The sequence below is a fragment of the Winogradskyella rapida genome, from assembly GCF_042675845.1.
In the GTDB taxonomy this organism is placed as follows: Bacteria; Bacteroidota; Bacteroidia; order Flavobacteriales; family Flavobacteriaceae; genus Winogradskyella; species Winogradskyella rapida.
Window position 1 is genome coordinate 881274 of record NZ_JBHTKM010000063.1, and the last position, 57671, is coordinate 938944.

44 protein-coding genes (1 of these 44 only partly in view) are annotated in these 57671 nt (G+C 36.5%); 13 read left to right on the plus strand and 31 right to left on the minus strand.

All coding sequences use genetic code 11. The annotated features are described in order from the left end of the window. The first annotated feature begins 466 nt into the window (after window positions 1-466). From ACFQ13_RS11235 to ACFQ13_RS11245, 3 genes are all read left to right on the plus strand, one after another. Window positions 467-2374: a S9 family peptidase gene (locus ACFQ13_RS11235; protein ID WP_386117353.1), complete on the plus strand. Its 1908-nt coding sequence runs from the start codon at window positions 467-469 to the stop codon at window positions 2372-2374. 40 nt (window positions 2375-2414) lie between these two features. Further along, window positions 2415-2822: a hypothetical protein gene (locus ACFQ13_RS11240; protein ID WP_386117354.1), complete on the plus strand. Its 408-nt coding sequence runs from the start codon at window positions 2415-2417 to the stop codon at window positions 2820-2822. A gap of 295 nt (window positions 2823-3117) precedes the next feature. Continuing rightward, window positions 3118-6678, plus strand: a complete 3561-nt coding sequence (locus ACFQ13_RS11245; protein ID WP_386117356.1) for a sialate O-acetylesterase — start codon at window positions 3118-3120, stop codon at window positions 6676-6678. Between the two features lie 44 nt (window positions 6679-6722). On the opposite strand, the gene ACFQ13_RS11250 is transcribed toward ACFQ13_RS11245, so the two are convergent. Further along, window positions 6723-7412 carry a peptidoglycan DD-metalloendopeptidase family protein gene (locus tag ACFQ13_RS11250; protein WP_386117358.1) on the minus strand — a complete coding sequence of 230 codons (690 nt, stop codon included), beginning with the start codon at window positions 7410-7412 and terminating at the stop codon, window positions 6723-6725. A gap of 208 nt (window positions 7413-7620) precedes the next feature. Here ACFQ13_RS11250 and ACFQ13_RS11255 point away from each other — a divergent pair, with 208 nt between their 5' ends. The 4 genes from ACFQ13_RS11255 (at window position 7621) to ACFQ13_RS11270 (ending at window position 11425) form a co-directional block, all read left to right on the plus strand. Further along, on the plus strand, window positions 7621-8175 hold the full coding sequence (locus ACFQ13_RS11255) for a DUF2911 domain-containing protein (protein WP_114310037.1): 555 nt from the start codon (window positions 7621-7623) through the stop codon (window positions 8173-8175). A gap of 295 nt (window positions 8176-8470) precedes the next feature. Beyond that, a complete protein-coding gene (locus ACFQ13_RS11260) occupies window positions 8471-9202 on the plus strand; it encodes a glycosyltransferase family 2 protein (protein ID WP_386117360.1) in 732 nt (243 codons plus the stop codon). Next, the gene (locus tag ACFQ13_RS11265) at window positions 9199-9822 is read left to right on the plus strand and encodes a lipid-A-disaccharide synthase N-terminal domain-containing protein (RefSeq protein ID WP_114310039.1); all 624 of its coding nucleotides are present in this window, start codon (window positions 9199-9201) and stop codon (window positions 9820-9822) included. The genes ACFQ13_RS11260 and ACFQ13_RS11265 overlap by 4 nt, the downstream gene beginning before the upstream one ends. Continuing rightward, window positions 9815-11425, plus strand: coding sequence for an ArnT family glycosyltransferase (locus ACFQ13_RS11270; protein ID WP_386117363.1), 1611 nt, complete (start codon window positions 9815-9817; stop codon window positions 11423-11425). The genes ACFQ13_RS11265 and ACFQ13_RS11270 overlap by 8 nt, the downstream gene beginning before the upstream one ends. Before the next feature lie 36 nt (window positions 11426-11461). On the opposite strand, the gene ACFQ13_RS11275 is transcribed toward ACFQ13_RS11270, so the two are convergent. From ACFQ13_RS11275 to ACFQ13_RS11315, 9 genes are all read right to left on the minus strand, one after another. After that, window positions 11462-12028 (minus strand): phosphatase PAP2 family protein, encoded by a 567-nt coding sequence (locus tag ACFQ13_RS11275; RefSeq protein WP_386117365.1) that lies wholly within the window; start codon window positions 12026-12028, stop codon window positions 11462-11464. Next, window positions 12028-12255: a hypothetical protein gene (locus tag ACFQ13_RS11280; RefSeq protein ID WP_114310042.1), complete on the minus strand. Its 228-nt coding sequence runs from the start codon at window positions 12253-12255 to the stop codon at window positions 12028-12030. Before ACFQ13_RS11280 ends, ACFQ13_RS11275 begins: the two co-directional genes overlap by 1 nt. Before the next feature lie 121 nt (window positions 12256-12376). Then, entirely contained in the window at window positions 12377-13756 is a 1380-nt protein-coding gene (locus ACFQ13_RS11285) for an MATE family efflux transporter (RefSeq protein ID WP_386117367.1), read from the minus strand. 110 nt (window positions 13757-13866) lie between these two features. After that, complete coding sequence (locus tag ACFQ13_RS11290) at window positions 13867-14376, minus strand: DUF3124 domain-containing protein (protein WP_386117370.1); 510 nt, start codon at window positions 14374-14376, stop codon at window positions 13867-13869. Between the two features lie 74 nt (window positions 14377-14450). After that, on the minus strand, window positions 14451-15917 hold the full coding sequence (locus ACFQ13_RS11295) for a potassium/proton antiporter (protein WP_386117373.1): 1467 nt from the start codon (window positions 15915-15917) through the stop codon (window positions 14451-14453). 194 nt (window positions 15918-16111) lie between these two features. Next, window positions 16112-17053 (minus strand): NAD(P)H-dependent flavin oxidoreductase, encoded by a 942-nt coding sequence (locus ACFQ13_RS11300; RefSeq protein ID WP_386119438.1) that lies wholly within the window; start codon window positions 17051-17053, stop codon window positions 16112-16114. Between the two features lie 133 nt (window positions 17054-17186). Next, the gene (locus tag ACFQ13_RS11305; RefSeq protein WP_386117375.1) at window positions 17187-18809 is read right to left on the minus strand and encodes a S8 family serine peptidase; all 1623 of its coding nucleotides are present in this window, start codon (window positions 18807-18809) and stop codon (window positions 17187-17189) included. A gap of 100 nt (window positions 18810-18909) precedes the next feature. After that, entirely contained in the window at window positions 18910-20097 is a 1188-nt protein-coding gene (gene mnmA, locus ACFQ13_RS11310; protein WP_386117378.1) for a tRNA 2-thiouridine(34) synthase MnmA, read from the minus strand. A gap of 205 nt (window positions 20098-20302) precedes the next feature. Next, entirely contained in the window at window positions 20303-21013 is a 711-nt protein-coding gene (locus ACFQ13_RS11315; RefSeq protein WP_386117380.1) for a toxin-antitoxin system YwqK family antitoxin, read from the minus strand. 65 nt (window positions 21014-21078) lie between these two features. Here ACFQ13_RS11315 and ACFQ13_RS11320 point away from each other — a divergent pair, with 65 nt between their 5' ends. Further along, on the plus strand, window positions 21079-22095 hold the full coding sequence (locus ACFQ13_RS11320) for a fasciclin domain-containing protein (RefSeq protein WP_386117382.1): 1017 nt from the start codon (window positions 21079-21081) through the stop codon (window positions 22093-22095). Window positions 22096-22460: 365 nt separating this feature from the next. Here ACFQ13_RS11320 and yidC read toward each other — a convergent pair whose 3' ends face one another. The 8 genes from yidC to bshC all read right to left on the minus strand — a co-directional run bounded on the left by yidC (window position 22461) and on the right by bshC (window position 34124). Continuing rightward, entirely contained in the window at window positions 22461-24374 is a 1914-nt protein-coding gene (gene yidC, locus ACFQ13_RS11325) for a membrane protein insertase YidC (protein WP_386117384.1), read from the minus strand. 132 nt (window positions 24375-24506) lie between these two features. After that, entirely contained in the window at window positions 24507-26123 is a 1617-nt protein-coding gene (locus ACFQ13_RS11330) for a CTP synthase (RefSeq protein WP_386117386.1), read from the minus strand. A gap of 308 nt (window positions 26124-26431) precedes the next feature. After that, window positions 26432-26659 carry a DUF3820 family protein gene (locus tag ACFQ13_RS11335; protein ID WP_386117388.1) on the minus strand — a complete coding sequence of 76 codons (228 nt, stop codon included), beginning with the start codon at window positions 26657-26659 and terminating at the stop codon, window positions 26432-26434. A gap of 61 nt (window positions 26660-26720) precedes the next feature. After that, window positions 26721-27260: a DUF922 domain-containing protein gene (locus tag ACFQ13_RS11340; protein WP_386117390.1), complete on the minus strand. Its 540-nt coding sequence runs from the start codon at window positions 27258-27260 to the stop codon at window positions 26721-26723. 89 nt (window positions 27261-27349) lie between these two features. Continuing rightward, window positions 27350-29260, minus strand: coding sequence for a LysM peptidoglycan-binding domain-containing protein (locus ACFQ13_RS11345; protein WP_386117392.1), 1911 nt, complete (start codon window positions 29258-29260; stop codon window positions 27350-27352). Window positions 29261-29356: 96 nt separating this feature from the next. Further along, on the minus strand, window positions 29357-30892 hold the full coding sequence (gene guaA / locus ACFQ13_RS11350) for a glutamine-hydrolyzing GMP synthase (protein ID WP_386117394.1): 1536 nt from the start codon (window positions 30890-30892) through the stop codon (window positions 29357-29359). Window positions 30893-31151: 259 nt separating this feature from the next. Further along, entirely contained in the window at window positions 31152-32522 is a 1371-nt protein-coding gene (locus ACFQ13_RS11355) for a pyridoxal phosphate-dependent decarboxylase family protein (RefSeq protein WP_386117396.1), read from the minus strand. Window positions 32523-32525: 3 nt separating this feature from the next. Next, window positions 32526-34124 (minus strand): bacillithiol biosynthesis cysteine-adding enzyme BshC, encoded by a 1599-nt coding sequence (gene bshC / locus ACFQ13_RS11360; protein ID WP_386117398.1) that lies wholly within the window; start codon window positions 34122-34124, stop codon window positions 32526-32528. Between the two features lie 114 nt (window positions 34125-34238). Between bshC and ACFQ13_RS11365 the strand changes: the two genes are divergently transcribed. Then, window positions 34239-36719 (plus strand): M14 metallopeptidase family protein, encoded by a 2481-nt coding sequence (locus ACFQ13_RS11365; RefSeq protein WP_386117401.1) that lies wholly within the window; start codon window positions 34239-34241, stop codon window positions 36717-36719. Window positions 36720-36843: 124 nt separating this feature from the next. Continuing rightward, window positions 36844-39678, plus strand: a complete 2835-nt coding sequence (locus tag ACFQ13_RS11370) for a M16 family metallopeptidase (protein WP_386117404.1) — start codon at window positions 36844-36846, stop codon at window positions 39676-39678. A gap of 294 nt (window positions 39679-39972) precedes the next feature. On the opposite strand, the gene rimO is transcribed toward ACFQ13_RS11370, so the two are convergent. Beyond that, on the minus strand, window positions 39973-41277 hold the full coding sequence (gene rimO, locus ACFQ13_RS11375; RefSeq protein WP_386117407.1) for a 30S ribosomal protein S12 methylthiotransferase RimO: 1305 nt from the start codon (window positions 41275-41277) through the stop codon (window positions 39973-39975). Window positions 41278-41388: 111 nt separating this feature from the next. On the opposite strand from rimO, the gene ACFQ13_RS11380 reads away from it, so the two are divergent. Continuing rightward, complete coding sequence (locus ACFQ13_RS11380) at window positions 41389-42459, plus strand: serine hydrolase domain-containing protein (RefSeq protein WP_386117410.1); 1071 nt, start codon at window positions 41389-41391, stop codon at window positions 42457-42459. A 202-nt stretch (window positions 42460-42661) separates the two neighbouring features. On the opposite strand, the gene ftsY is transcribed toward ACFQ13_RS11380, so the two are convergent. The 12 genes from ftsY to recR all read right to left on the minus strand — a co-directional run bounded on the left by ftsY (window position 42662) and on the right by recR (window position 53611). After that, the gene (ftsY, locus tag ACFQ13_RS11385) at window positions 42662-43636 is read right to left on the minus strand and encodes a signal recognition particle-docking protein FtsY (RefSeq protein WP_114310062.1); all 975 of its coding nucleotides are present in this window, start codon (window positions 43634-43636) and stop codon (window positions 42662-42664) included. A gap of 195 nt (window positions 43637-43831) precedes the next feature. Next, the gene (locus tag ACFQ13_RS11390) at window positions 43832-43984 is read right to left on the minus strand and encodes a DUF4295 domain-containing protein (RefSeq protein ID WP_008271041.1); all 153 of its coding nucleotides are present in this window, start codon (window positions 43982-43984) and stop codon (window positions 43832-43834) included. A 6-nt stretch (window positions 43985-43990) separates the two neighbouring features. Beyond that, the gene (gene rpmG / locus ACFQ13_RS11395) at window positions 43991-44173 is read right to left on the minus strand and encodes a 50S ribosomal protein L33 (RefSeq protein WP_114310063.1); all 183 of its coding nucleotides are present in this window, start codon (window positions 44171-44173) and stop codon (window positions 43991-43993) included. Window positions 44174-44205: 32 nt separating this feature from the next. Next, window positions 44206-44442, minus strand: a complete 237-nt coding sequence (rpmB, locus tag ACFQ13_RS11400; RefSeq protein WP_114310064.1) for a 50S ribosomal protein L28 — start codon at window positions 44440-44442, stop codon at window positions 44206-44208. A 114-nt stretch (window positions 44443-44556) separates the two neighbouring features. Next, entirely contained in the window at window positions 44557-45801 is a 1245-nt protein-coding gene (locus ACFQ13_RS11405; RefSeq protein WP_386117413.1) for a competence/damage-inducible protein A, read from the minus strand. A 145-nt stretch (window positions 45802-45946) separates the two neighbouring features. Then, window positions 45947-46288: an Hpt domain-containing protein gene (locus ACFQ13_RS11410; RefSeq protein ID WP_386117416.1), complete on the minus strand. Its 342-nt coding sequence runs from the start codon at window positions 46286-46288 to the stop codon at window positions 45947-45949. Beyond that, a complete protein-coding gene (locus ACFQ13_RS11415) occupies window positions 46289-46900 on the minus strand; it encodes a fumarylacetoacetate hydrolase family protein (RefSeq protein ID WP_114310067.1) in 612 nt (203 codons plus the stop codon). Between the two features lie 88 nt (window positions 46901-46988). Then, window positions 46989-47765: a 3'-5' exonuclease gene (locus ACFQ13_RS11420; RefSeq protein ID WP_114310068.1), complete on the minus strand. Its 777-nt coding sequence runs from the start codon at window positions 47763-47765 to the stop codon at window positions 46989-46991. 222 nt (window positions 47766-47987) lie between these two features. After that, window positions 47988-50069 carry a hypothetical protein gene (locus ACFQ13_RS11425; RefSeq protein ID WP_386117420.1) on the minus strand — a complete coding sequence of 694 codons (2082 nt, stop codon included), beginning with the start codon at window positions 50067-50069 and terminating at the stop codon, window positions 47988-47990. 372 nt (window positions 50070-50441) lie between these two features. Next, a complete protein-coding gene (locus tag ACFQ13_RS11430; protein WP_386117422.1) occupies window positions 50442-51794 on the minus strand; it encodes a dihydrolipoamide acetyltransferase family protein in 1353 nt (450 codons plus the stop codon). A 91-nt stretch (window positions 51795-51885) separates the two neighbouring features. Beyond that, window positions 51886-52986: a glycosyltransferase family 2 protein gene (locus ACFQ13_RS11435; protein WP_386117424.1), complete on the minus strand. Its 1101-nt coding sequence runs from the start codon at window positions 52984-52986 to the stop codon at window positions 51886-51888. A 7-nt stretch (window positions 52987-52993) separates the two neighbouring features. After that, window positions 52994-53611: a recombination mediator RecR gene (recR, locus tag ACFQ13_RS11440; protein ID WP_386117426.1), complete on the minus strand. Its 618-nt coding sequence runs from the start codon at window positions 53609-53611 to the stop codon at window positions 52994-52996. A gap of 168 nt (window positions 53612-53779) precedes the next feature. Here recR and ACFQ13_RS11445 point away from each other — a divergent pair, with 168 nt between their 5' ends. Then, complete coding sequence (locus tag ACFQ13_RS11445) at window positions 53780-55243, plus strand: sodium:solute symporter (protein WP_386117428.1); 1464 nt, start codon at window positions 53780-53782, stop codon at window positions 55241-55243. Window positions 55244-55384: 141 nt separating this feature from the next. Continuing rightward, window positions 55385-57671, plus strand: partial view of a VCBS repeat-containing protein gene (locus tag ACFQ13_RS11450; protein WP_386117430.1) — the 5' portion only. The gene runs 956 nt beyond the window's last position; only the first 2287 of its 3243 coding nucleotides appear in the window; its start codon is at window positions 55385-55387; the stop codon falls past the right edge of the window.

The window sequence follows — 57671 nt, forward strand, 5'->3', positions numbered from 1 at the left end:
CTTTTCTACCACTCAGGGTTATCGATACGTTTATCCTGCACTCGAAACACTCGAACTGACGAAAGAACACAAATTAAACCTCAACGTCACTTCGAGTGAAATCTCGTTTTTCAGAGATTTTGTATCGAGAAGCATTCTACCTCTCATGGTTCTCGATACATTTCTCACTCACTCGAAACACTCGAACTGACGAAAGAACACAAATTAAACCTCAACGTCACTTCGAGTGAAATCTCGTTTTTCAGAGATTTTGTATCGAGAAGCTTTTTTACAAACCTCGTTCTGGGTACATTTCTAGCACAACCCATCTGACCTACAAACCCGCAAACAAAAAAAGCATAAACCTCAACATTCAACTTTATCAAAAAGAAAATTCTTAAATTTACAATTCAGAAAACGACACAAAAATAAGCACCTTTAAAACCTAAAATCTGCTTCTTTTTCAAGTTATAAATACCCATTCCTAATGAAAAATATCGTCCTAATAATAGCCCTTATGTTAAGCAGCACCTTAGTTAACGCACAAAACACCATGACTCCAGAATTACTTTGGCAGGTAGAACGCCTTAGTGTTAACGGCCTAAACGAAGCCGAAACGGAACTATTCTTTACTGTTAAAACACCAAATATCAGCACCAATGGTTTTGACGCTAAATACTATAAAATGACACTTGCTACGGGTGCTCTTATAGAAATTAAAAAGGACGCCATGTCTGTTAAGGATATGAACATTTCACCAGATGGACAATATCAGCTATTTCATAAAGAGGTGGCACTAGAAGCGATAAAAGGGAATGAGGTCTATTCAGACCTTAAAGATGCTGAAGTTTATATCTTTTCCGATTTAGATATTCGTCATTGGGATACGTGGCAAGAAGGAAAATACAACCATGTATTTTATAAATCATTAGAAGACGAAAAAGCTTCGGGAATTGATATTATGCCTAATGAACCTTACCATACGCCACAACGTCCTTTTGGTGGTGATGAAGACTATATTTGGGCACCTGATAGTAAATCGATTTACTATGTAAGTAAAAAACTAAAGGGAAAAGATTATGCCACAAGCACCAACACAGATATTTACAAATACGATATAGAAACTAAAACTACTGAAAATATTACCGAAGGAAATAAAGGTTATGATACAGCTCCTGCCTTTTCTTCTAAAGGTGCCCTAGCGTGGTTACAGATGTCAACCGACGGTTACGAAAGTGACAAAAACGACCTTATTGTTTTACATCAAGGCATCAAACAAAATTTAACCGCAAACTGGGATGAGTCCGTTAGAAGTTTTCTTTGGAGTCAGGACGGAGAAAGTATTTATTTCACAGCAGCTACAGAGGGCACTATTCAACTCTTTAAGGTCAATTATCCGGGCCGAAAGCGAATGGCTCCGGTAGTTACTCAACTATCTAAAGGACCATTTGATGTCACTAGTATTGTTGCGCAAAAAGATCAGACACTTTTGGTGACACGAACTGACATGAATCATGCCGCAGACATTTATAGTTTCAATCTAAAAAAAGAAACGTTTACGCAACTCACCGCCATTAATAAAGATTTATATGCAAAGGTTGATTTACCAACCGTAGAGAAGCGTTACGTTACAACGACGGACGGAAAGCAAATGTTAGTATGGGTGGTGCTACCGCCAAACTTTGATGCCACTAAGAAATACCCAACCTTACTCTATGCTCAGGGTGGTCCCCAATCTCCCCTATCGCAGTTTTATTCTTATCGTTGGAATTTTCAACTCATGGCTTCTCAAGGCTATATTGTTGTTGCTCCAAACCGTCGTGGTATGCAAGGACATGGTGTACAATGGAATGAAGCTATTAGTAAAGACTGGGGCGGACAAGTTATGGACGATTATTTAAGTGCTATTGACGCTATAGCTAAGGAACCCTATGTAGATGCCAACCGCCTAGCCGCAATTGGAGCTAGTTTTGGTGGTTATTCTGTCTTTTATTTAGCCGGAATGCATAACAACAGATTTAAATCCTTTATTGCTCATGATGGTGTTTTTGACACGCGTAGTATGTATGGTACTACTGAAGAATTATTCTTTGTAAATCATGATTTCGGTGGTCCGTATTGGGACCAGTCCAATAAAGAAGCACAAAAAACGTACAACACGTTTAACCCAATAACCAAAGTTCAAAATTGGGATACCCCAATACTAATTATCCAAGGTGGTAAAGATTTTAGAGTCCCTATAGAACAAGGTTTAAGTGCTTATCAAGCCGCTCAATTATTAGGACTTAAAAGTAAACTTCTTTACTTTCCAAATGAAAATCACTGGGTTTTGAAACCTCAAAATGCTTTAGTTTGGCAACGTGAGTTCTTTAAATGGCTCAAAGACACTTTATAAGCTTTGCTCATTTAAACCTAGCAAAAAAAACTATAGAAGTATGTTAAGATCTATTGCTGCCACTATTATCGGGCTGATCTCCGCTTCATTAACGGTCTATGTTATTGAGAGCCTTATCGGACATCATCTTTTTCCGTTACCTCATGGTGCAGATCCTTTAAATATGGAATGGTTAAGCACCCATATGCACGAAATTCCGGTGGGCATGAAAATTTGTGTTGTTCTCGCGCATTTTATAGGCATCATTGTAGGAATGTTTGTAGCGGCTAAAATTTCGAAAAAAAGCATAATTCCCAGTTATATTGTGGGAATTATGATGCTTTTCGCCACTTTATCTAATATTATAATGTTACCTAAAGAATTTTGGTTTACACTGTCTGATGGTTCATTGGCCCTACTCGGGTTTTTCTTAGGCAAGAGTCTTGCTAAAAAACAACTTCAGTTTTAAATGTCTAAAAGCAAATTAGGATCAGGGCAGTTTTCTTTATAAAAAGCTAGAATAAAATACATCCCTAAATAGGTTGTAAAAATTATAATATACCCAACCTTAAATTAAACTTAACCCTAGATAGGCAGAGACTTTTCGTATGAATTTAAGAATCTTTTCTCTTTCACGAAAAGACTCATATTCAAACCGTTAAAATAAACTTATAAATTACCCTAAAATCTAATTGCATTTTAGGGTTAAAATGTTGACCGTTTTTTTACTTTCGCTTGCTTATATTCTAAAATTTATAAGACCAATGCCTTTTAAACTATCTCATTACCTACTTACTATAGTAGTAACTTTAGGAATTACACTTCACTCTAATTCTCAAACCTACACTTTTGAATCTGATACTCCAGGGAGTCCTCCCAACAATGTAACTTCGAACAACGGTACTTTTGAAGTTAATGCCGACACTAATCGAACACAGACGATGACGGTTTTATCTTCTACCGAAGCCAACACAGCATCTTTTACTTTAGATTTATTTCCAACATCCACCAATTATTCTGTAACTTGGAAAGAAACCTATGAGACCGCCGGCCGTTCTGGATTCATTTTAAGAGGTCATGGAGAGAATAGTCGAAATCCTGGATCTCTGAAAGGCTACCTGTTTCAAGCAAATCCAATACAAAATGATATGCGTATTTATAGATCTAATGCTACTGATTATACAATACTTTCAACTATTAGTTTAGCTGCTATTGGTGTTAATGTCTCAAGGTGGTATAGAGCTACTATAAATGGAAGCACCCTCACTTTTGAATATTCTGATGATGGCTTAACCTTTACACTACTGACTTCTATTACCGATTCAACCTATATGTCTGCTGGAGCCACACAATACACAAGAGGTTATGGTAATTATTTTACAGGCTCTTATGTAGATGACATAAGTTTTTATGAAATTGAAGATGAATTAACGATTACCAATATTAATGAATATCAAATTATCCAACGCAGTTCATCTAACACTGCTGATATTTTAATTTCAGGTAGCTACACAGGTACACCGACCGCTATTGAAGCTAGCTTTAATGGAGAGAACTATGTCACTATAGATGCCAACCCATCTAACGGTGAGTTTACTGGAACGCTAGCAAATCAAAATGTAGGACAGGGCACTCTAGATGTGCGTTTTACTAACGACACATCTAAAACGAGTTCTGTTAACAATGTTGGTATTGGAGATATTTACGTAATTGCAGGACAAAGTAATGCTTCAGGAAGAGGTAACAACCTAAATTCTTACACCCATGCTTCACTGAAAGCTACTCTTTTTGGTAACGATGATGTTTGGAAAAACCTAGAGGATGCTACAGATAGTAATTCTAATCAAATCGATGGTGTAAGTGCAGACAGCTCGGCAAAGGGGTCCCCATGGCCTATTGTAGCAACCAACATACTAGCTAACTCTTCGGTACCTGTAGCTTTTGTACCAACGGCTAAAGGAGGTACAAGTATAGACGATTGGCAGCCTGCAACCAATCATTCCGATACTTCAACTCTATATGGTTCTATGCATAGACGTATTAACGCCGTTGGTGGTAAAGTTGCCGGAGTGTTATTTTTCCAAGGGGAAAGCGATGCAAGCACTAGCATTACCCAATCTGACTACGAAACAGGACTTACCACTATTGTAAATACTATTGCAACGGATTTCCCAGATACAAAAACCATGATTGGTCAGATAGGACACAATAACTACTCAGGAAACGACGCCATTAGAGCAGGACAAATTGCAGTAATTAATACTAATGACAATGCTTTAATGGGACCAGCGACCTACGATATTGATTTATCTGATGGCGATACCTTACATTTTAAATCGGATGGAGACATGGCTATTTTTGCTTCACGTTGGTATACGGCAATAAATAAAGGCTTCTATAATGCAACAGATGGTTATGGTCCTATTTTAGATAAAGAAAACTTACATTATGAGGCTTCAACCAATAAGATTACGGTACCTTTTACAGATGCTTCTTTACCTACAATAGATTCAAATTCTACAGTGACAACGTCATCATTTAATCTAACAAATAATGGATCCCCTATAAGCATCAGCGAAATCACTATAACCGATTCTACTATAGAAATTACACCTTCTGTTGTGTTAGATTCTGCTTCCTCTATTACCTTATCCTATGCAAGTTTAAACACCGCAGTATCTGCGGCTATTTATGACACCAACAGTTTACCTGCTCAACCCTTCTACAATGAAGTGGTCAATGTCGTTACTGAATATGTATATGATGATGCCTGGTCGCCTTCTGACCCTAACGGTGTTGCCAATACTTTTGACAAAATAATTGTTGAATATGGTAACGCAACTATAACGACGACGACTAATTGTGCAAATATCATTGTAAACCCTACAGCTAATTTAACGATCGAAAATGGAGTTACTTTAAATATTGAAGATTCTCTATTATTAGAGTCTAACAGTACAAACTATTCTAGCTTAATCCTTGATGGAGACCTCACAGGAACAATCTATTATTCTAGACACATTAATAGCGCCGCTAGTAGCGGTGCCACAACAGGGGATAATGATTTGGTTAGTCCGCCTTTAGGTGGCCAAAACTTTGGAGACTTTAGTACGGCGAATTCTAATATCTTAACAGGAAATATTAATGGTGTATTCTCGTATTTATTTGGTGGTTTTGATACCGCAAATAATGCTTATATTCATTACAATGCATCAAATTATGAAGATCCTTTAGTTGCCGGTATGGGTTACCGTACAGGTTCTACAGACAATGGAAATTATATCTTTACAGGTACTCCTGCAACAGGTAGTGTTACCATACCAGTGTCTAGTGCAGGTTTATCACACTGGAACCTTATAGGAAATCCTTATCCGAGCTATATTAAAGTTCTAGACTTTTTAGATGTAAATTCAGCATTATTGGATGAGAATTCTACTGCAATTTATGGCTATGATGGATACGAGGCAGATGGTTGGACGATACATAATTTCGCAACAACATCATCTTCAACTGCAATAACACCTGGGCAAGGGTTTTATATAAACGTGGTCACTTCCGGAGATATACAATTTACGCAAGACATGCGCACCATAGGGACTACTGATGATTTTATTCAAGGTAGAAACTCTGAAGATACTTTAACCTATTTAAAATTAGGTTTATCTAGTGGGTCTCAAAACTACCAAACCGCTTTATATATTAACCCAAATGCTAGTCTTGGCTTAGACCCGGGTTATGATGCCAATGTATGGAAAAATACAGCCCCTAATTTTTCTATATATTCTAATTTAGTTGAAGATAATTTGGGTAACCCTATGGCAATACAAGCCATTGACGATACAAATTTATCTAACCTCTCTATTCCTATTGGTGTCAATGCTAATGCCGCACAAACCATAACTTTTAGTCTAACAGAATCTGTACTACCTGACACGTATGCTGTTTATTTAGACGATACCTTAGAAAATACGTCTACATTACTTACCGCTGGCGATTATACTATAGTTACAAATACGGCTCTTAATGGTATAGGACGTTTTTATTTAAGATTTTCAACGAATACGCTGAGCATTGTGAGTACAACCTTAAATGCTGTTAATATCGTTACTCATAATTATGAAAAACAAATTGAAATTAGCGGGCAGTTACCAGAACATTCAATCTTAAACATTTACGATTTACACGGTCGATTAATCCGTACCCAATCTTTACAATCTGATAAGACCTCTCAATATATTGATGTAAGTCAATTAGTAAGTGGTATCTATGCTGTTCAAATCAGTAATAGTTCACTGACTAAAGTTCAGAAAGTAATATTAAGATAAAGCGCTTCAACTAAGCCAAAATAAGCTGCCCTGCTTTTAATTTGTTACATGGTTAAACCTAAAAGCAAATTAGGATCAGGGCAGTTTTCTTTATAAAAAGCAATGTCTTTTAAATTACTGACCCCAGGATAATCGCCCTTAAAATCTTGAATAGCCCTTATAATTTGAAAGTGTAAATGTGGAGGGTAATCCCCATTAACCTCTGCCGCTCCCAAACTTCCTATTTGCTGACCTTGGTTTACGACCTCACCCACACGCCACGATGACATAGATGCTAGACTTAAATGACCGTATAAGGTATAAAACTCAAATCCTTCAATCTTGTGTTTTAGGATTAACGTTGGTCCGTAATCTCCATGATTGGTGTTATTGTTAAAACTATGAATACTCCCTTTTAAAGGCGCCAAAACCGGGGTATCTACTGCCGCCCATACATCCAATCCTAAATGGATATTTCTTTCCGTAGCATCATTTAAAGGTTTAAAATAAGTACTTCGCCTGTAAAGCCCTCGATGCTCTAAATAGCCCCCAACAGCTACTTTAGCTTGCTGACGTGCCATTTCATTCCATATATAAACCTCTAGAGCTTTAGACGAGGATAAATCTACAGTTTGTAAAGCTGTATTGGTTAAGGATAAATTAAGAGGCATAATAGAACTTTTATCCGCTAAGGCTTCAAGCACCACATGAGATGGTAATGCGCTTAGAAATTGTTCGAAAGGAGACAGCGTCATGGTTTTAAATTTTCAAACTCAAAATTACACATTATGGTTTACAATAAAATTAGGCCTTATGATATTCTCATAATATTTTCTGAATGATAAGAAAAACTTAAAATTCAGTAGGTAGCTATCATAAAGTTAGGGATTTGAATTATCTTTAATTATTGAATACTTATGTTTGTGTCATCATTTCAAATTAAAACTCATTAAGACTTACATTATGCTAAAACGCCTCCTTATCTTATTATCTATTTTAGCTTTAGGATTGTTACTTTATTCGGTGTACGTTGAAAATATTTTCTCTCCACGTTTAAGTCCAAAAGATACCGCGAAGATTACGCTAAACGATTTAGATTTAACGGTGGAATATAACCGTCCTTCCAAACGCGATCGTGTTGTTTTTGGTGCGCTTGTTCCTTTTGATGAAGTTTGGAGAACAGGAGCCAATGAAGCTACGACTTTTGAAACCAATAAGCCCCTTTTAATTAACGGTATAGAACTAAAGAGAGGAAAATACACCATTTGGACGGTACCCATGAAAGACCAATGGAAGGTTATGTTTAACTCTAAACAATATGAATGGGGAGTTAACGAGAAAATGGAACCGATGTGGGATCCTAATTACGATGCCTTAGAGATTATTGTACCGGCACAAAGTCTAGATGTTACTGTAGAACGTTTTACCATTGCTTTTGATAATAAAACAGGCCATCTTAAATTAACCATGGCGTGGGACAATACGCTTATAGAAGTCCCAATTGATGTGATTGAATAATATTCAAGTCATCAGGGTGTTGTGTTACGCAGGTTAAGCCTCGTCGCTTGGCCATAACGACTTTTGTATCCTATACCACACGATACGCATTTCACTTTTCACCTAAAAAAGTAAACCACTCATTTTTTTACGGGCCTTATACTTTTAAAATACAAGCAACATAAGCTGCATCACTTTTAAACCGTATAAAACCATTTATTTTTATAAGTCTTAGACATAAAGCGACATTAAACTGTAAGACTTATGTTCTAAGCTAAAAAAACAATATTTTTGTGCCCACAAAGCTTAACATTGCATGACCTATCAATTTACCATCATCGTTCCCGTATATAATGAGGAAGAAAATCTTGAACGTGTAGAAACAGAACTTTCTAACTACCTTAAAATCGCTTCTGTCCCTACCTCTATCTTATTTGTTAATGATGGTTCTAGTGACAATAGTCAAGCACTTATTGAAACCATTTGTGCCCGTCAGCCTGATTTTGAATACATTTTATTTAAAGAAAATAGAGGTTTAAGTGCAGCTATTAAAGCTGGTTTCGATACTGTAACCTCGGAATGGGTAGGCTATATCGATTCTGATTTACAAACGGCACCTGAAGATTTTAATATTCTTCTAGAGCATATTGGCGAGCATGAATTAGTTACCGGTGTCCGATCTAACCGAAAAGACTCTTTTGTAAAGAACATGTCTTCAAAAATTGCTAACGGAATTAGACGTGCCTTTACACATGATGGTATGGATGATACAGGTTGCCCATTGAAGGTCATAAAAACAGAATATGCTAAACGTATTCCTATGTTTAGAGGTTTACATCGTTTTTTACCGGCGATGATTATGTTACAAAACGGACGCGTTATTCAGGTCACCGTGCAACATTTCCCAAGAATGGCAGGTACCGCAAAATTCGGACTATGGAACCGACTGTTAGGTCCTTTAATGGATTGTTTTGCGTATTTATGGATGAAGAAAAAATATATCAACTACAACATTTCCAAATCAAGTAAAGCCACGACGTCATTTTGAAAGATTGGATTATATATAGCATCGGCTTTATCGCTCAGATCTTATTTTCTTCACGGCTTATAATCCAATGGATTACTTCTGAGAAGCAACGTAAAGTTATTACTCCTAACACCTTTTGGACCCTTAGTCTCATCGCCTCTTTTTTACTCTTTATTTACGGGTATTTGCGTTTAGACTTTGCCATCATGTTAGGACAGAGTTTAACCTATTACATTTATATCAGAAATTTACAACTGCAGAAACAATGGCAAAAGTTTCCTAAAATTGTACAGATTCTGCTCTTTACAATCCCCATTTTAATCGTCATATTCTATTATAACAATAATAAAATTGATCTCGATTTACTTTTTCAAAATGAAAATATCCCAACTTGGTTATTGGTTTTAGGGATTGTAGCCCAAGTCATATTTACCTTAAGATTTGTATACCAATGGATTCATTCTGAACGTCAGCAAACCTCTACCCTACCCATGGGCTTTTGGGTTTTAAGCTTGGTCGGCGCCGGATTAATCCTTACTTACGCCATAATTAGAAAAGATCCTGTATTATTTATAGGGCATTTGTTTGGCTTAGTCATCTATGCCCGTAACGCCTATTTAATAAGACAATCTGATGATTAAACAGATAGAAAAATATCCCGTTCTCAGTTTATTACTATTCGTAATTATTATGCTTGGGTTTACCATAGATGCCATTCCGGTAAGTATTATGGAAGCTCGAAATTTTATTTCGGCACGAGAAATGCTTACGGATAACAATTGGATCTTAACCACCATGAATGGCAATGCTCGCTATGAAAAGCCTCCCTTACCAACCTGGATTACCGCTGGTTTTGGTTACCTATTTGGTATGGGTTCTGTTTTAGCCCTGCGCTGGCCAGCCCTTCTGTTTTTAGCAAGCATTGGTATTTCTATCTATTATTTATCAAAAGCCTTAGAATTACCAAAAGCACACAGCTTAATTAACGGATTTATAGCATTAACGTCTTTCTATATTATTGGAATTACAATTGAAGCCACATGGGACATTTATACCCATGGCTTTATGCTCATGGCTTTAGTTCAACTGTTCTTTTTATTTCAAAAAGGTAAAACACCGCTTATAAGAAGCCTTCTTTTTGTGATATTTATTGCGGCATCTGTATTATCTAAAGGTCCTGTTTCCTTATATGTCTTATTCCTTCCTTTTGTTATTGCTTATGGAATTGCCTTTAAATTTAAAGGAAACCTGCTTCATTTTTTAAAATTAATAAGCCTTTTAGTCTTCGGAATTACCTTAGGAAGTTGGTGGTACCTCTACGTCAGAACTGCCGATCCTGCTACATTTATGGCCATAGCAGAACGGGAAACCTCAAATTGGCATAGCTATAACGTACGACCGTTTTATTATTATTGGAGCTTTTTTGTGCAAAGCGGTATCTGGACGGTCCCTGCACTTATCAGTTTATTTTATCCGTATTTAAAAACCAGAGTCAACAATTTAAAAGCTTACCGTTTTAGTTTATTGTGGACGCTTATCGCTGTGATTTTACTCTCTTTAATTCCAGAAAAAAAATCGCGTTATTTAATGCCAGTACTCATCCCTTTGGCCATCAACATTGGGTTTTATGTGAACTATCTCATCCGGGAATTCAAAAACCTTTCCACTAAGAAAGAAACGTTTCCTGTTTATTTTCAGTTCGGACTTATTGGCCTTATCGCTTTACTCTTTTGGTGTATTGGTTTTAGTCTAGGCCCTTTTCTAACCGGTGTAGTGCTTCTGCGTTTTATACTGATTAGTGCCGTATTATTGGTGATAGGATTCTTTATCTTTAAAACTTTAAAGCAGAAAAATATAAAAGCGACCTTCTACCTTACGCTAAGTTTTATGCTGAGTATAGGTTTTTTAGCGTTGCCTTTTGCACAATTGCAAGGCCAACCTAGTTATTTACCACTGTCGCAATTGTCCAACGACACTATTCCGCTTTATAGCTTAGGTGGTGTATCGCCGGAAGCCATTTATAATTATGGCGAAAAAATTCCATCGTTAAAAACAGAAGAAGGGCTTATGGTTCCTTCTGAAAAAACCTTCAGAGTCCTAACCTCGAGCTTAGATCCTGAAGCGTTTAAAGAACTGAATACGCTATTTACTATTGAATTTAAAGATAGCTATGACCTCAACTTTTCGAGTAATAATCATAGAGCCCGTTTGGTGAACCACATGTATCTCCTTACTAGAAAATAAAAGCGCTTTTATAAGTCTCGAGACGTTACATTGGCTTTAAGCCACGTATTTATTCAGTAAAAACTTATAAAGTTTGTAGAATAAGAAGCCTGCAAAACCTCCAAAAGTTAAACCACAAATAAGGTCTAAAGGATAATGCACGCCTACATAAATACGACTGTATGCAATGGTTAAGCTCCAAAGTAACAATCCTATAATTAAGTATTTAAAGTAAGGTCTTAATAATAAGCCTGTAAATATGGCTACAGCCATAGAATTAGAAGCATGCCCTGAGAAAAAGCCATATTTTCCACATCGCGGCGCTACAAAACGCATAAGATCCTGTATGCCTTCTGCTCTACATGGTCTTGGACGTTGAAAACCATCTTTAAAAAGATTGGTAATTTGGTCTGTAAAGGTGATCATACCCGCTACTACAAACACTAAGAGTAATAAAGCTTTCCACCCATACTTTTTATATATTAAGAATAGTAATACGGCATATAAGGGGATAGAATATAACTTGTTGGTTATGGCTAACCAAAGCCCATCCCAAGATGCTGTCCCTAAATTATTAAGATATAAGAATAGGGTTTTATCTAATTCTAATAGCTGCTCTATCATTAATCGTCGTATCGGGCAATTTCTCTATCGTAAAAATCCGTAGCCTGCTGAATGTAGTTTTCAGTTTCAGTCTCTAATTCTTTTTCGTCATGCTGATCAAACTCTTCAAACCATTCTACCTCATCATTTTCAAGATTAATGATAAAGCGTGGAAATTCAGTATGAATGATAAATATTGCTTCTGGATAATCGGTGTTATCGCCTAGTATAAATTTTGGTAATTCCATAGGGTACATTTAAAGTCTTAAGCCAAACGCTTAATTTATAACTTAGGCTACAAATATATTGATTTTGATTGAGCCTATCGATTAATATTACAAGATCGCCTTAACGTAACGCTTTCGCGGATTAGTGGCTTGTTTTTAAGATGAGTTTTTTGGTTAATAAATGAAATCTTATAAACAGTAAAATAGCGGCAACACTGAGCCCTACTATAAGTCCAATCCAAATCCCAAGACTGCCATAAGCTTCAGCTTTTCCTAGATAATAACATATAGGAAAACCAATAACCCAATAAGACACAAAGGTGATCAAGGTTGGTATTTTAACATCCTGAAGTCCTCTTAAAGCACCTAAGGCTATCACTTGTAGACTATCTGTAATTTGAAATACCGCAGCGGCTAATAACAAGGTTGCCGCAATTGAAACCACTTCCATAGTATCAACAGCATTAGCCGGATCGTCTAAATCCACATACATCGTAGGCAACATTTTATGAAAAATGACAAATAATAGCGCAAAAAGGACTGCAAAAATAAAACCTACGATAAAAATAGATTCCGCAATACGGCGTAAAGCGACAAAGTCCTTCAATCCTTTTTGATTTCCAACGCGGATCATAGCGGCCACACTTAGGCCTGTAGCCACCATAAAGGTCATAGAAGATAAGTTTAAGGCAATTTGATTTGCTGCTTGGGCATTGGCCCCTAAGGTACCACTTAGCCAAATTGCTCCAGTGAAAATTCCGACTTCAAAAAACATCTGCATGGCACTAGGCAAACCGAGATTGGTCAATTTTTTCATGGGTTGTTTACTTAAACTGAAAAACTTGATATGAGTGACATAAGCCTTAGACTTATCTCGTTTTGCCAATAACCACCACAAATAGGCCACCATAACAAAACGGGACACTAAGGTTCCGACAGCCGCCCCTACAATCCCCATTTCAGGACAACCAAATTTTCCAAAAATAAGCACGTAGTTTATAGCCACATTAAGCACATTGGCTACAATAGTGGCGTACATAGGATATTTGGTTAAAGAAAGCCCATCACTAAACTGCTTAAAAGCCTGAAAGACAATCAAGGGCACTAATGAAAAGGCCACCAAGTCTAAATAAGGAATAGCCAAATCGACCACCTCTTCCGGTTGATCCATTACATACATTAGAGGTTTAGCAAACAGCAAACAGACAAACAAGATCAGCCCTAAAACGGTACATAAAAAAAGTCCGTGTTTAAATACCGATTTTCCTTTGTCAAAATTATTTTCGGAATCAGCTTCGGCAACCAACGGCGTTATGGCCGTAGAGAACCCAATGCCTAGAGACATGGCTATAAAAATAAAGCTATTCCCTAAAGAGACTGCCGCTAACTCTGCAGCTCCCAATTGGCCTACCATAATATTATCAATAAAACTAACAAAGGTATGACCTAGCATACCCAGCATAACCGGTGAGGCCAGTTTTAGATTATATCGAAATTCTTTAGTGTATTGACTTAAAACCATGGCGCAAAAATAAGACTTCCATTTAGTTCTTAGAATGAATTATTTCTTAAATAATAGGAAAGTTTAGCGGGCTAATTTTCATCTTAAAATCCCGATTATATCGGATGTAATTAATCGATTCTTGTGGATTGCGTTAAAAAAGATAAACCTTGTTGTCCTGAGGTAGACGTCATCACCCCTTCAAAAATAGGTTCATGACTTCCTTGTGGTATTTGCCAATCGAAAATAAAATTCCCTCCAGTTCCCCCAGCAATATCCTTTTCATTAATCACAATATCTAGGGTTTCCATAGGTACCAAATAGGCCGGTTGGTCAATATAGGATTTTAATAAAACCCCATGAGTATCGTAATACGCCACCTTAGATAAGTACAAGCTATCTTTAGCACTGGTATTCCTAATACTAATCATTGCCGTAAGGTTATACGTCTTATGCTGTGTGTAACTGTAAATTTGTGAGTATACCGATAAATAAGAAGTTCCTTGTTCTAAGCCTTCTGAAGATGGCAGAGCTGCAACGCGGGCTTTCCAATCAATTTTTTCGTAGTCATCCGTGCCTGTAGCCTCGTCACAAGCACAAAAACAATACAGACTGAGGACTAAAATGATGAACTTTTTCATAAGGTACGCTTTAATTAATGACTACAAAATTAGTGTAAAAGCCGCAGATTATAGTCTGCTTAAAAATACAATACCTAAGAAGATAATAAAAGAATCTCTCGTACTTCTTTTAAACTGTCTTCTTTATCTAAAAGAAAAACAAGGGTATCGTTCGCTTCAATAATGGTTGAGCCGCCTGGTCTTACAAATTTATCGTTTCGTTTTATCATTACAATAAATGCTGAAAGTGGTAAATGCAGATCTATAATACGTTTATCTACCGCGAAACTATTTGGAGGAATGGCCACTTCTTCCATTGCAGATTTCGGAAGATTTAAAATATACCGATCATTTTCTGCAATAGGTTTAACCTTCTCCGGAAGTGCCACTTTTAACCATTTTGCAAAAATAGATAAGGTGGTTCCTTGAATTAAGATAGAGGTCACCGAGATAAAAAAGACAATATTAAAAATCATATTGGCCTTATCTATTCCGGCTAATAACGGATAGGTTGCAAATACAATAGGAACTGCTCCACGTAAGCCTACCCACGAAATATAAAAGCGCCTTTTGAGTTTCATTTTGAAAAACATCAGACTGATAAAAACACTAACCGGTCTTGCCACCAAAATAAGGAATACTGAAATCAGTAAGCCAATGCCCATATAAGGAATTATTTGCGACGGAAATACGAGCAGTCCTAAGGTTAAGAACAGTACAATTTGCATCAGCCAAGCAATACCATCAAACATTTTTAAGATGGTGGACTTATGAATTAAATCTTGATTCCCTAAGTAGACCGCACAAATATAAAGGGCCAGAAAACCATTTCCGCCTACAAAATCGGTCGCAGAAAAGGTTATAAACATCATTGCTATGGCTAGCACCGGATAAAGACCTTCGAATCCTAGTTTAATTCTATTGATAATTATCTTGCTTAATTTTCCAAAGGCAAATCCTAGTATCCCACCTAAAATCATTTGTTGGAAAAACAACAACACCATAGAAAAAATACTCTCATCTTGGTTAATCACTAAGGTTAAACACGCCAAAGTGAGCACATAAGCCATAGGATCATTACTCCCACTCTCTAGTTCTAATGTAGGTCTTAAATTGGTTTTTAAGGCTAAATTTTTAGATCGTAAAATAGAAAATACAGCGGCCGCATCTGTAGAAGACACAATAGAACCGAGCAGCATACTTTCGTAAATAGTAAAATCTGTAACAAACCACACAAACAAACCTAGGGTTGCGGCGGTTAGAAAAACCCCCAATGTAGAGAGTATCAATCCCTCTTTCAGAATGGGTTTAATGGCTTTAAAATTGGTGTCTAAACCACCCGAAAAGAGGATAAAGTTAAGGGAAACAATCCCTATAAACTGTGCTAATTTAGGATCATCAAATCGAATCCCTCCAATACCATCAGAACCCGCTAACATTCCTATAGCCAAGAAAAGGATTAAGGTAGGCACCCCAAACTTATAAGAGGTCTTCCCGACCACAATACTTATAAAAAGTAAAATAGAGCCTACTAATAATATATTTTCAATGGTTAAATTCATGCTTTTCTTGCCAAAGGTCAGTGCAAGCAAATTTAGTTTTTTTATCTTCTAATAACGAGCTATCCGTTGCTTTTAAAATTGAAAAATTAAGGTCTTGTATTCTGCAAATAAATTTAATTGCAGTGTTTTACAACATTCAAACAACATGCGTGCTTTAATCGTCTAGCCTTAACCGGAAACGTATTCGCATTAATCTATAAGGTTGCTATTTGGTCTTTCGCTGTTTCAAACTCAGCAACCATAGTCTCGACAATTTTAACCACGGGTTGCACATCGTGAATTAAGCCTGCAATTTGCCCTATTTCCAACTCGCCTTCTTCTAAATCACCTTCAAACATTCCTCGTTTAGAACGAGCTCTGCCTAATAATTCTTTAAGTTGCTCTGGAGTAGGGCTGGTTTTATAAAGCTCTTGGACGTCGTTGTAAAATTTGTTTTTCACTAATCTAACTGGAGCTAATTCTTTTAAGGTTAATTGGGTATCACCTTCTTTAGCATCGACCACCACTTGCTTAAACGCTTGGTGCGCAGAAGATTCTTCACTAGCCACAAATCGGCTTCCTACTTGTACACCATCAGCACCTAAAACCATACACGCCAGCATGGCTTTTCCTGTGGCAATACCACCAGCTGCAATTAATGGAATATCCAATTGTTCTTTCACCATTGGAATTAAGGTCAAAGTAGTGGTTTCATCTCTTCCGTTATGGCCACCAGCTTCAAAACCTTCAGCCACAATAGCATCTACTCCGGCCGCTTGCGCTTTTAAAGCAAACTTAACACTGCTTACCACATGAACCACAGTAATCCCTTGGTCTTGTAACCATTTAGTCCATGTCTTCGGATTTCCTGCAGAGGTGAATACAATCTTAACCTCTTCCTCTACAATAATATCCATGATTTCTTTAATGTTGGGATATAACATCGGGACGTTAACCCCGAAAGGTTGATCGGTAGCGGCTTTACATTTTTGAATATGTTCTCGCAACACATCAGGATACATAGATCCTGCTCCAATTAATCCTAAAATTCCAGCATTACTTGCAGCAGAGGCCAAACGCCAACCGCTATTCCATATCATTCCGGCTTGGATGATAGGATATTTGATATTGAATAGTGAAGTGATTCTATTAGTCATCATAAGTGTTCTATATTTTATGGTGTATAAAATTCGACAATTCAGATGAAAATTACGATGGAAATGCCATGAAATTATGAAGATACTTCTATTCCATTATGACGTCTTAAGGTCTAATTAGCTCAGCCTTAATTTAAGGCATCGTTTTAATAAACTGAAGTGTTTTAACCCCTACTTCGGTGCTAAGTTGAATAAGATAAACCCCTGCGGATAATGCGGAAACGTCAAGACTCTCGGTAGTTTCCGTAAGTGTTTCTTGTAAGACTTCTTGACCTAATTGGTTATAAACAACAACCTTGATCTGACTTTGAGCTTCTGGAAAACTGAGATATAGGTCTGAATTTACCGGATTAGGATACAGACGAAGGCCTTCTAAATTGAAATCGTCCACTGATAACGCTAAATTCTTAGCCGTGTATAAATTAGGAATTCCGTATCCTAAAAATTGATCTGGAGCATTATACTGTGATGCCGATTGCCTCACCAAATCTTTAAGAACGCTTGGTGTTACATTAGGCAAGGCTTGTTTTAAGGCCGCAAGTCCCCCACAAAGAATTGGTGCGCTAAAAGAGGTCCCATTATTTTGAACAATACTATTATACTCATCAATAACAAAAGCATTTCCACCTCTTGCCACAACATCGGGTTTCTGATAACCAATTTGCGCGGCACTACCTTGGGAACTAAAAGACACATAATCCCCATCTGCATTTACAGCACCAATACTAAGCACGTTAGGCGAATCTCCTGGAGCGCCGACCGTTTGCCACGAAGAGCTTCCAGAATTTCCTGCGCTAACCACAACTAATAGTCCTTTTTCAGCAGCAATATTAGCGCCTTTAGTAATAAAGGCCGTTTCGCCATTCATGTCTGCAGGAGTATAACTGTAATTCGCATTATCATAAGTGGTATAGCCCAGAGATGTATTTATAATATCTACACCTAAACTATCAGCACGTTCTGCTGCTTCTACCCAATAACTCTCTTCCACTGGATTTTCACTTGAGGCATCTTCGGTTCTAAATAAATAATAAGACGCATTTGGTGCAGTGCCCACAAAACTATCTTGAATAAAGCCGCCCATAGTACTTAATACTTTAGTTCCATGGTTACTTGAGGTACTGTTATAAATATCGGTTGTTCGGTCTACAAAATCATACCCGCCTAATAATAACCCTTGGTCTCTTAAATTTTGAAACGCGCCCATGGTATCTGCATTCGGAAATCCGGCATCCATAATGGCAATGCTGACTCCTTCTCCGGTATAATCGTCGAGATGTAAGTTATCCACCCCAATCATTTCTACCTGATTTTGGGTATTTCCGTAGGTAAACGCAATCGTGATATCTTCAATATCTAAATCCGTATGCTGCTGCTCGGGTCTCCCACTGCTGTTAAGATTAGGATTTGCAAAAACAACAGTATCTACAAAATCTAAATTGGTAAGCCCGTTTATAGCACTTTCCGTTCCTCTCACATGCAGCGCATTAAACCATTTCGATTTTGCCAAGACCAAAATATCTGTTTGCGTTTTAACCGTGGTAACATACCCTTCATTTACAGGAACATCGCGTGCATCTATAGCAATATTAAAATTTTGCTTTCGGTCTATAGCTTTCTGCGTCAGTATACTAATAGGATTTGCAAGCGAAGCCGCTACATTAGGTTTATCCGTAAAATAAATCCAAGCGTCTTCTTGTGCAAAAGTAGGTGCGCTTAGGCAAACTAAAAGAATAACGAGTACTGTTCTCAACATGGGCTTCGGTTTTCATATGACAAATTGGTCTCTAAAATACAGAAGACCTTTCAGATGAACATCTAAAAGGTCTTCAAACAAATTAACCTTTACGACTAATTTAAGAAATTACGCCAGAACCTACGAGTTCTTCTCCTAAATACCAGGCTACAAATTGGCCTTCCGTAATCGCCGATTGCATGGTTTCAAATTCAACATACAATCCTGAAGCTACTTTATGTAAGGTGGCTTTATCTAAATTTTGTCGGTAACGTATTCTTGCCAAGACGTCCATAGTTTCTCCGTCGTTTAATGCCAAATCCGTACGTACCCAATGTAATTCTTCATTAGACACAAAAAGGACGTTTCTGTAAAGTCCTGGATGTTTTTTACCTTGACCTGTATAGATGACATTCTCATTAACATCGGTATCAATAACAAATAAGGGCTCTACCGTGCCGCCAACGCCTAAACCTTTACGTTGTCCTTTGGTAAAATAATGGGCCCCTTGGTGTTTCCCTACCACTTTTCCGTCGGCAACCTTGTATTCTGGTTTTTTAGACCCATAGGCTAATTCTTCTTCTTTAGTACTGAAGGTCGGCGGGACATGATTGTAACGTTCAAAATTAGCATCAATCTCTACAATCTGCCCTTCTTTAGGCTTTAATTGTTGTTGTAAGAAATCGGGTAGCCTTACCTTACCAATAAAACAAAGCCCTTGCGAATCTTTCTTTTCAGCGGTAATTAAATCTTGTGCTTTAGCAATTTCTCTAACTTCAGGTTTAAGCAATTCCCCAATAGGAAATAAGGCTTTTGCCAATTGCTGTTGCGACAACTGACACAGAAAATACGACTGATCTTTATTACCATCTACACCGGCCAAAAGCTGATGCACCTCTTCGCCATCTTTTTCAATAGTACTTTTTCTACAGTAGTGACCTGTGGCCACGTAATCGGCTCCAAGTTCTAAGGCAATGTCCATAAAAACATCAAACTTAATTTCTCGGTTACAAAGCACATCGGGATTAGGCGTTCGACCTTTTTCATATTCGTCAAACATATAATCTACAATACGCTCTTTATACTGTTCACTTAAATCTACAGTTTGAAATGGAATCCCTAATTTATCTGCCACCAACATGGCGTCATTACTATCTTCTAGCCAAGGACATTCGTCAGAGATGGTTACCGAATCATCATGCCAATTCTTCATAAAAAGCCCAATAACTTCGTAACCTTGTTCTTTTAGTAAATATGCGGCTACACTTGAATCTACACCTCCCGAAAGCCCTACTATTACTCTTTTCATCCGTTAATATCCTTATTATATTTATTTTAAGTCCTTATTGTTAGCACTTTTTTCAACTTAAAAAAGGCTAAGCAAAACGTCTTCTAAACATCGTTATCAATTTACATTATGCTTTGTTCGAAAACATTTGGCAAAATTACGAAATAAAAAAGGCAATCTTATATAGATTGCCATTCTCAAATCCTATTTAAACCATAGTTAATCCCTATGGTTTTTTAGATATGACTTTCTGATTGGTGTGATCTACAGTTTTAGTTAATTTACCATCCTTATAATACTTCCAGATCCCTTTTTTCTGATTTTCTTCATAAACCCCTTCTGAGGTCAACTGATTATTCGCATTGTAATAATACGCTTGCCCATGGAGTTTGTCGTTCTTATAAATGGTATGGCGTAAGAGGGTATTTTTCTCAGAATACCACTTGGCTTCACCGTCTAACTTCCCATCTTTATAATGCGCACTTTCTGCTAAAACACCATTAGGGTAATACACAAAACGTTCTCCCGAAAGTAGACCCGCATCATTATAATACTCTTCAATCATTTTTTTTGAAGAATTTTTATGGTAAAAAATCCACTTGCCCATAAAGCGCTTCCCATTCATTTGCCCTTCACTAATCACTTTTTTATTAGAAGCGTAAAAGGTAACCTTAGCAATGCTATCGGTTTCGTTAAAAACTTTGACGGCACTTAATACACTTTTCCCAGCCGATAGCGTGTAATATTTAAAGGTGTCGACTTCCTTACCGTGTTTAAAAACCCCTTCATAACGTTTTTGATCCGTCTGGTAGTAGTTCTTGGTCCACAAGCCGTGCCGTTTCTTGTTTTTATCAAACTGATTTACTGCATCTTGTGCCTGTACAGATGTTAAAAATAATGTTAAAGTAAATAAGCTATAAACTAATTGTTTAATCATTTCGTAATTTAGTTAAACAAACTTTTATAAAGTTTGAATGTTGAACAATTTAAAAACTCAAAACAATGAAAATTATTTCAAAAAACTTCAAATTACTTACAGTATTTCTATTGGTTTTAGGTCTTACTGCATGTAGTGATGATGACGACAACAATTTACCCCCTACAGAACCTATGACAATCGTAGATGTAGCGATTGAAAACAATTTAACCTCTCTAGCCGCCGCTTTAGAAGCTACCAATTTGGTTAGCACATTACAAAGTGACGGACCTTTTACCGTATTTGCTCCAACGAATGATGCATTTAGTGATTTTCTAACGGAAGCCAATATTGATTTATCGAATATGACGGCTACAGAAATTGTAACCGTAAGAAATGTATTATCTAATCATGTGATTGCCGGAGCTACTATTACCTCTACCGATTTAATTGGTGCAGGTTCTGGTTATGTGAGTACTGAAGCTGCTGGTGTTGCAGGGAACAACATGAGTTTATTTTATAATTTTACTGAAGGTAGCGTTATATTAAACGGAATGTCTACTGTAACCACGGCCGATGTCACCGCCTCTAATGGTATTGTTCATGTGGTGGATGAAGTGATTACTTTACCTTCAATAGTAACCTTCGCTACTGCAGACCCTAATTTTAGCAGTTTAGTTGAGGCTTTAACCGCCGATGATCAACCTGATTTTGTAACAACACTATCACTTCCTATTGGTGTAACGCCAACGCCATTTACGGTTTTTGCTCCAGTAAACTCTGCTTTCCAAGCCTTATTAGATAGTAACGATAATTGGAACTCTATTGAAAATATCGATTCGGACTTATTAACAAGTGTTTTAGAACACCACGTTATTACTGAAGCCAACGTAAGATCGGAAGACCTTAGCGATGGTATGATGCCAACGACCTTACAAGGGGATATGATAACGATTAACTTACCAGGAAATGACGGAAATCCGGCTAAAATTACCGATGGTGCTGGGAATACAGACATCGATATTATTGCTGTAGATGTACAAGCGATTAATGGTGTAATTCATGCTGTTGAAACTGTATTACTTCCAGATACGACTAATTAAAATAAAAGCAAAGAAATTGCATACCCCTATATTGATTGATTAATTTCAAAACATCCAAACGACATACCGTTTGGGTGTTTTTTATGCTGTTTATTTCATCATAACGCTATTCATCCCTCACTCCAACCCTAGCGTCTTCCCTGCACCCTTCTATCTAAAGCATGGACTGTTATGATATTTTCTTAGCTTTGAGTTATATATTCATTGAGAGTTATATATTCTTTGAGCTTTATATTTAATCTGAAGATTCAACCCTCTCAATTAAAGCCCAATACAAGGCAAAAATAAAGCCTTAACACTAAATGTTAAGGCTCTATTAGACTTTGTGAGTCTCTATATAAAGACGACGTTAAACGTCTGTAGACTTATTTTTTACGTCCACGTTGTTGCGCTTGCTTTTGTTGCTCGGCTTGCTCCATCATTTCAGCCATTTTCTTCTGAAATTTACTTTGCTTTTTAGGCTTGGTTTTATTCACTTCAATCTTAGCTAAAACTTTGTCCTCGTCAATAATGTAATTTTTAATCACGAGCATAATTCCAATACTAATAGAGTTAGAAATAAAATAATATAAACTTAAACCAGAGGCATAGTTATTAAAGAAGACTAACATCATTAATGGAGAGAAGTATATCATGTACTTCATCATCTTAGCCATATCAGGCATCCCTTCTTGTGTTGGTTGATTTGCCATTTGCTGACCTGTTGTCATTCTCATATAAAAGAAAATCGCAATCGCTGCCAAAATTGGAAATAAACTAACGTGATCTCCATATAGTGGAATACGGAATGGTAAATCTAAAACCGAATCAAATGAACTTAAATCATCTGCCCAAAGGAAACTTTTTTGTCTTAATGCAAAGGCTGTTGGGAAAAACATAAATAAGGCATAGAATACAGGAATTTGCATTAATCCAGGTAAACAACCACTTAAAGGACTTGCTCCTGCACGGCTTTGAATAGCCATGGTTTCTTGCTGTGCTTTTAATTTATTGTCTTTGTATTTTTCTCTTACTGCATCTAATTCTGGCTTTAAGATTTTCATCTTCGCCTGCGATAAGAATTGCTTGTACTGTACAAAAGATAATAAAATCTTAACTAGAACCGTCATTACAATAATAGCAATACCGTAAGGTAAAAAGCCACTTAAGAAGTTAAATAATGGAATGAATAACATTTTATTTATCCAACCAAAAATTCCCCATCCAAAAGGAATACTTTTCTCTAATCCTTTATCGTATTGTTTTAAGGTTTTACTGTCTGTAGGTCCGTAATACAATCCGAAATTCTTATTTAATTCACCACCATTATACGCTAAAGGCATTTTAGCGGTATATAATTTAGTGTATAAAGTATCTATTTCTTCATCTTCAACTAAATTTAACGAGGTCATAGCCACATTATCTAAAGTTGCATTTTCAGCCGCTAAAATTGTACTAAAGAAATGCTGTCTGTAAGAAATCCAATCAACATCACTTACCGTTTCATCGTCATCACCACCTTGCGATAATTTATCAACTTTACCATCATCATGCATATAGGTTAAACGTGTGTAACGGTTTTCGTAACTGATACTTTTTGAATGACGAATGGTCTTTTGTTTCCAATCTATAGCAATAGGCTGCGATGTATTAAAGACACCGTTTAAACCTTGCGATCGAATTGAAAAGTCAATCATATAATCGTTTGGTTTCAACTCATAACGGTATTCTAAAAAGTCCGAAGCAGAGACCTTAAGTTTCATAGAGACTACGGTATTTTCACCGTTTTTAGTCACTGTAGGTTCAAAAGGAAAATCTTGAGTATTTAAAGTTCTGTTATCAGAAGTTCCAAAGGTAAGGTTAAAGGCACTGTTTTGGTCTTTTACCATATATACCGGAACCGAGTCATAGTCTACAAAGTTTCTTAATTTCACTTCTGCTAAATGTCCCCCTTTACGGTTGAATTTTAATTCAAACACGTCCGTAGTCACCGTTGTGTATTGTTCTGACGACTTTGGTAAGGTTAAAGCATAAGCAAATGCGCCTACTTTATTCTGAAGGGCTGCTTTTTGTGTCGAGTCTAAAACTTGAGTATTTTCAGTATAATCACTAGCCGTGGTTACTAAATCGGCATTCTGTTTACTTTGATTATTTTCTGCTTCTGCCTGAGCTTGCTCCGCTTGTTTTTGTGCTTCAAGCTCCTCTGGTGTAGGTTGATTTTGGTACATTACGTATAATAATATCCCAAAAATGAGTACGAAACCTATAATAGATTTAACGTCGAATTTCTTTTCTTCCATGTCATATTAATTTTCGACCTCTTTAAGTGATAAGTCGCCCTTTATTAGGCATCTCACTTAAGAGGTCTTAAATGGTTCTATTCCGATTCCTCAAATAGCTAACCAATTTTTAGTTTGCGACAAAGTGACGCATTATTTTTTCTTGTTGTATTTTAAGGCTGCTTCAATAAACGCGATAAATAAAGGATGTGGATTTTTCACCGTACTCTTATATTCCGGGTGGTATTGTACCCCAATAAACCAATCATTTGTAGGGATTTCCACAATTTCTACCAATCCTGTTTCAGGATTAAAGCCTGTAGCTTTCATTCCTGCAGCTTCAAATTGGGATTTATAATCATTATTAAATTCAAAACGGTGTCTGTGTCTTTCCGTTATTAATTCAGAATTATAAACACTATGCGCTATACTCTCTTGTTCTAATTTACAATCCCAAGTTCCTAAACGCATGGTTCCTCCTTTATTAGTCACACCTTTTTGTGAGGCCATTAAACTAATCACAGGATCTGCAGTTTTATCGTCCATTTCTACAGAGTTAGCCTCTGGTAGTTTTAAGACATTTCTAGCATATTCAATAACCGCCATTTGCATCCCTAAACAAATTCCTAAAAATGGAATATTATTTTCACGTACAAACTGAACGGCTGCAATTTTACCTTCTATACCACGTTCTCCAAAACCTGGTGCCACTAAAACACCATCTAAATGGCCGAGTTTAAATTCAATATTGCTTTCCGTTAAATATTCAGAATGAATTGGTTCTACATTAACCTTTACTTCATTTTCTGCACCGGCATGAATAAACGCCTCTAAAATAGATTTATAAGAATCTTGAAGTTCTACATATTTACCAATAAGGCCAATAGTAACTTCGCTTTTAGGGTTTTTATGACGCTTTAAAAATTCATTCCATTGCTCTAAATCTGGCACGTCGCTTTTAAGCTGAAGTTGGTTTAAAACCACTTTATCTAAACCTTCTTTTAGCATTAAATTAGGCACGTCGTAAATGGTTGAAGCATCAATAGATTCGATAACCGCTTCTTTTTTCACATTACAAAAACGCGCTAATTTCGTTTTTAAACTGTCACTTAATTTGTGCTCTGTTCTACAAACTAAAATATCGGCTTGTACCCCACTCTCCATCAATGTTTTTACACTGTGTTGGGTTGGTTTTGTTTTTAACTCACCGGCAGCAGATAAATAAGGCACTAAGGTTAAGTGAATAACACAGGTATTGTGCTCTCCTAAATCCCATTCTAACTGTCTTACAGCTTCGATATAAGGTAAGGATTCAATATCTCCAACGGTTCCTCCAATTTCAGTAATGACAATATCGTAGTCTCCAGAATTTCCTAAAATCTGAATTCTACGTTTAATTTCGTCAGTAATATGAGGAATTACTTGAACTGTTTTCCCTAAAAACTCGCCACGACGTTCTTGATCAATAACACTTTGGTAAATTCTACCAGTAGTAACGTTATTGGCCTGTGAAGTGGGCACGTTTAAAAAGCGTTCGTAGTGTCCTAAATCTAAATCGGTTTCAGCACCGTCATCCGTTACGTAACATTCGCCATGCTCGTAAGGATTTAAAGTACCGGGATCGATGTTAATATATGGATCTAATTTTTGGATGGTGGCTCTGTAACCTTGTGCTTGAAGGAGTTTAGCTAGTGATGCTGCTATAATACCTTTTCCGAGAGAAGAAGATACGCCTCCGGTTACAAAAATATACTTCGGGTTTGTAGTCATGATACGTTATTAAACGCAGGCAAAATTACAAAATTTAATGAGTTATTCTCTATTTGTTTATGGTTTGTTGATATGTTCTTTTTAATATTCAAAGTAAAGACCAAAAACAAGGCTTAATCCTTATAGTCCAAGCGCTTTAAAATTCACACTTCATTTAAAAGTCTATACAAATCCACTAAGCTTTTATGATAATTGAGAAATAAAAAAAGAAGCGTCCCTATTTTAACAAAAGATAAGCTCTGAACGTTCTAAAAAAATCAGACATCTATAGCCCAAAGTTTAGCACTGAAGAAAATAAATGGATGGGTTTACTTCTTAAAATCTCTTCGGATGTTGTAGATCAACTCCTCTAAACCATTAATCTTAATCTCGCACATTTGCGCCATCATACGTCCTAGCTTTCCTGGTGGAAAGCCTTTTTGTTGGTACCATATGTAGTAAGGCTCAGGAACATCTATAAGATAATAGTTTTTATATTTTCCGAATGGCATTTTATAATGTGCCAACTCAATTAAAACGGTGCCGTCTAATTCCATGCTAACTTGTATCGGTAGGGGTTTTGTTGAATTCTTAAACCTTACTAAAACCGGTTTAATCTTATAAGGATTGAAACGATTCTAGCTGCTTAAGCTCTTGTGCAATGTTGGTTTTCCACTCTTGTTGCGCCGTTTCGTTCATAGAATGATTAGTTTCTAAATCGTAACGTTGTTGGCGCTCATTTAAGGCCGTATTGATCTGCGAATGCAAGGCCTTCATTTGTGCCTTTATCTTTCTATTTACCTTTAATAAGGCCAGTTCTTTTCTAAACTGACGGGCATAAAGTTCTGTAATATCAAAATGTAATTGTTCGTGGGCCAAAACATGAGGGTTGGCTTTGTCTTTAATATACCATGATTTATGTGGATAAAATTGAGCGGACACTGTGGTAGAAAAATCTACAATTTGGTTTCCTGATGTTTTTACAGCAAAACCAAAAGTTATCCCTGACGCTGTTAAGGCTGCTGCATCAGAATTGGAATCTGGCTGCGCTTTAAAATCGGCCCAAATCAGTTTTTTATCTTCATTCCAAGTTATGGCATCGTCGTTAGAAACGGGCGTCACCACTAGTAAGCTTAGAAAAAGAATTATAATTTTCACGTGTTGTTCTCCTATTCATATAGCACCCTATTCTTAACTCCCAAGAAGGACTCTAAACTTAAGTCTGCTACACCTTTACAGCCATCTATTTAATTTGCGTCGATGATCTTAAGATTATCATATTTCACAATATAAATCGCTTCATTAATATACCCTCCAAATAAGGTTTTCTTGTATCTAAATTTATTTTCAACATACTCCGTTTCAATAGCTTCTAAGTTGCTATCGTATAGATTTTCAGCAGAAGCTAAACGCATCAGTAAATCTAAAGTAATATCGAATCCACGAGCCACATACTTACTTGGCGATACTCCATATTCTGCTCTGTAAGCTTTAACAAAACCGTTAGAGCTTGCTTCGTCGTAATCTTTACGTACTGATGGATAATGAAAATGTAAATTAGATAAGTTATTATTATCGATATCCTTACCTTCAAAAGCTTTCCCTTTATCTAGAGTTGCTAAGATAATATCTGTTTTAGGTCCTACCAATCCATTAAGCATACTAATAACGCTTGTAGAGTAATTGTAGTTATCTGTTTCTAAAAACACTAAGGTTTTGCCTGCTGAAATTACATTTTGCAAATCGGTATGATAGATAAAGAACGCATCTTTACTTTTATTCTTTTTATCTGGACGAGAATAAATAATCTTAGCATTTGGAAACTCTTGCTTAAGCGCTTCGCTACTTGTACGGTGTGCATGGTCTGAAATAATAACCACTTTTGTTTGGCTACTATCGGCTTTAACAAAATTAATCATAGCTTGACGCATTAATTTTTCTTCCGGTAGGGTTTGAAACACATTGCTAAGCAACTCACTTGGTTTTGTCATAGCCGCTATAACAGGAATATTGTCTCTTTTTAGACTCATGGCTACACGACTAAAACTCTTCTCTTCAATTGGTCCTATAACCGCATCGTAGTCTGAAAAATCATTTTCAACCAAGATATCATTGGTTTTCGCCACGTTATAACGGGTATCAAAGACTTTTAAATCTGTTGAAATCCCTAATTGCTTGGCAGAATCTAAAGCCATCATCACACCAATATGAAATTCTAAAACTGTAGACAATAAGTTATTATTCTTCATCATCTCCTTAGTCTCTTCCACCGCATCCACATCAATTCGGTCAAGACGGTAAGGCATCATTAAGGCTATTTTTTTAGTCTTAAAATTGGTAAGATTTGTTTTTAAATTGGTGGTTGAAACCGTTTCTAATTCAGAGGTCCCTTTAACAGTACCAGGAATCTTTAACACCATTCCCGCTTTTAATCCGGTTTCTTTTAATTCCGGATTTAAATGTTCAAGTTGTTCTTGAGTAAGGTTTAATTTTACCTTTAATCTGTAGAATCCTTCTTTTGGTAATACTTCATAATAGCCAAATTCAGATTCGATCTCTTTTTCTTCTTGATCTTGAATATTAGGCACGTTTAACTCATCTCCAGGCTGAATCGTATCCTTCATAAATGGATTTAACGCCTCGAGATCGGCTACAGAAATCCCAAATTTATAGGCAATTCTCCATTTGCCTTCTTTAGGTTGCACCGTGTACTTTTTAACCGTATTGGTTAAGGTTTGTTTAGAACTCACAGTTTTATAACGTGGAATTCTAATTTTATCCCCTTTTTTTAAATTGTTGGCATAAAGAAAACGGTTGGCTTTTTTAATCTCTTCTTCAGAGACCCCATACTTTTGGGTTAAACCGTATAAGGTTTCTTTACGTTTTACTTTGTGTGTTGTATATCCGGTAAGTTCTTTGCTTTCTTCTTCAATAGGCGCATTCTTAATCTTAGAATTCGGAATAATTAATACCGAATTAGGTTGAAATTTACGCTGTGCATCAGGATTTAAAGCATAGATATCGAAAGGCGTTACTAAATAGGCTTTGGCAATACTTTTAATAGTTTCTCCAGGTTGAACCGTATGCTCAATATATTTCTGTTGCGCACTTACAAACGTTGTAACCGCAATTAAAATGATAGCCAAAATTTTCTTCATAAACGCTTTCTTTATACCTACAAGGTTAAAATTAACCTTGTAGGATTTTATAGGTTTTGTTTGGTCTTTACTTAAGACTAAACAGGTCATTTAAATTTACTCCCACTCAATGGTCGCAGGTGGTTTAGAGCTGATATCATAAACAACTCGGTTTACCCCTTTTACTTTATTAATAATTTCATTTGAGGTTTTCTGTAAAAACTCATATGGTAAGTTTACCCAGTCTGCCGTCATACCATCGGTACTTTCTACCGCTCTTAAAGCGACACATTTTTCATAGGTACGCTCATCGCCCATAACTCCAACACTATTAACAGGTAATAACATTGCTCCGGCTTGCCATACCTTATCGTAAAGGTTCCAAGCGCGTAGGTTATTAATAAAAATAGCATCGACCTCTTGTAATATACGTACTTTCTCTTCCGTTAGATCTCCAAGAATACGAATTGCTAGTCCAGGCCCTGGAAAAGGGTGTCTTCCTAACAAGTGTTTATCCATATTCATCGAAGCCCCTACACGTCTTACCTCATCTTTAAATAAGGCTTTTAGAGGTTCTACGACTTTTAATTTCATAAAATCTGGTAAGCCCCCAACATTATGATGACTTTTTATCGTTGCACTTGGCCCGCCTGTCGCTGAGACACTCTCAATAACATCAGGATAAATTGTTCCTTGTGCTAACCATTTTACATCTTGTATTAAGTGGGCTTCATCATCAAAAACTTCAATGAATACACGACCTATAGCTTTTCGTTTTAGCTCTGGATCACTCAATCCTTTTAAAGCATCCAAAAAGCGTGCCGAAGCATCAACACCTTTTACATTAAGGCCCATACCTTCGTATTGCGTAAGGACGTCTTCAAATTCATTTTTACGAAGCAAACCGTTATTTACAAAAATACAGTAGAGGTTTTTACCAATAGCTTTATGTAATAACATAGCGGCTACTGAAGAATCTACCCCTCCAGATAATCCTAAAACGACTTTATCATCGCCTAATTGTTCTTGTAAACCTTCAACGGTTTCTTCTACAAAAGATTGTGGTGTCCAATCTTGTTCTACCTCAGCAATTTTTACTAAGAAATTATTTAATAGTTGGTAACCATCTGTAGAATGGTAAACTTCTGGGTGAAACTGAATCGCATAGGTTTCTTCACCTTCAATTTTATAAGCTGCATTTTCTACGTCATTAGTACTTGCTAATAAAACACCACCTGTAGGCAATTGTTTTATAGTATCACTATGACTCATCCAAACCTGACTTCCTTCGTGAATATTTTCAAAGAAAGGTTCATCAGTTTTGATGTAGCTTAAATTGGCTCTACCGTATTCTCTGGTATTAGACTCTGCCACTTCGCCACCTGAGAAATGCGCCAAATATTGTGCTCCGTAACAAACGGCTAACATTGGCTTTTTTCCTCTGATGCCTTCCAACTCGGGATGAAGCACGGCTTCTCCTCGAACGGAATTTGGGCTACCAGATAAAATAACAGCTTTAAAGCTATCAGAATCTGAAGGAATTTTGTTGAATGGATGAATTTCGCAGTAGATGTTTAATTCTCTAACGCGACGCGCAATAAGCTGTGTGTATTGCGAACCGAAATCTAAAATAAGGACTTTGTTGTGTTGCATGCGCAAAAATAACGATTGATTTTGAAATTTTCGATTTACGAATTACATAAAATTTCAAAAAATATTAAATAATTAAAAAACAATATATTATAGGTTTTATTTTAAAACCCGCTTTTAAGCCTATTCGGCTTGTATTAACTTAGTTATAATCGGTAATGACTTTAAGAATTAAAGCCCTATACTTCATATAATTTTGAAATACCAAAGCCGTTAGCCATGCCAAACACAACTAACGGCTTTAAGACTAAAACTACAGCGGTTATTCCATAGTTTCTAAAATCATTTCTATATCCCGTTCCGTAGTATCCGGATTGATAAAGCAGAAACGAGAACAGGTTTCAAAAGTATCGCCATTTTTCCATTTTGTAGGTGTTACTAATGCGAATCCTTTTTTATGATTCTCGTAAGTCCAATGCGTATAATCTTCCGGCTCCCATCCTATTCTTCGGTATAACACACAAGACAGACTTGGCTCTCTCACCAATTCTAATTTAGGATGTGCTTCTATTAAACGGCCTGCTATCTGTGCCAATTCTAATCCACGTTCTACCGCTTCTTTATAACGATCTGTACCGTGTGTTGCTAAAGAGAACCATAACGGTAACCCTCTAACACGTCTTGTTAATTGAATTTGATAATCGGTAGGGTTAAATCCGTGAGCTCCTTCATCTTTAAAAATCTCTAAATAAGAGCCTTGTTGCGAATGTGCATTTTTGGCCAATTCCATATCTCTATAAAGTACGGCTCCACAATCGTAAGGTGAAAACATCCATTTATGAGGATCAATGGTAATACTATCGGCACGCTCAATCCCTTTAAAAAGATGACGTACAGAGTCTGCCACTAAGGCACCACCACCATAAGCGGCATCAATATGAAACCATAAATTTTGAGCTTCACAAACGTCTGCTACACTTGACAGATCATCAATAATCCCCGCATTCGTTGTTCCACCTGTAGCCACTACCGCAAATAAACATTTACGTTGGTGCTCGGTTAAAGTTGCAATAGTTTCCTCTAGCATGGCTCCTGTAAGATGCTCTTCAGAATCCACCAAAATAATATCAACATCGGCAACTTTTGCCATGGCTTTAATAGAAGAATGCGCTCCTATAGAGGTAATAATTAATCCTTTCTCCCCTTTAAATTCTGCATTTTCTCTCCAATGTTCTCTTGCCGTAACTATAGCCGATAAGTTTGCTGCTGTTCCGCCACTTGTAAAGACTCCGAAAGCCCCTTCTGGCATCCCTGTTAAAGAGACAATCCAACTCATAGCTTCGTTTTCACAGAATATTCCACCAGCGCCTTCCATCCAATACGCCCCGTGTATACTTGACGCTGACGTTATAAGATCGAACATGATGGCTGCTTTTGTTGGCGATGCCGGTACAAAGGCCAAATTTCGAGGGTGATCTACAGGAACGTTGGTCTTCGCCAAGTGTTCTTTCCATAAATTAAAAGCGTATTCGCCGCCGACGCCTTTTGGAGTTACGGTATCACCGACTAAGGCTTTTAAATCTTCCGATTTTCTAGGTTTTCCAATTTGATGTTCTGTTGCTGAAACTCTTCCGATGACATATTTCATGACATCTAGAGTCATCTCAATCAAATCAATATCAATGTGATGCATTAATTATTTTAAATTTAATATTAAAAATTCGCCTTGAAGTGGTTTTAAGGCTTTGGTTAGTTCGGGTATCAGTTGGTCGCCGTATTCTAAATACAATTCTGAAAAATTGGTATTTCGTTCTTGTAAACTTTGACCTGGAAACAAGGCTTCTTGCAGAGCGGTACAGCGTTCTATTTGGTCTGCAAGCTTTCGTTTTTGTGCTTTTAATAAGCGCTTTTCAAGATGTTGTAATCCTTTTATTTGTTTGACTTCTTGCGATTTTACGGCCCCCACAAAAGATTGATCTGTTTGCTCCGCTAAATCATAAAGGGCTTTAAACTGCGTCTCTAAATGCTTTACCTGTTCAGAAAAATCGATATCTATATTAGAAATTTTACGCACTTTCTTGTTAATGAAAGAATGGCGATCTAAGAACAAATCGCGATTAGAAATCTGTAGTCGTTCTAATTTTTCTGCTTGCTTTTCGGACTTTATTAAGGCTGAGTTTCGTAATAACAATATAGGAAAAGTGACATTTTGAGCTTCAAAATTGGCCTTTAATTGCAACCAATAAATCATTTCTCCGCCACCACCAATATAACAAAGGTTGGGTAAAATAACTTCCTGATATAAAGGTCTCATGATCACGTTTGGAGAAAAACGCTCTGGATAAGTTTCTAAATGCTGAAGCAATTCGGGTTCCGTCCATTTAAAATCAGATTCTAAAACAGAATATTCCCCATCCTGTTCTACAATGCGTTCTCTTAAGCCATCTTTGATATAAAATAAGTTGATTTCTCTAGGATTAACTTGAATGGTTAAGTTTAGATCTTCAAGCTTTTTATTGGTTTCAGCAACCTCTTTAAACGCCGTTTGATCTAATAACTCCTTTTTCATTTGCGGTATAAATAAGCGTTTTAAAGCTTTGTCATCCGCATCTATAATTACTAAACCTTGATCTGCAAATAAGGCATTGGCTAAATACCGTGTGGCATCAGCGAGATTATCATGGTTAAGATAGGCCTCTTTAAACCATGTTTTTAATTGTTCTGCATGTTTTCCGGGTCCAAATTCGGACGCAATAACATTGTAAACGGCCTCTAAGCCTTCGGTATTAAAATGTCCAACCGCTCCGGTTTGCTCAGAATTCCACTGTATTTTTTTTCCTTTAAAGTTGAAATAATTGATTTCTTCAAAATCATGATCTTCAGAAGCCATCCAATACACCGGCACAAAATCATACTTAGGATAAGCCGCTTTTAGCTCTTTACTTAAGTTGATGGTAGAAATAATTTTATACAGGAAATAAAGCGGACCTGTAAATAAATTCAATTGATGTCCCGTGGTAATCGTGAAGGTCGTTTCTGAATTAAGCAGCGAAATATTTTCCGTCGTGGCCTCAGAAGCTTGAACATCTTCATATTGCTGTTTTAAACTTTCTACCAAAACGCTTCGAGACTGTGGTGTTATAGTTCCCTGTTTCTCTTCTAACTGTGCTTTAAAGTTCTCTAATTTTGGAAATCGATGATAGAAGCCTTTTAACTCGGGGTTCTCATCGAGATAATCACAAATAAAGTCTGAAAAATAATGGGTTTCCCTAAACGGAATACAGTCGGTTGGCATACAAATTATTTATTTGGGCATAAATATACTGCACTTCTATTTTTTAACTACTAATTTTTAGTTAATTCAGCCGAGCAATGTATATTTACTAGCTTGTAATTAATCCGCTATTCCATGCAAAAACTTATGCTAGCACTCGTTGTGCTTTTTACCTTTCAACTGTCCTTAGTGTCTCAAAACCTGCAATCGCCAAGCGAATTCCTAGGTTACCCTATTGGAAGTCAATTTAGTAGAAACCATCAAATTGTCGATTATTTTAAGGCTGTCGCAGCAGCACGCCCTAAACAAGTAAAATTTGAATCTTACGGAACCACCAATGAACGTAGAGCTTTAAACTTAGCGTACATCTCTAGTGAAGAAAATATAAAGAATTTAGAAACCATTAGAACCAATAATTTAAAAAACATTGGCCTTTTAGATGGAAAGGCTACGTCCTCTGAGGTTGCTATTGTCTGGTTGAGCTATAATGTGCACGGTAATGAAGCTTCTAGCTCTGAAGCTGCAATGTTAACCTTGTATAATTTACTTACCAAACATAACGACCTGCTTAAAAATACGGTCGTTATTATCGATCCTTCTGTAAATCCTGATGGTCGCGATCGTTATGTGAATTGGTACAACCAAACTGCCGACAATATCTATAATACAGATGCCCAAGCTAGTGAACATCAAGAGCCATGGCCTGGCGGAAGACCCAACCATTACCTTTTTGATCTTAACAGAGATTGGGTTTGGGCGACACAAGTAGAAACACAGCAACGCCTTAAAGTTTATAACCAATGGATGCCGCATGTGCATGTTGATTTTCATGAACAAGGTATAAATGAGCCTTATTATTTTGCACCTGCCGCAGAACCTTTTCATGAAATCATAACCGATTGGCAACGCGATTTTCAAACTGAAATTGGAAAAAATCATGCGAAATACTTCGATGCTGAAGGTTGGTTATTTTTCACTCGAGAACGTTTCGATTTGTTTTACCCAAGTTATGGAGATACTTACCCAACCTATATGGGCGCTATGGGTATGACTTACGAACAAGGAGGGCATGGTAGAGCCGGTTTAGGGATTCTTAACGATGAAGGCCATATTTTAACTTTAGTAGAACGCCTTACTCACCATACAACAACGGGACTTTCTACTATAGAAATGGCTTCAAAAAATGCAAAACAACTCAATACCGAATTTAAAAAGTTCTTTAACAATGCCTCGCTTAACTATAAAAGTTACGTGGTTCAAGGAGAAAGCAATCACATTAATAGCCTAAAGGAGCTATTAACTACTCATCAGATTCAATTTGAAAAACCTGAGGCCGATAAAGTTTCAGGCTACCAATACAGCACTGGAAAGAAAGGTCAGATGACGATTAACAATTCGGCTTTAGTGATCCATAGCGATCAACCAAAAGGTAAGATGGTTAAAGTCCTTTTTGAACCTAATGCCAAACTTTCAGATTCATTAACTTACGATATCACGGCTTGGTCCCTACCCTATGCTTATGGTTTAGAAGCTATAGCCAGCACTATAAAAGTGAAGAGCAACACCAACTTTACGACTAAAAATCAACCTGCCTTAAACGATGCTTATGGTTACGTCAGTGCTTGGAATAGCATGAATGACGCTCAGTTTTTAGCGGAATTATTACAACAAAACTTTAAGGTGCGCTTTACTGAAAAACCGTTCCGCTCAAAAGACAGCAAGTTTGAACGCGGTTCACTCATTATTACAAAAGGCGATAATAAGCATATTGAAAATGCCGTATCACAATTACAACGTATTGCTAAAACCTTTAATCAAGAGTTAACTGAAATTCATTCAGGATTTTCTCAAACCACACCAGATATAGGCTCTCCAGATATTAAATTAATCAACAAACAAAAGGTTGCTGTACTTTCTGGAGAAGGTACCTCTTCTTTAAGTTATGGCGAAGTGTGGTATTTCTTTGAACAAGATTTACACTACCCTTTAACCTCAATAAACACGGCTCATTTAGCCCGCACCAATTTAGATGCTTACCATGTGCTTATCCTTCCTAATGGGAATTATAGAAACGTTCTGAGTGAAAAAACCATGACGAAACTAAAAGACTGGGTACGTTCTGGAGGAAAATTGATTGCCATAGACGGCGCTTTAAGAAATTTTGATAGGGATGAAGATTTAAATTTAAGCTCTAAACGATCAGAAAACAATACGGAAACACCACTATTGACTTCTTATGCTGACCGCGAGCGTGCCTACAGTAATCATTTAATTACGGGAGCGATTTTTAAAGCTAAAGTAGATAACACCCATCCTATGGCCTTTGGATATGAGCAAGACTATTTCACCTTAAAACAAGGAAGTCACAATTATAATTTACTTAGCAAAGGTTATAATGTGGCGTATTTAAATAACACCCAAGTTTTTTCTGGTTTTGCCGGACAAGAGGCTTTAAAGCAATTAGACCAAACTTTAATTTTTGGCGAAGAGCCTTTTGGAAATGGAAGTTTTATTTACATGGTAGACAACACGCTTTTCAGGAATTTCTGGGAAAATGGAAAACTCTTTTTAGCGAATTCTATTTTTATGGTGAATAATAACGCTTTTGAATTGTAGTCGCGTTTTCAACTCAAACAATACCGTCTTATAAAAGGACGAACACGTTTATTTTTTAAGATATAAAACCAACCTAAATACGGAACGGACTTAAAAATCAGCAGTTCCTTAAACTCTAATATTTATGAAACACCTTAAATCAAGTTTTTTATGTCTATGGGTCCTTTTCGGACTATGGTCTTGCCAAGAGGCAACGGAGAAACCCGTACAAGACACAGAAGAAAACTTTAAAGTCGATTTTGAAAAATTTACGCTAGACAACGGTTTACAAGTCATCCTTCACGTAGATCAATCAGACCCTGTGGTGGCTGTTGCCTTAACGGCTCACGTAGGATCAGCACGCGAAAAAGAAGGCCGCACAGGCTTTGCCCATTTATTTGAACACTTACTTTTCTTAGAATCTGAGAATTTAGGTAAAGGAGGTTTAGACCAAATGAGTGCTCGTATAGGAGGCTCGGGTGCAAACGGCTCTACAAGTCGCGATCGTACCAATTATTTTCAAACCGTCCCTAAAGATGCTTTAGAAAAAATGATTTGGGCTGAAGCTGATAAACTAGGCTACTTTATCAATACTGTAACTGAACCTGTTTTAGCCAAGGAAAAACAAGTGGTTAAAAACGAAAAACGCCAACGTGCAGATAACCAACCTTACGGGTTTAATTCTAGCGTTATCAATAGTAACTTATATCCTGAAGGACATCCTTACAGCTGGGAAGTTATTGGATCTTTAGAAGATTTACAGAATGCCACCTTAGATGATGTTAAAGAGTTTTACAAACGCTGGTATGTACCTAATAATGTGACTTTAACTATTGCTGGAGATATTGATGTGGCACAAACCAAAGCCTGGGTAAAAAAATACTTTGATGAAATTCCTAAAGGTGAAGCGATTCCTAAAATAGAAAAACAACCCGTGACTTTAGACGCCACAAAGAAATTATACTATATCGATAATTTTGCGCAATTACCACAACTCACAATGGCATGGCCAGGAGTACCGGAGTATGATAAAGACGCTTATGCCTTAAGTGTTTTAACGAATTATTTAGCACGAGGTAAAAAAGCGCCACTTAACAAAGTGCTTATTGACCAAGAGCAGCTGACCAACCGTGTTAGTTTCTATCAAAACAATGCTGAAATTGCCGGACAACTTATGTTAAATGTTACCGCTTTTAGTGGCAGTAACCTAAATGATGTTGCTGTAGCCATAGACAAGGCTTTTAAGGATTTTGAAACCCATGGTATTTCTGAAAGTGATCTTAACAGAATTAAAGCAGGACAAGAAACAGATTTCTACAGCGGACTTTCTAGTGTTTTAGGAAAAGGATTTCAGTTAGCACAATATGAAATTTTTGCCGGTGACCCTGACTATATTAACCAAGATGTAAAACACATCTTAGCGGTAACTCCGGAAGATGTAATGCGTGTGTACCAAACTTATATTAAAGGTAAACCATATATCGCGACTAGTTTTGTTCCTCAAGGACAGCAAGACCTTATACTAGAAAACTCAGAATTAGCGCAGGTGGTTGAAGAGCAAATTATAGAAGGTGCTGAAGATAGCTTTGATGCCAGTGTTGCAGCGGACTACGAAAAAACTCCGAGTTTATTTGATCGCTCTCAGGAACCGCCTTATGGAGCGAGTCCGGATTTAGTGATCCCAAAAGTGTGGAAACAAGACTTAAGTTCAGGGCTAAACGTATATGGTATTGAAAATACTGAAGTTCCTTTAGTTGAATTTGAATTGGAAATTAAAGGCGGATTACTTCTAGAATCTATTGAGAAGGTTGGAGTTTCCAATCTTATGGCCAAATTAATGAGTAAAGGCACGCAAAGCAAAACTCCTGAAGCATTAGAAAATGCCATTGAAAGTTTAGGAGCTCAAATTTATAGCTATGCCAACAGCAACAGCGTTACCATTGCCGGAACCACCTTAGCAAAACACTTTGATGCCACAATGGCTTTAGTAACGGAAATGCTACTAGAACCACGTTGGGATGAAGCCGAATTTAGGTTATTAAAACAAAGTACGATTAGTAATATTCAACGCCAAAAAGGAAATCCTAATAGTATTGCTTCGCAAGCCTTTGCAGAACAAGTTTATGGTGAAGATCATATTTTAGCCTACAATCCACAAGGAACTGAAGCTTCTGTAAATGCTATTACCATTCAAGATTTAAAAGACTATTATACGGAAAAACTAAGCCCTCAGTTGACTAATTTTCATGTGGTTGGTGCAATTTCTAAAACACAAGTTGTAGAGGCTTTAGAACAACTGAATACCAAATGGGACTCTAAAACGGTAAACCTCCCTGACTTACCAACACCAGAATATCCGGAAACCTCTAAAGTTTATTTTTATGATGTTCCTGGAGCAAAACAATCGGTTATAAAATTTGGTTACCCTTCATTAAAGGCAACTGATAGCGATTATTATGCTGCTACAGTAATGAATTACCGTTTAGGTGGCGGAAGTTTTGCTTCGCAATTAACACAAGAATTACGTGAAGGGAAAGGGTATACCTATGGTATTCGTTCTAGGTTTGATGCTGATGCTTACAGTGGTCAATTCACCATTAATAGTAGTGTAAGAACAAATGTGACTTACGAATCGGCCGCCCTCGTAAAAACTATTTTAGAAAATTACGGGCCTAACTATAACGCTAAGGATTTAGAAATTACAAAAGGATTTACCTTAAAAAGTAGTGCTCGCGCTTTTGAAACTTTAGGATCTAAATTACAAATGCTTAGTAAGATTAGTAACTTGGGTTACGCTGACGATTATGCAAAACAACGCCAAAGCATTGTAAGAAACCTTACGGTAGACGATGTAAAGGCCTTGATTGAAACTTACATAAAACCCAATAAAATGATATATGTAATTGTTGGAGATGCTAAAACGCAACTCAGCAAATTAGAAGCCTTAGATTTTGGAGCTCCTATTCTATTAAATCCATAAGAAGATAAACTTAGTATAGCTTCTAAAATAAATAAGCCCATTCTAATACAATATAGAATGGGCTTATTTTTTGTTTTCATTTATGCTTTTCAATAAAACTTGTTGCGTTTAAATCGACTATCAATTCAGCATTATAAATAAATTAGCTATGTAATGCCAATTGATATAGCAAAGCTGCTATAACGAGATATGCAAACAGCATGATCAGTCGCATTTGGTTTCTTCTTATAGGAGTCATAAAAAAGTATTTTGATAATACTTAGACTCAAAAACCAAACTAAAGTCACACTTTATTTAACTGACAACCTCACCATATAGGTCAAAATCTTCAGCTTCAATAACTTTAATCTTAGCAAATTCTCCTGTTTTTAAATACGTTGTAGAAGCGTCAATTAAAACTTCGTTATCCACGTCTGGAGAATCAAATTCTGTTCTTCCAACAAAATAATTTCCTTCTTTTCTATCGATAACCACTTTAAATTCTTTTCCTATTTTCTCTTGATTTAACTCCCAAGAAATTTGAGATTGAATTTCCATGATTTCATTAACACGTTCCATTTTCACATCTTCAGGAACATCATCTTCAAGATTATAAGCGTGTGTATTTTCTTCATGCGAATAGGTAAAACAACCTAAACGCTCAAAACGCATCACTTTAACCCAGTCTCTAAGCAACTCAAAATCTTCTTGAGTTTCACCAGGATACCCAACAATTAACGTTGTACGTATGGTCATTTCTGGCACTTTAGCTCTAAAATCTCGAAGTAACTTTGTGGTTTTAGCTTCTGTAGTTCCACGACGCATACTCTTTAAGATAGCATCAGAAATATGTTGTAACGGAATATCTAAATAGTTACAAACTTTAGGCTCACGTTTCATGACATCTAAAACATCCATCGGGAAACCTGTTGGAAATGCATAATGCAAACGGATCCATTCTATACCTTCAACCTTCACTAAATTTTCTAGTAATTCCGCAAGGTTTCTCTTCTTATAGATATCTAAACCGTAGTAGGTTAAATCTTGAGCAATAAGAATTAATTCTTTAACGCCATTAGCGGCTAATTTTTCAGCTTCAATAACTAACTCTTCAATAGGTGTACTCTTATGTTTTCCACGCATTAAAGGAATGGCACAAAAACTACAAGGTCTATCACAGCCTTCAGCAATTTTTAAGTACGCATAATTTTTAGGTGTTGTAGTTAAACGTTCCCCAATAAGTTCATGCTTATAATCGGCACCAAGTGCTTTTAATAAACCTGGTAATTCTGTAGTTCCAAAATACTGATCTACATTAGGAATTTCTTTTTCTAAATCTGGCTTATAACGCTCGCTTAAACATCCTGTTACAAAAACCTTATCAACCTCTCCTTCTTCTTTTTTCTGCATGTACTCCAAAATGGTGTTCACACTTTCTTCTTTGGCATTATTGATAAATCCGCAGGTATTAATCACCACGACGTTACCTTCTTGCTCGTGGACTACTTCTTTTCCACTTGCTTTCAACTGCCCCATTAACACTTCGCTATCGTAAACATTCTTACTACAGCCTAAGGTTATCACGTTGATTTTATTCTTTTTAATGGTCTTTGTTCTCATGCTTATTTATAAATCAGTTTGCAAAGATACGGAATGATTTACGAAAATTGGTTGCTCCTTAGCTCAATTAAACGTTTTGTATCTTGAAGAGTCTAATAAAAAACCCAATTTATGAAACCAATCTATACGCTTATATTAGGGGTCTGCCTTCTAGGTGTTCTATCGTGCTCTACAGATGACTCCTCTGTTACAGCACCTTCAACTGATCTTTATTTTCCGCCTAATAATTCTGATACTTGGGAGACCACTGCCGCAGAAGACTTAAATTGGGACACGAGCCAATTGCCTGATTTATTAGCATTTTTAGAAGAAAAGAACTCAAAAGCTTTTATCATATTACACCAAGGAAAAATCGTCGAAGAGCATTATTTTAATTCCCACAACAGTACCACGCCTTGGTATTGGGCAAGTGCCGGAAAAACATTAACGGCCGCGGTTACGGGTATTGCTGAAGCAGAAGGTCTAATTGACCTTCAATCTAAAGTTTCTGATTATTTAGGAACAGGATGGACCAATGCGCCTAGTGACAAAGAAGCCCTTATTACAAATGAACATCTCTTACAAATGACCTCTGGTTTAGATGACGGTCTAGGTGATGGTACTTCGCCAAGTGATTTACAATATCTTGAAGATGCAGGACAACGTTGGGCGTATCATAATGTGTACGTCAAACTACAAGATGTTATTGCAACGGCAAGTCAAGAGACTTGGTCTAATTACTTTAATGGTGCGTTAAAAACTAAAATAGGAATGTCGGGGGCTTGGTTAAGTGCAGATGACTTTAATGTGTATTGGAGTACAGCACGAAGTATGGCACGTTTTGGACTCTTATCTTTAGCCAATGGCAATTGGAATGGCGATCAAATTGTTCCCGAATTGTTTATGTATGATGCCACTCACGCCACACAAACCATCAATGAAGCTTATGGCTACTTATGGTGGCTAAACGGAAGTGGTACTTATCGCTTACCCCAAACGCAATACGAATTTCAAGGCGCGTTAATTCCCAATGCACCTAGTGATATGTTTGCGGCTCTAGGAAAAAATGATCAAAAGATTTATGTAATTCCAAGTCAAGAATTAGTCATTATAAGAATGGGTGAGGCTGCTGATGAAGAAAATTTCGCCCTGTCAAATTTTGATAACGAGCTTTGGGAGAAACTTAATGCCTTTATAAATTAGGGCCTTTTGAGATGAATTCTCGACTACCGTTACCCGATTAGTTAACAAGTATGTCCTAGCGTTTCAAGGTTTGAAGTCAGTAGCTATACCGTGTATGCCAATAATTGTCCTTACACCAGAAAGTGATAAAACGTAAACCGGTCCTTTCAGTTTAAAGCGTTAACATTTTAAACTGAAACAACCGGACGATATAAAGTATTTTTTATTTGAAGAAAGAATCGACGAATTCATATTTATTAAAGACTTGTAAGTCTTCAATGCCTTCACCTACTCCAATATATTTTACAGGAATTTGGAATTGATCACTAATACCAATAACAACACCACCTTTTGCGGTCCCATCTAATTTGGTTACGGCTAAAGAGGTCACTTCGGTTGCGGCTGTAAATTGTTTAGCTTGTTCAAAGGCGTTTTGACCTGTAGATCCGTCTAAAACTAACAAGACATCATGCGGCGCGTCTCCGACTACTTTTTGCATCACACGTTTTACCTTAGTCAACTCATTCATTAAGTTAATCTTGTTATGTAAACGTCCTGCGGTATCAATAATAATAACATCTGCATCTTGACTCACTCCAGATTTAAGCGCATCAAAAGCTACAGAAGCGGGATCAGATCCCATTTCTTGTCTAATCATAGGCACCTCTACTCGATCTGCCCATACTTGTAATTGGTCTATAGCGGCCGCTCTAAATGTATCTGCAGCACCAAGAACCACTTTTAAACCTTGTTTTTTAAATTGGTAGGCTAATTTTCCAATCGTTGTTGTTTTTCCTACACCGTTAACACCAACCACCATAAGCACGTAAGGGGTTTTAGAACCATCGGCTTGTTTAGGAAGTTGAGGAATAACATAATCGGTTTCTTCTCCAGATTTTGTTTCCGATAAAAGCGCAGCAATTTCTTCTCTTAAAATCTTATTAAGTTCTGAAGTTCCTAAGTATTTATCTTGCGCAACACGCGCTTCAATACGGGTAATAACTTTTAATGTGGTATTGACACCAACATCACTAGTCACTAAAATTTCTTCAAGATTATCTAAAACGTCATCATCAACTTTAGACTTTCCTGCAACCGCTTTATTAAGTTTAGTAAAGAAAGAGGTTTTAGATTTTTCTAAGCCTTTATCTAAGGTCTCTTTTTTTTCAGAGGAGAATATTTTTTTAAAAAAACTCATTTGTATAATTCTATTTATACAACACTTAGACAGAAGTATGAATTCTGTTTTAATCGTATTGTTATTCAATTTTGTAACAAACAATAATCTTGCCGATAACAATTTACTGTTAACTTGTCAGACGTTTTCAAATATAAACATAAAAAAACTGCTTTCAAATGAAAGCAGTTTTATAAATCTCTATAGAAATAAAGATTATTTTTTGTTTAAAAAGTCATTGACAAATTCTGGTGCCATTACTGATTCTACAAACATGTAAGCTCCAGTTTTAGGTGACTTCACCATTTTTATCGCTTTTGTCAAACGCTTTGATCCTGTCTGTAAAGACGCTACTGATTTCTTTGCCATGATTTATTATTTTATCTCTTTATGAACTGTCATACGCTTAAGGATAGGATTAAATTTCTTAATCTCCATACGATCTGGCGTATTCTTCTTATTTTTTGTTGTAACATATCTTGATGTTCCTGGTTGACCAGAAGCTTTGTGCTCTGTGCACTCTAAGATAACTTGTATTCTATTTCCTTTTTTTGCCATTGTAAATCGACTTAAGCGTTAACTAAACGCTATTATTTATAAAATCCTTTTGCTCTAGCTTCTTTTAACATCGCATCGATACCAATCTTGTTGATTGTTTTTAACGCTGATGTTGAAACTTTTAATGTTACCCACTTATCTTCTTCAGGAATATAAAAACGTTTCTTAATCAAGTTTGCATCAAACTTGCGTTTAGTTTTATTCATTGCGTGAGAAACATTGTTTCCAACCATCGCTTTCTTCCCAGTAAGTTCACAAACTCTTGACATTGTATTCTTTCTTTAGGTGTATTATTGTTTTCTGTTTACTCCAAATCCAATAATGGATATTTTAAACAAGGGTGCAAATTTAATAAAAGTTTGCGTTTCAACAAATATAAATCACTACTTTTTTAAAATTTCTTTTTGAAGCATGCTAAAAGCCTTATTTGTGGCCCTACCAATCACGTTTTCACGATGCTTTCCGAAGTTAAATTCTTCAGATATAACATAGTCTTTTGTGGCAATGGCAATATGTACGGTTCCCACTTCGGCATCCGAGTCGCCTTTTGCAGGTCCGGCATTACCCGTGGTGCTTATGGCATAGTCGGACTCAAACATGTTTCTTATATTTTGCGCCATAGCTTCTGCCACGGCCTTACTTACTACTGAATGCTCTTCTATGAGTGCTTCAGGAATTCCTAAAAGTTTCACTTTAGAAGCCGTTTCGTACGGGACTAAACCTCCTTTAAAGAATGCTGAAGATCCTGCATTAGCAGTAAAGGACTGACTAATAAATCCTCCTGTACAACTTTCTGCCACGGCCAAAGTTTTCCCAATAGCAATTAAACGCTGTCCTATAAGGGCTTCTATAGATCGGTCTTCTTCATACCCCACAAAAACATCTTCAATTTGAGGCAATAGTAAATTGACTTGGCGTTGTACTTCTTCTTCTACAAGCACTTTATCTTCTGCCTTTGCAGACAAACGTAAGCGTACACGCCCTAAACTCGGTAAGTACGCCAGTTTTATATAATGCGGTAAATTATCTTCCCAAGCTTCTATACGTTCTGCCAAAGCACTTTCTCCAAGACCATAGGTCAATATGGTTTTATGCATGATGTAAGGAAACTTAAACTGCGCTCTTAAATTAGGAATAACCTGCTCGGTTATTAAGGCTTTCATTTCAAAAGGTACGCCGGGTAAAGAGACAAATACTTTTCCATTCTTTTCTAACCACATTCCTGGGGCCGTACCATTATGGTTCATTAAGACCTTAGACTTAGAAGGTACTAAGGCTTGGTGTTTATTAACGGTTAATAAAGGCGACTTATATTTTGAAAAAATACGTTCTACATTTTCTAAAACGTCTTGGTCTTCGACTAAAACATCATCAAAATATTCACAAATGGTGTGCTTAGTGATATCGTCTTTAGTAGGTCCGAGACCTCCGGTAACAATAATGATATCGGCATTTTCTTCGGCTTCTTTAAGCGCTTTTAAGATATGAGATTTTTCATCTTGAACGGAAGTAATTTGATAAATTGAAATTCCTATTTTATTAAATTCCTTTCCTAGAAATGCTGAGTTTGTATCAACAATCTGTCCGATTAGGATTTCATCACCAATCGTAATTATTTCTGCTTGCATGGGGTAAGTTCTGTTATTTTCTTTTCAAAAGAAGGTCTGCTTACAAAGCTTAAAATACATTTAGCGATGGTAATTTATTAAAGGGATCACCGCTATAATAGCCTAAAGTAAGCCTAAAACTATTTTGAAAATTGTAGCCTAGGGCTTAAAGTCCGAAATCGGCTTTAATTTCATTGGTTGCATTTTCTACTGCGGTAAGTACCGTTTGTAGTTCTGCGGTAATGTCTTTTTCAGTTTGCTCAAATTTCCCCCAGTCTTGAACTTCAATTAAGGTTTCTAAAACTCCTAATTCAAATAAATCTACCGTAGGTTTCATTTTATGCGCAGCCTGATACACATCTTTATAATCTTTTTTTGGTACTCCAACTTTTAAACGCTCGGCGTCTACAGGAACTTCTTCCAAAAATGCTGCTGCAATGGCAGATACGAAATCTTCATCATTATCAGCTAACTCTCGTACACGATCTAATTTATAATATTGTGACATTTATTTAATTTTTATTGAAAACATTTCCTCGTCCTCAAGGTATCCTTTTAATTGATCTTCTGCAAACACTTTACCGACACCTGCTGGCGTTCCTGTAAATATAATATCTCCAATTTTTAACGTAAAATATTGAGAGACATACGCGATGAGTTCATCAATTTTCCAAAGCATAAGCTCTGTATTTCCTTCTTGGACGACTTCTTCGTTCTTTGTTAATTTAAAGGAAAGGTTATCTACCGACGTCAATTGCGTTTTTGGTAACCATTTCCCTACTACTGCTGCCCCATCAAAAGCTTTTGCTTTTTCCCAAGGTAAGCCTTTTGCTTTTAACTGCGCTTGTAAATCTCGCGCTGTAAAATCAATTCCTAAACCAATTTCATCATAGTATTTGTGTGCAAACTTTTTAGCGATGTGTTTACCCACTTTATTAATTTTCACTAAGACTTCAACTTCATGGTGTACTTCATCAGAAAAATCTGGAATAAAAAATGGTTGTTTCTTCAACAAAATAGCGGTGTCTGGTTTTAAAAACACGACCGGATCTGTTGGTTTTTCATTTTCTAGTTCGTTAATGTGATCGGTATAATTACGACCTATACAGATTAGTTTCATATAGCTATGCGTCCTATTCGGATAGAAATTTTATTAATTTTTAAGCCTTATTTATTCTTCAACTAAACGTCTTTAAAAACGCTCGTGATTAGCTTAACTTATTATTAAACTGACTTAATTTAATTGCGGTTAATACTTTTTTGGTGTACAACGGAAAATCGGCATTGAGCAACCATCCAAAATACCCAGGTTCTTTATCTAAGACCTCTAACACGCGTTTTCCTTTATGTTTTCCGAATGAAAAACACTCCTCACCTTCTTTGTTATAAATGATGAAGCCAGCGAAATCCGCGAATTTTTTACGCGAACTAAATTCAGCTAAAAACTTTGTATCATTTTCTAGCTCTTCATACTTGTCTAACTGCGCTTTTAAAACCTCGTAAGTAGCCTTTGTATCGGCTTCTGCACTGTGTGCATCTTCAAGACTTTTATTACAGTAAAATTTATAGGCCGCCACTAAAGTACGTTGTTCCATTTTATGAAAAATGGTTTGCACGTCTACAGATTGGGTGTTTTTCATATCAAAATCGACCTCTGCACGTAACATTTCTTCCGCTAACAACGGAATATCGAAACGGTTAGAATTAAAGCCTCCTAAATCGGAATCTTTAATAAGGTTATAGATTTCTTTTGATAATTCTTTAAACGTTGGTTTATCTGCCACATCAGCATCTGAAATTCCATGAATTGCTGTAACCTCTGCAGGGATTGGCATTTCAGGATTTACAACCCAAGTTTTTGCGAGTTCTTTTCCATCAGGAAAGACTTTAAGAATAGAAATCTCTACGATTCGATCTTTTGAAATATTCACTCCTGTGGTTTCTAAATCGAAAAAACAGATAGGCTTAGATAAATTCAGTTGCATTGGCTATTTAATTTGTGCAAAGGTAATTAGATTCTTTTAAAAAGACTTCTTCGGTCCTTAAAACATATAAAAAATCGCACAGCTACAAACCTACGGTAAGGCTTTCTCCGCTGGCAATTTCAAGATTAAAAATAAAAGAGTACAGTTTTTACACCTGTACTCTTCTTATAATAGTGCCCAATTCTGCTGAGCGTTTCATGTATAACTTAAAGCCGTCTTGGTTTAGAGCGCCTCTTTTAATAAGTCGGGTTCACTTAGAATTAATTCAATTTTTCTTATGATCACAGTAATCTGGTTCATTTGAGCTTCAATATTTCTGAAGAATAAACTGATATCTCTATTCACCCAACTTTCAGAAATAACTCTAGCACCTAAACTAATTCTTAACACCGCACTTTGAAGATCGTTACGGTACTTTACATTTACCGCCTGACCGATATGACATTTCTGCCCTGCCAATCTCACAATCTCTAAAGGCGAGCCTTCAAATAAATCTGAAATATCGGAGTTTAAAAGCGTGTAGAGCTTTTTAACCTGATTTACGGATAGCGCATCTCTATTTTGTAAAATAAAGAACGGGAATATGGTTCTGAAGTTACCAATACCGAATTCTTTATTATTGTAACTATTAGGTTTTGTTTCCTCACCATATAAGGGCTCTAAAAATGTGGCATCTGCAATAGAATCTTCCACGAAATTACAGAACATTTCAATTCCCATATTTCTATAGAGAATTGGCGTTTTATAATACCTATCCATTTCCACAATAGCGGCATTCCAACGCATATAAGAGCCGTAATTAAAGCCTTCTGATAAAGCTTTTGAACAGAACCATGACTTTGGCCAATCGGAATGGTTATAATATTGAGTTAATCCTTTTGGTAATGGCAGTTTGGCCGCTTGTATTTGCTGGCTCACACTTTCTGGCAAAATTAAAACCCCAGCATAAGGAGGTCCCGTAAAATATTTACTTCCGGTGGTCGAAACAATATAACCTTTTTCTAAGTAGGCCTGAATATCTGCAGGATCTAAACGCAATTGCGCAGCATCTACAATAACTTGCATAGAGACGTCTTTAAGCGCATCTAAATCTTGCATCATTTTTTCACTTGGCGACTGGTATCCTAATTTAGAGTGATCCATAACATGTAAAACCACATGTCTGCCTAATTTATTAGTTTCAGTAATTGCTGTAAAAACCTCTTTATCTAATTGATCATCCGATTTTAACTTCCCATTTTCATCTCTAAAGGTGATTTTGATGAGCTCTACATCTCTAAACCCTTCAATTTTATCTCCTTTTTTAATAGGAACATTAAGCGCTGTAGTATTTTCGAAATGACAACCTTTTAATGCGGCTGGAACTCCACTTCCTGTTTCATCGGAAGCTACAAGCACATGAGTAATTTCTTTATCGGTAACAATTTGTGTGATTGCTGCAATTTGAAGCGAAGCATCGGTGCCTGAAGGTGAAAAGATAATTTCGCAGGCATCATTTAATTTAAAAATGTTTTTCAGGTTATTTTTTAATAATTCTGAAAACTCAGTTGTGGTTTTCTTAAAACCATTTTTTAAACTGTTTTTTATAAGAATACTTCTAACTTTATCTGTTTTATCGAAAGCGAAGTTAGAGACACTTGTTGCCGTAGAAGACGCAAAAGTAAAAGCCTCTGGTCTAGGAAACGGACGACAACCGTACTTATTTAATAAAGCAACCTCATCAATATTCAATCTTAAATCCCCACCAGACATTAATAAATATTCGGTTGGTTTGGCCAAATTCTCTACGATTGGTCCCCAAGATTCTTCAAATGTGTTTTCAGAATGATCTAAACTATGAAATCCTTGTAAACCTTCGTGTTGTAATAAGGTTTCAGGACTTAAATCTTCATCGTTCTTAAATAATTCAATTAAGAAATAATCTAAAGATTTTAATTTCTCTTTATCTTCTTTAGGTAAAAGCTGGTAAAAAATACGAGTCACTTCAAAAGCTGCAATATCACATAAAGCCGCATCGTCAGCCTTATTACTTAAAGCCTTATACCACAATTGCCATTCTATACCGTACCTTAAGTACACTAAGGCTAATACTGGATTTTTTAAATACGCTTCCCCAATAATAATTGACTTATTCGGGACTATTTTAAAAACATCTGGTACAGAGCTTGAAGTAATAATATTAATATTGTTCAGTTTTGGAACGGTATTAAAACGTTTTAAAACATGAACTAGATAATTTACATTATCTCTTTCAAATAGACTTGTTCTTTTATATTGATTTTCAATAATTACATTATTTGTCATAGATGCTTTAATTTTTTCGTCTTTACAAACGAGATGCTCATACACAAGTGCGGAGTCTTTAATTTGATTCGCTTTATAAAGCCGTTTTTAGGTTGCCTTATAAAATTTCGATAAAAATAGGTTTATTTTAAAAATTTGAAACCATTAAGCTTTTAATTTATTCCATCTTGAAGTGCGCAGCAAGCCGTTTAAAACTTAATTCAAACTTTAACCTGTTACCTCTAAGAGACCTAAACACTATGTTTTCATGCCTTTAGGACACCCTCCCAAAGCTCATAAAAAAAGCATAGTCTTAAAACTATGCTTTTTTTTAATCTTTAAATAAAATTAATAGATTTTATTTTATCAGTCATGCTAAAAGCAAGCGCTAATTTATATTTCTCGGTTAGGATCCCAAGCTTCTAAATAATCTTTAACCGCTTTTACAAATTGTCCTCCTAATGCCCCATTAACAACTCTGTGGTCGTATGAGTGAGACAAAAACATTCTGTAACGGATCCCCACGTAATCACCTTCTGGTGTTTCTACTACAGCAGGTACTTTTCTAATAGCTCCTAAAGCTAGGATACCCACCTGTGGTTGATTAATAATAGGAGTTCCCATAATACTACCAAATGTACCTACATTGGTTACCGTATACGTTCCACCTTGAATATCATCAGGGTTTAATTGGCCCATACGCGCTCTGTTTGCTAAATCATTAACACGTTTTACCATGCCAAGTAAGTTTAACTGATCGGCGTTTTTAATTACAGGTACAATCAAGTTACCATCTGGTAAGGCTGCAGCCATTCCTACGTTGATTGCTTTCTTCTTTATAATCTTATCACCTTCAACTGAAATATTCATTAAAGGGAAATCTTTAAGCGCTTTAGCAATCGCCTCCATAAAGATTGGTGTAAAGGTTAGGTTTTCGCCTTCACGCTTTACAAACTCATTTTTAACTTTCTTTCTCCAATTCCAGATTTTCGTAACATCGGCTTCAATAAAAGACTGCACATGCGCAGAAGTTTGTACCGATTCTACCATATATTTAGAAATGAGTTTACCCATTCTAGACATTTCAATAATCTCATCACCACCATCAGTAAGTACAGCATTCGTTGCTGGCGCCTCTGCTTTAGGACTTTCCTTAACGTTTACTGCCGTAGCTTTATTCTGCGCGGTCCCCGTTTCAGAATTTAACGCCTTGCTTGGTGCTGATGTACGTGATTTTAAATAGGCTTTAATATCATTTTTAGTGACACGAGCATCTTTACCTGTGCCTTGAATGGTATCTAATTCCGCTTGAGAAATACCTTCTTTTTTTGCTATATTTTTAACTAAAGGCGAATAAAAACGACCTTCAGTAGACACTACAGGTTCTACGGTTTCTTTAGCCGCTTCTACAGTGTTTGCTATTTCTGCAACTTCTTTAGGTGCTGTTTCTTCAACCTTAGGTTCTGCCGCACTGTCTTCAGCTTTTACTTCTACAGTATCACCACCTTCAGTTTGAATTACGGCTATAACTTGTCCCACTTGCACCACATCATCCACGTTAAATAGTTTTTCAACTAAAACGCCATCCACTTCACTTGGTACTTCGCTATCTACTTTATCTGTAGCAATTTCTAAAACCGCTTCATCGGCTTCAATAGTATCTCCAACATCTTTAAGCCACGAGGTTATTGTTGCTTCTGCAACACTTTCTCCCATCTTAGGTAACTTAAGTTCAAAATTTGCCATATCATTAATTTGTAGGTCCTTATTTGCTAATCGCGTGCAAAATTACTAAAAAAATACGTGTTTTTCTGAATTTAATTCAACAAAAAACATTTCAGAAGCGTAAAACCTCTCCTCTACTACTTGCACTATCGCTTCCGAGGATAAATTTACAGTTTTTTGAAAGAAATCTAAACACAATTGTGTCTTGTTTAGCATTTCGTTTCATATCCGTCATTACTGCACTAGGCTTCAATAATTTAAAATCGTACACCACCATACTTTCATTTTTAACCTGAGAGGTTATCTGCTCTAAAACATGAGGTGATTGTGGTAATTGTTCAATTAAAGCAGGGACTAAATGCTGCGTGTAAGCATAAACATGACGAACAGGAATACTAGCCGCTTTGCTTTGAGGACGCATCAATTGCGCCATTTTAATCCCTAACCAAACCATCACACTCATAAAAACATGCTTTTTAAAATGCTTTTTATAAAAAATCTGCATGGCGCCATAAAAACGTTTTGCATACTGAGCATCCTTTAGGGTACTCTCGCCCTTAAAATGAATTACCGAGGTGGCTCCATAATAGAAATTATGATACCCGGCGTTCTTCACCTTGTAAGACAAGTCAATATCCTCACCGTACATAAAATAGGCTTCATCAAAACCACCTACCTCCTGGTACACTGCTCTTTTCATCCACATAAATGCGCCTACCAAAATAGCTACCGGCCCAATAGCATCGGTTTGCAAATGGTTGGCATAATAGGCATCCGTGCGGCCTATCACTTTTTGAAAAGCGACTTTAGGGGTTGGAATATGACGTTTACTTTCTGGAAGAAACTGCCCTCGCCCATCTATGAGTTGACAGCCCACAATACCGAGATCCTCTTGCTCTGCAGAAAAGTCTAAAAGCTTTACAAAGCTGTCTTCAGACACAATAGTATCTGGATTTAAAATACAAAGGTACTCACCCTTAGCTTGGGCGACAGCCTTATTATTGCCTTTTGAAAATCCGGAGTTTTCTTTATTTTCAATTAAATGTACAGACGGAAAAAGCTGTTTCACCATAGCGCAGCTATCATCAGAAGAATGATTATCAATCACTATAATTTCAGCATCAATATCTGCTATTGCGGCTTCAACACTTCGAAGACAAACTTCTAAAAAGTAGCGCACATTATAATTTAAAATAACAACGGAAAGTTTCAAATTTAGATTAAGATTTTAGGGATGCTTCAAAAGGAACACGATCAATAATACTACGTCCTAGTGTAACTTCATCAGTATATTCTAATTCATTTCCTGCTGCCACACCTCTTGCAATTGTAGAGGTCGATACATCATAATCTTGAATTTGTCTAAAAATATAAAAGTTAGTGGTATCGCCTTCCATCGTTGGACTCATGGCAAAAATTAATTCTTTCACCTTACCTGCTTTTACTTTTTCTACCAAAGAGGAAATATTTAAATCTTGTGGACCAATACCATCCATAGGTGAAATTTTCCCTCCAAGCACATGATAGAGGCCCTTAAAAGAACTCGTATTCTCTACCGCCATGACATCTCTAATATCTTCAACCACACAAATTAATTCGCTATTACGACTAGGGTTCGCGCAAATTTCACATAATATGGTATCACTAATATTATGACAGGATTTACAGAAGTTAATTTCTGAACGCACTTTAGTTAAAGCCTTTGCCAATTGAAAAGTTTGATTCTCGGGTTGTCGTAACATATGCAAGACCAAACGCAATGCGGTACGCTTACCAATCCCTGGTAATTGCGCCATTTCATTAACCGCATTCTCTAAGAGTTTAGATGAAAATTCCATAGCCGCGAAGGTACTGATTTTTACAGATAAAAAAGTAACCCATTTAAAAGTCTCTTAGACCCATTAAAATTTGAAAGACGACACTTTTTTAATAATTAAGTCTGTTTTTTAAGATTCCTTTTTTACAAATACATTACTTTCATACTTTATTTTAAAAATTAGATCCGCATGTCTCCAACCGCCATACTCTTCTTAATTGTATGCTATTTTGCTATCCTTATCGTCGTCTCTTATTTCACCGGAAAAGAAGACTCTAATGCCGCTTTTTTTAAGGCCAATAAATCAGCACCATGGTATTTGGTAGCTTTTGGAATGATTGGCGCCTCCCTATCTGGAGTTACCTTCATCTCTGTCCCAGGAGCCATAGCCACAAAACAATTTGGGTATTTACAAGTGGTCTTTGGCTACTTTTTTGGGTATTTAATAATCGCTTATGTTCTGCTTCCGCTTTACTATAGACTAAATCTTACTTCTATATATACCTATTTAAAAGATCGCTTTGGTATTATCAGTTATAAAACAGGCTCTGTAGCATTTCTTATTTCTAGAACTGTAGGTGCCGCATTTAGACTCTTTTTAGTCGCTAAAGTCTTACAACTTCTTGTTTTTGATCTCTTTCATATTCCCTTTGCAATTACGGTAATGATTACAATTGCCTTAATTTGGCTCTATACCTTTAAAGGCGGCATTAAGACCATCATTTTTACGGATACGCTACAAACACTTTTTATGCTGGTTTCTGTAGTGGTTACTATTGTGTTTTTAGCTTCAGCCTTAGACTTTAATAGTATTGGCGAGCTTGTAACGTTTACCCAAGATAGCTCTTTGAGTAAAGTTTTCTTTTTTGAAGATAGCAATGATGCACAGTATTTCTGGAAAAGCTTCTTATCTGGTATATTTATCACCATCACGATGACGGGTTTAGACCAAGATATGATGCAAAAAAACTTAACCTGTAGAACCCTTAAAGACGCACAGAAGAATATGGTCACATTTAGTGTGGTTCTTATTTTTGTTAACATCTTGTTCTTAGTCCTAGGATTAATGCTCACGGAATATGCCGCAGCCAATGGCATCACGGCTTCAAAAGACGACCTTTTCCCTACCATTGCAATGCTACCAGAAATAGGCATCGTAACGTCTGCTTTTTTCTTGCTTGGTTTAATTGCAGCTGCCTACTCTAGTGCCGATTCCGCATTAACCTCATTAACCACAGCGTTTTGTTTTGACATATTAGACATTGAAAATAAAAAAGAAACCCAGCGCAAAAGCTTAAGAAAACAAGTCCATATTGGGTTTAGTATTGTCCTCATTTTAGTCATCCTATTATTCGACTTTATTTTTACTGATGTTTCAGTGATTTGGGAATTATTTAAAGCGGCAGGTTATACCTATGGTCCTTTATTAGGTTTATTCGCTTTTGGGTTATTAACAAAATTTCAAATCAAAGATCGTTGGGTCTGGGTTATTGCCATTGCAGCACCTTTAATTTCGTACCTCTTAAACCTGTATTCTAAAGAATTATTCAACGGTCATGAAATAGGATTCGAAATCCTAATTTATAATGGATTTCTGATGTTTTTAGGACTATTACTGATAAAAACTAATAAAAAAGAAAATTATACTGATTAAAAATCACAATCGACTTGACTATTTTCAGAAAAATCAATAATTTTAACAACACTTTTTTAATAATTCAGCAAATGTTAAAGCTATGTTAAATAAACGTTAATAAAAGTGTTATTTTTATCGCATTGACCAACTCAAACCACAATGCGTAAATTAATATTTGCTTTATCCACACTAGCACTTTTATCCGCTTGTACAGAACAGCAACCCACAAAAGTTTCACCATATATACTTCAAAATTTAAGCCCTTTAGATACTGGGGTTGATTTTGCTAATATGGTATCTGAAGATGCCGAACATAGCATCATCAACTACATCTATTATTATAATGGTGGCGGCGTTGCTTCAGGTGATGTTAATAATGATGGACTTCCTGATTTATATTTTGTTTCTAATACAGGCGAAAACAAACTCTACCTCAACCTTGGCGATTTAAAATTTAAAGACGTCTCAAAGACAGCTCAGATTAGCGGGAATTCTAGTTGGAATACAGGCGTTACAATGGTTGATATTAATAATGATGGGTTATTAGACATCTATGTTTGTGCCGTTTCTGGACTTCTAGATTTTGAAGGGCATAATGAACTCTTTATTAACAATGGCGATGGCACCTTCACAGAAAATGCCAAAGCTTACGGCCTCGATTTTAAAGGTTACTCTACCCAAGCCTACTTCTTTGATTATGATAAAGACGATGACTTGGATGTCTATATTGTTAACCACGCGGTGCACACCACGCTATCTCATGGTAAAGCAGAATTAAGACACGAGAGAAAACCTTTAGTAGGTGATGTTTTACTCAATAATAACAATGGCTTTTTTGAGGATGTCAGCGAGACCGCAAAAATCTTTGGTGGTGAAAATGGGTACGGCCTAAGCGCCTCCATCGCAGATTTCAATAATGATGGCTGGGACGACATCTATGTCTGTAACGACTTCCATGAAGATGATTATTATTACCTCAACAACCAAGACGGCACATTTTCTGAAGAACTAGGTAAAGCCTTTAGCACCATAAGTCGCTTTTCAATGGGCAGCGATGTGGCCGATATTAATGGGGATGGTTACCAAGACCTCATTACCTTAGATATGCTCCCTAATGACGAGCGTACCTTAAAAGAAACAGAAGGCGATGATGTTATGTTTAATATGCAGGCGCACTTAAAAAAGCTAGGCTATAAAGATCAATATGCCCGTAATATGCTTCAGCTTAATCATCAAGGGCAATATTTCCAAGAAACAGCATTATTTAACAAAGTTGCTGCAACAGATTGGAGTTGGTCACCGCTTTTTGCCGATTTTAATAATGACGGGCATCAAGATTTATTTATAACCAACGGAATCTTTAGACGCCCTAATAGTTTAGATTTTAAAAAATATGTTTCCCATGCCTTTAGAGGACGTTCTGAACAGGAAGCTCTAGCATGGCTATATAATTCTATTGGGGAAATGCCAAGTGGTAAAGTAACAAACGAAATTTACCAGGGCAACTCAAAACAATTTGAACGCCAAACCGGTCAGTGGATTGAAGACACACCAAGCCTTTCTAATGGCTCTATTTATGTAGACTTGGATGGAGACGGTGATTTAGAACTGATCACTAACAACTTTGGTGCTCCCACAAGTATTTACAAAAATAACACCGACACCTCTAAAAACTATATCGCATTAGACTTTAAGTATAAAGGTGCTAACCAAGAAGGCATTGGCCTTAAAGCCACTGTTTATAGCAACAACAAAGCACAATTAAAACAATTATTTAGATCTCGCGGCTTCTCCTCTTCGGTCAATAATCAACTTCACTTTGGACTAAACGAAGCCACGACTATCGATTCTCTTGTTGTCGTATGGCCCAACCAAAAGGTTCAGACAATTAAAAACCCTAAAATTAATCAAACTTTAACGGTGAATTATTCCGAACAGAGTCGAACGTATCACCCAGAATCCCCTTCAGAGTTAGCAAGCACATTTAAGAAAGCATCTTTTATAGACTACACCCATCAAGAAGATCATTACAATGATTTCTCTGAGGAAAAACTAATCCCTTATAGGATTTCGACCTTAGGACCGGCTCTAGCTAAAGCTGATATTGACAATAACGGTTATGAAGATATTTTTATAGGGAATAGCTCCGGAAAGAAAGCTCAATTATTTCTGAACAACGGGCGTCATTTTACCCCTTTACATATGAAAGCTATAGAAAATGATTCGCTTTTTGAAGATAACGATGCTGAATTTTTCGATGCTGATAATGATGGTGATTTAGATCTTTACATCGCCTCTGGAATCCAAGAAGGACAGCTTGAAGAATTTCAGGTAGACCGACTGTACATCAATGACAACGGGCAGTTTAAACGCTCTCAATCTCAAATTCCTTTAAATCCTCTAGTAAGCACAGTTGTGAGCGCATATGATTTTGATTCCGATAACG

Excerpts from the sequence above, each read along its gene's own strand:
- ACFQ13_RS11235 (WP_386117353.1), top strand. The coding sequence starts at position 467 with ATGAAAAATATCGTCCTAATAATAGCCCTTATGTTAAGCAGCACCTTA.
- ACFQ13_RS11240 (WP_386117354.1), top strand. The coding sequence starts at position 2,415 with ATGTTAAGATCTATTGCTGCCACTATTATCGGGCTGATCTCCGCTTCA.
- ACFQ13_RS11245 (WP_386117356.1), top strand. The coding sequence starts at position 3,118 with ATGCCTTTTAAACTATCTCATTACCTACTTACTATAGTAGTAACTTTA.
- ACFQ13_RS11250 (WP_386117358.1), bottom strand. The coding sequence starts at position 7,412 with ATGACGCTGTCTCCTTTCGAACAATTTCTAAGCGCATTACCATCTCAT.
- ACFQ13_RS11255 (WP_114310037.1), top strand. The coding sequence starts at position 7,621 with ATGCTAAAACGCCTCCTTATCTTATTATCTATTTTAGCTTTAGGATTG.
- ACFQ13_RS11260 (WP_386117360.1), top strand. The coding sequence starts at position 8,471 with ATGACCTATCAATTTACCATCATCGTTCCCGTATATAATGAGGAAGAA.
- ACFQ13_RS11270 (WP_386117363.1), top strand. The coding sequence starts at position 9,815 with ATGATTAAACAGATAGAAAAATATCCCGTTCTCAGTTTATTACTATTC.
- ACFQ13_RS11275 (WP_386117365.1), bottom strand. The coding sequence starts at position 12,028 with ATGATAGAGCAGCTATTAGAATTAGATAAAACCCTATTCTTATATCTT.
- ACFQ13_RS11280 (WP_114310042.1), bottom strand. The coding sequence starts at position 12,255 with ATGGAATTACCAAAATTTATACTAGGCGATAACACCGATTATCCAGAA.
- ACFQ13_RS11285 (WP_386117367.1), bottom strand. The coding sequence starts at position 13,756 with ATGGTTTTAAGTCAATACACTAAAGAATTTCGATATAATCTAAAACTG.
- ACFQ13_RS11290 (WP_386117370.1), bottom strand. The coding sequence starts at position 14,376 with ATGAAAAAGTTCATCATTTTAGTCCTCAGTCTGTATTGTTTTTGTGCT.
- ACFQ13_RS11295 (WP_386117373.1), bottom strand. The coding sequence starts at position 15,917 with ATGAATTTAACCATTGAAAATATATTATTAGTAGGCTCTATTTTACTT.
- ACFQ13_RS11300 (WP_386119438.1), bottom strand. The coding sequence starts at position 17,053 with ATGACTAATAGAATCACTTCACTATTCAATATCAAATATCCTATCATC.
- ACFQ13_RS11305 (WP_386117375.1), bottom strand. The coding sequence starts at position 18,809 with ATGTTGAGAACAGTACTCGTTATTCTTTTAGTTTGCCTAAGCGCACCT.
- mnmA (WP_386117378.1), bottom strand. The coding sequence starts at position 20,097 with ATGAAAAGAGTAATAGTAGGGCTTTCGGGAGGTGTAGATTCAAGTGTA.
- ACFQ13_RS11315 (WP_386117380.1), bottom strand. The coding sequence starts at position 21,013 with ATGATTAAACAATTAGTTTATAGCTTATTTACTTTAACATTATTTTTA.
- ACFQ13_RS11320 (WP_386117382.1), top strand. The coding sequence starts at position 21,079 with ATGAAAATTATTTCAAAAAACTTCAAATTACTTACAGTATTTCTATTG.
- yidC (WP_386117384.1), bottom strand. The coding sequence starts at position 24,374 with ATGGAAGAAAAGAAATTCGACGTTAAATCTATTATAGGTTTCGTACTC.
- ACFQ13_RS11330 (WP_386117386.1), bottom strand. The coding sequence starts at position 26,123 with ATGACTACAAACCCGAAGTATATTTTTGTAACCGGAGGCGTATCTTCT.
- ACFQ13_RS11335 (WP_386117388.1), bottom strand. The coding sequence starts at position 26,659 with ATGGAATTAGACGGCACCGTTTTAATTGAGTTGGCACATTATAAAATG.
- ACFQ13_RS11345 (WP_386117392.1), bottom strand. The coding sequence starts at position 29,260 with ATGAAGAAAATTTTGGCTATCATTTTAATTGCGGTTACAACGTTTGTA.
- guaA (WP_386117394.1), bottom strand. The coding sequence starts at position 30,892 with ATGCAACACAACAAAGTCCTTATTTTAGATTTCGGTTCGCAATACACA.
- ACFQ13_RS11355 (WP_386117396.1), bottom strand. The coding sequence starts at position 32,522 with ATGCATCACATTGATATTGATTTGATTGAGATGACTCTAGATGTCATG.
- bshC (WP_386117398.1), bottom strand. The coding sequence starts at position 34,124 with ATGCCAACCGACTGTATTCCGTTTAGGGAAACCCATTATTTTTCAGAC.
- ACFQ13_RS11365 (WP_386117401.1), top strand. The coding sequence starts at position 34,239 with ATGCAAAAACTTATGCTAGCACTCGTTGTGCTTTTTACCTTTCAACTG.
- ACFQ13_RS11370 (WP_386117404.1), top strand. The coding sequence starts at position 36,844 with ATGAAACACCTTAAATCAAGTTTTTTATGTCTATGGGTCCTTTTCGGA.
- rimO (WP_386117407.1), bottom strand. The coding sequence starts at position 41,277 with ATGAGAACAAAGACCATTAAAAAGAATAAAATCAACGTGATAACCTTA.
- ACFQ13_RS11380 (WP_386117410.1), top strand. The coding sequence starts at position 41,389 with ATGAAACCAATCTATACGCTTATATTAGGGGTCTGCCTTCTAGGTGTT.
- ftsY (WP_114310062.1), bottom strand. The coding sequence starts at position 43,636 with ATGAGTTTTTTTAAAAAAATATTCTCCTCTGAAAAAAAAGAGACCTTA.
- ACFQ13_RS11390 (WP_008271041.1), bottom strand. The coding sequence starts at position 43,984 with ATGGCAAAGAAATCAGTAGCGTCTTTACAGACAGGATCAAAGCGTTTG.
- rpmG (WP_114310063.1), bottom strand. The coding sequence starts at position 44,173 with ATGGCAAAAAAAGGAAATAGAATACAAGTTATCTTAGAGTGCACAGAG.
- rpmB (WP_114310064.1), bottom strand. The coding sequence starts at position 44,442 with ATGTCAAGAGTTTGTGAACTTACTGGGAAGAAAGCGATGGTTGGAAAC.
- ACFQ13_RS11405 (WP_386117413.1), bottom strand. The coding sequence starts at position 45,801 with ATGCAAGCAGAAATAATTACGATTGGTGATGAAATCCTAATCGGACAG.
- ACFQ13_RS11410 (WP_386117416.1), bottom strand. The coding sequence starts at position 46,288 with ATGTCACAATATTATAAATTAGATCGTGTACGAGAGTTAGCTGATAAT.
- ACFQ13_RS11415 (WP_114310067.1), bottom strand. The coding sequence starts at position 46,900 with ATGAAACTAATCTGTATAGGTCGTAATTATACCGATCACATTAACGAA.
- ACFQ13_RS11420 (WP_114310068.1), bottom strand. The coding sequence starts at position 47,765 with ATGCAACTGAATTTATCTAAGCCTATCTGTTTTTTCGATTTAGAAACC.
- ACFQ13_RS11425 (WP_386117420.1), bottom strand. The coding sequence starts at position 50,069 with ATGACAAATAATGTAATTATTGAAAATCAATATAAAAGAACAAGTCTA.
- ACFQ13_RS11430 (WP_386117422.1), bottom strand. The coding sequence starts at position 51,794 with ATGGCAAATTTTGAACTTAAGTTACCTAAGATGGGAGAAAGTGTTGCA.
- recR (WP_386117426.1), bottom strand. The coding sequence starts at position 53,611 with ATGGAATTTTCATCTAAACTCTTAGAGAATGCGGTTAATGAAATGGCG.
- ACFQ13_RS11445 (WP_386117428.1), top strand. The coding sequence starts at position 53,780 with ATGTCTCCAACCGCCATACTCTTCTTAATTGTATGCTATTTTGCTATC.